This is a genomic window from Streptomyces sp. NPDC058955 (assembly GCF_042741435.1).
Classification (GTDB): Bacteria; Actinomycetota; Actinomycetes; order Streptomycetales; family Streptomycetaceae; genus Streptomyces.
Window position 1 is genome coordinate 5873 of record NZ_JBHYKM010000031.1, and the last position, 56675, is coordinate 62547.

Here is a 56675-nt window from a genome sequence, read left to right on the forward strand (position 1 = left end):
CGCGGGGCCGCCCCGCACCCCCCCCCCCGGTGTCGTGGGGCGGCGCCCCGGCGCGCCCAATACCCCACCCCCCCCCCCCCCCCGGCCCCCCCCCCCCCCCCCCGCCCCCCCCCGCCGCTCTGGAAGAGCTGCCCGGCTGGGCATGGACCCCGCAGCAGGACGCCTGGAACGCCACATTGGACGAACTGCGCGTCTGGGCTGCCGACCACGACCGCATGCCTCAGCCGCATTCCGCCGACGGAAGCGAGAAGCGGCTCGGAGTGTGGAAGCGGAACAACAAGAGCAAGCGCAAAGGCCGCGCCGACGAGCAAACAGCCCGGCTCCGCACTCTCCTGGCCGAGTACGGCGAGTACATGCCCTGAAGCGGCCGGATTCGTTGGATGCGCGCCGCCTCCGCCTACGCCTCAGCCTTCCGCCCCCGTCCTCCGTTTCCGCCCTTCGCCCCTGTCGGCTGCTGCTGGATCAGCGGCCGCTGTTAGCCTGCTGTCCATGATCAAGGGGGATCTGGCAGGCCGAATAGGCCGCATGGCGGGGGACAGCAGGCCGGAGCGCGTGCTGATCGCCGCCAGTTTCGTCAACCGGGTCGGCAATGGTCTGTTCAACGCGACGTCGGCGCTCTATTTCATATTGGTCGTGGGCCTGCCCGCGGTGCAGGTCGGTGCCGCGCTCACCATCGCCGGAGTGATCGGCCTGTGCGCGGGGATCCCCGGCGGGCATCTGGCCGACCGGCGCGGGGCGCGCATGATCATGATGGTGGCCCTCGCGGCCCAGGCGGTGTCGATGGCGGCTCTCGTCTTCGTCGAGAGCTGGGCGATGCTTACGGTCATCGCGACCGTCGACCAGGTCGCCGCGGCGGCCGGCGGGGCAGCGTTGGGCGCCCTGGTGGCCCGGGTCGGGGGTGAGCGCCCGGCCCTGTTCCGGGCGAAGCTGCGTACGTTCGTCAACCTGGGTGTCGTCCTGGGGACGTTGGGTGCGGGGCTGGCTCTGGCCGCGGACACCCGCGGCGCGTATGTCGCGGTGATCCTCGGCAACGCGGCGAGCTTCGCCCTGTGCGCGCTGCTGCTGCTCCTGCTGCCCCGCTATCCGGTACTGCCAGCACCGCCGCAAGAGGGGCGCTGGCTCGTCCTCAGGGATCGTCCTTTCCTGGCGTTCACCGTCCTCTACGGGGCCATGGGACTGCAGTACCCGGTGGTCTCGCTGCTCCTGCCGATCTGGATCTCCGAGCACACCGAAGCGCCCCGCTGGACGGTGGCCGCGCTGTTCGCCGTCAACTCCCTCTTCTGCGTGTTGATGCAGACCAGGATCGGCGCGCGCATCGAGACCCCGTACGACGGCGGCCGGGCGTTTCGCATGGCCGGGCTGCTCTTCCTCGTCAGCTGCCCGATGATGGCGCTCGCGGCGTACGCTCCGGTCTGGGCCGCCGCGGGACTGGTCCTGGCCGCGATCTTCGTCCACAGCCTGGGAGAGGTCTGGGAGTCCTCGGCGTGCTTCGCCCTGGGCTTCGGTCTCGCCCCCGACCACGCCCAGGGCCAGTACCAAGGCGTCCTCGGGCTCGGCTTCAACGCGGGCCAGGCTCTCGCCCCCGCGATCCTCACCACGGTGGTGCTCGGCCTCGGGACGAAGGGTTGGCTGCTGCTGGCGGTGTTCTTCGCGGTACTGGGCGCCGTCGGCCCGTCTCTTGCGCGCTGGGGCATGCGGACCCGGCCGCAGCCCGTCGCTGTCGCGGAAGCGACTGGATGACCAGCGAGTAGGTGGCGCCTTCGGTGCGGAGCCGGCGACGGTGGCGTCGATGTACCTCGCCGTCCAGAGCGCGACGGCGTTGAGGGCCGGGCCGAGCTGGTCCTCCATCCCGTCGCGGTACGCCGGGTGGAGGGTGCCCTCACCCCAGGCTGCCGCCACGACGAGGCGGAAACTCCGGCTGAAGGCCGGCCTCCTCGGGCGTTCCAGCGGCGGGCAGACCAGCAAGGTCCACGCCGCCGCCGCCGACCGATCCGGCCGGACGCGGTCGCCCGGGACAAGGCGTGCTCGTCCCAAGAAACCGCGCCCACCCGCACACACGCCGTATCAAGGCGGTCATCCCGGAGAAGAAAGACCGGACCGCCGACCCGCCAACCGGAAGAAGAGGACCTGCAGAGGTGGCCGACCGTCAGCGACGGCGCCGGAGCCGAGTCAGCGGTCAGCCAGCCGTGGACGCGGGGCCCCACCCGTGGATTCCGCGTCGGTGTCTTCGGTGCCGCCTGTTTCGTCGGTGCCGACCGGCCCCCGGGGAAGCATCCGGTCCAGCCACTTGGGCAGCCACCAGTTGGCCCGGCCGAGGAGAGTCATCGTCGCCGGTACCAGCACCATGCGGACGACGGTGGCGTCGATGAAGATCGCGGTGGCCAGGCCGAGCCCGAACATCTTGGTGGACGGGTCGTTGGCGATGGCGAAGGACAGGAAGACCGCCACCATGATGAGGGCGGCCGAGGTGATGATCCGGGCCGTGCCCGAGACGCCCTCGACGATCGCCGTGCGGTTGTCGCCGGTGCGCTGGTACTCCTCGCGTACGCGGGAGAGGAGGAACACCTCGTAGTCCATCGACAGGCCGAACAGGATGGCGAAGAGGAACATCGGGATGAACGACACGATCGGAACGGTCGCTTCCAGCCCGATGAGCGCGCCTGCCCAGCCCCACTGGAAGACCGCGACCATGATGCCGTAGGCCGCGCCGATGCTCAGCAGGTTCAGCAGTACCGCCTTGAGCGGTACGAGGATCGAGCGGAAGCCCAGCATCAGCAGCAGGAACGACATCGCCAGCACGGCGGCGACGAGTACCGGCAGGCGTTGACTGGTGCGTCGGCCCACATCGGACAGGCTCGCGGCGGCGCCACCGACGTGGGCCCTGGCCGGGCCGGGCCCGATCGCCGTGGGCAGCACGTCGGCGCGCAGCCGGGCGATGGTGTCGGCCGTGGCCTTGTCCTGAGGACTGGTGGTCGGGAACACCACGAGGGTCGCGATGCCGGTGGCCCGGTCGATGTGCGTCGGCGCGACGGATGCGATCCCCGGATCAGCTGTGACCGCCCCGACGATCCGGTCCACCACTCCCGGATCACCGGCGGGATCCGCGGCGATGACGAGGGGACCGTTGGTGCCCGGGCCGAACCCCTCGGCGACGAGGTCGTAGGCGCGGCGCTCGGTACGGCTGTGGGGCAGTGAGCCGTCGTCGGGCAGGCCGACGCGCAGGCCGAGCACGGGCAGCGTCGCGGTCAGCAGCAGCCCCGCCGCGCCGACCGCGTACGGCACCGGATGCCGGCTGACGTGCCCGATCCAGCGCCGCCACCTGGCGGCGGGGGCGGCGCCCGCCGCCGGGTCCCCCCGCCGTGTGAGTCGGCCCGGATTCCGGGCCTGCAGAGTCCGACCGATCCGACCGATCCGACCGATCCGACCGATCCGGCCGGCCCGGCCCAGACGCGGGCCTGCGGCGCCGAGGAAGGCCGGCAGCAGCGTCACCGACGCGACCACCATGATCAGGACGACGATCGAGACGGCGAGCCCGCCCACCGTCATGAACGGCACGTTCGCGACCGCCAGTCCGAGGATCGACACGACGACGGTGCCGCCGGCGAAGACCACGGGCCGCCCCGCCGTGGCCACCGCCCGCCCCGCCGCCTCGCGGGGATCGAGCCCGCCCGCCAGGTACTCCCGGTGCCTGGCGAGCACGAACAACGCGTAGTCGATGCCCACTCCGAGCCCGACCATGCTGCCCAGGATCGGGGCGAAGGTCGGGACGTCTGTCACCCCCGCCAGTACCGTCATCGTGGCGACCCCGACGGTCAGTCCGAAGACCGCCATGCCGATCGGCAGCGCCGCGGCGACGAGCGAACCGAACGCCAGGAACAGGATCGTGGCCGCCGCGAGGAGGCCGATCAGCTCGCTCGTGCCGCCGCCGGGGTCGGAGAAGGCGTAGAAGAGGCCCCCGCCCATCTCGATGCGCAGGGGCAGCTCGGCGCGCAGCCGGTCGCCGAGATCGACCAGGGCGTCGAGGTCCTCGGCCGACAGCCGGTTCTGGTCGGGGTACTGCACCCGGACGACCGCGACCCGCCCGTCGGCCGAGACGAGGCCGCCGCGCACGGCGGCGTCCCCGCCCGCGTCGAGCGCCCCCGCCGGGTCGCTCGTGCCGAGCACGTGCGGCAACCCATCCACCTCGGTCTGCAGCCGCGCGAGAGCGGTGCGCGCGCCGCCGTGGCCGAAGAACGTCGCAGCACCGTCGAGGGGGGTGACCACCACCTGCGCGGTCATCCCCTCCTGGCCGGTGCCGGCCCGCTCGATCAGTTCCGCGGCCCGCTGGGAGTCCAGTCCCGGAGCGGTCATCGAGTCCGCGTTCCGCCCGCCGAACGCGACGGCGGCGAGGACGGCGAGCGTGGCGGCGACCAGCCATGCCGCGATCACCCGCCAGGGATGGCGGGCGGCGCCTGCGCCCAGGCGCAACAGGGCTTTCGAGAGCATCTGGTCCTCCAACCACCTCGTCGGCCGTCCTTGTACGGCCGCCGATGCCGAGGTTCGCCGCCACGCCGCTCCGCGGCATCGGCTCGCGGGCCACGGATCCGTCGGCCCCAAGTCGGAGCGACGACCCGTCCTTTCGGCCGATGCGCGGCACGCCGCGGCCCCTACGCTGAGAACCGTGCTGCGAGACGACCTGCGAACCCTGTGGACCGAACCCCGGCCGCCCGACGCGCCCACCCGGGTCTGGCGGGACTGGGCGCTGCTCGCCGCGGGCCTGGGCGGTGTGGTCCTGGAGGCCACCCTGAGCGAGAACGTCGTGTGGCGGCCGGTGGCGGTGGTGTTGGCGGCATGGCTGTGCCTGCTGACACTGTGGCGCCGGACCCGCCCGCTGGCGATGGTCACGCTGGCGTTCGGCGCGGTGATCGTGCCTCCGGTGGCCTCGCTCGTCGCCGCACCGCGCGAGCCCGTCGGCCTGTACACCGGCGCGGTCGTGCTCGTGCTGGTGTACGCGCTGCCCCGGTGGGGATCGGGACGCGAGATCGTACTGGGCGGCGCGGTGATTCTCGCGGCCTTCACGCTGTGTGCCCTCACGGACGAGACCCCGGCCGCCGAACAGGTCGTGGGCCTCGTCTTCCTGCTGCTCCCCGGCGCGATCGGGGCCGCCGTGCGGTTCCGGGTGACCGCCCGCGAGCGGCAGTTGGAGCAGGTGCGCTCCCGCGAGCGCGAGCAGCTCGCCCGGGAACTGCACGACACGGTGGCCCACCACGTGTCGGCCATGGTGATCATCGCCCAGGCGGGCCGGGTGCTCGCGGGCACCGACCCGTCCGCCGCCGTCGAGGCGCTGGAGGGGGTCGAAGAGGAAGGGGCGCGCACGCTGGAGGAAATGCGCGCCATGGTCGCCACGCTGCGCGACCGCGGGGTCGGCGCCGAACTGGCGCCCCCGGCCGGCGTCGCGGATCTGGAGCGCCTGGTGCGCACCCCGGCCGGCCGCCTCAAGGTCGACCTGGGGCTCGACGGCGAGCTGGACACGCTGCCCCCGGCCCTGGACGCGGCCGTCTACCGCATCGTGCAGGAGTCGGTGACCAACACGATGCGCCATGCGGTCGACGCGACCGAACTCGTCGTCCGGGTCGCCGCGGAACGGCACGCGGTACGGGTGACCGTGCGCGACAACGGCCAACGCACCGGCCGAGGTCGCGACGGATACGGACTTACCGGACTGCGCGAGCGCGCGACCCTGCTCGGCGGCACACTACAAGCCGGCCCCTGCGCCGACCAGGGCTGGCATGTCGAAGCCGAGCTGCCGAGAGGGAGGACCGAGAGCGGTGCCCATCCGCGTCCTCGTCGCTGACGACCAGACGATCATCCGCACCGGGCTGCGGATCATGCTGAACGCCCAGCCCGGCATCGAGGTGGTCGGCGAGGCCGCCGACGGGCGGGAAGCGGTACGCATGGCCCGCGAACTGCGCCCCGACGTCTGCCTGTTCGACATCCGCATGCCCGCACTCGACGGGCTCGAGGCCACCCGGCTGGTCGCCGGCCCGGGCGTCGTCGACCCGCTGGCCGTGGTCGTCATCACCACGTTCGACCTCGACGAGTACGTCTACGGCGCGCTGCGCGCCGGCGCCCGCGGATTCCTCCTCAAGGACACGGGACCGGACCTTCTGGCCCAGGCCGTGCGCTCGGCGTCCGACGGCGAGGCGCTCATCGCTCCCAGCGTCACCGTCCGTCTGCTCCAGGCGTTCGCGGACCTGCCCGCCGGCCGTCCCGCGGCCCAGCCGGTCTCACCCGTCACCGCCCGCGAGGAGCAGGTCCTCCTCGCCGTCGCCCGCGGGCTCACCAACACCGAGATCGCCGATGCGCTGCACATCAGCCTCAGCACGGTGAAGACGCATCTGGCCAGCCTGATGGCCAAACTCGGCGCCCGCAACCGGGTCGAGATCGCGATGTGGGCCTACGAAACACGCCGCATCCTCCCCGGAACCTGAACGGGGGTGCCGGGCCATGCCCCGTGACCCCATGCCCCATGTCCCTTGCCCCAGAACGTGACGTACGAGGAGCGGTCCGCGGATCTCGCTGTGGGGGATCAGGGTTGCCGAGAGCGAGGGTTCTGCTTCCCTGCCGGCGGGGCGGCGCAGTACGACCGGATCTCCTCGAGGAACTCCGGGTAGCGCTCTCCGTACGTCGCCAGGGCATGCCACACCGCGTCCAGAGCCGCTTTGAGCGGGGAAGGATCGGCGGCAGCGAGTATGGCGGGCAGTGCGAAGTGCGGTTGCGAGATCGGTTCGCGGACCCGCGGTGTGCGGGCGGGGTGCGTCAGCGCCATGGGGGTGACGAAGGCGGGGACGGGTCCGACGGCTGTGCGTGCTGCCGACAACTTGTCGTCTGACTCGGAAGCCGCCGGTGGGGGGCCTTCCGGAAGCCTTCCGAGTTCGTAGTGCTTCGCCCCGTCGTCGCTCGGCTGTGAGGTCGGGATCCATGCCCATCCGGCGGGCGTCGGGGGAAAGTAGGGCGGTCGTTCGGGGGGTACCGCCCCTCGCACCGTCGGGCCCGGCGCGAGCGGTGTGGAGCGCAGAGTCTCCCACATCCGGGCCGTGTCGTCGAAGGGCGGTGGAAGCGGTTGGCCTTCCGTCAGCGCGGTGAGCGCTGCGGCGACCCACGGCACGGTGGTCAGGCCGGCCGTCTCGCATGCCCGGCGTGCGGCCAGCAGCGCCACGGAACGCTGGACGACGGCTCCCGCGGCATCGAGGGCGTGCACCAGATCGCTGTCGAAGGCGAGCAGGCCGAGGACGTTGCTTCCGCGGGCGGCGCGGAGTCTCTCGCTCGGCAGCCTTCCGCCCCACTGCCATCGCTCATAGTGCAGTCGCCGTTCCTCAGCGGTCCGTTCGTCGTCCGTGGCCGGCCCGTGCACAGCGCACCTCCTCACTTGGACGGGTTCGCAGGTCCCGCGCCCCTGCCGGACCCCCCCGTCACATGCTCCGCATCTTGCCGCAGCCCACTGACAACACGGCCCCGGTGCCGCCGGCCCGACAGAGGGCGGAGCTCACCGGCGAAGAGCTGCTCCCCGCGCCCACGGAAGGTATCGACCCGCAAAACGCGTCACGGTCGTCGGTTCCGCCTTGGTGGTCCGGGGCGTCACGCGCACGGAGCAGGTGTGGCCCTCTGGCCCAGTGACGTGCTGTCAGTGGCAGCTTCTACTGTTGCCTCATGGGGAACTACTTTCAGACCGTCGTCGACCTCGACGCCGCGCCGGCGGACGCCCGCACCCTGGCAGACACCGGACTCGACTGGCTGGTGAGGGAGGGGATCGTCCGGGCCGAACTCACCGATTGCGTTCTAGGAGCGCCGTCGGGGCATCCGCCCGGTCTCTTCTGGGCCAAGGCAGTCGGTCAGGAGGACGGGGAGCCGAGTGGCGGACTCAGGATCGAGACCGGGCGCACCGTGTTCGACTGCGGTCAAGGCGAACCCATGTTCGCGGTGTGCCCCCATTGTGCCGGGCGGACCGACTTCTACACCGACCGGCTGGAGGAGATCGAGGGCGTGTGGGAGCCCTTCGGCGAGGCCATCAACGACTGGAGCGACACAGGCAGCGCGGCAGTCGCCTGCCCGCAGTGTCGGAGCACTGGTGACCTGACGGCGTGGACCTGGTCGGATGACTACTTCGTCTTCGGGCATCTCGGTTTCGAGTTCTGGGACTGGCCCGACTTCAGCCCCGCGTTCCTCGCCGGTCTCTCCCGCGCGCTCGGGGGGCATCGCACCGTCCTCGTGGCAGGCAAACTCTGAGGAGCCGGAGTGCGTGCCCCTTACCCCCGCTCAACCCGAAGATGCTTGCAGCACGGCGAACAGGCCGTGCTGCGCTGCGGGGCGAGGCAGGGGGAGGGCCTGGGTGTGGGCTTTACGCGGGCGGGTTGCCTGCTGTCTGGAGCGGCTGTGACCGCGCTCGCGGGAGCGTGCATCCTGCCACAGAGCCGGGGAGAGGCAGAGGCAGCGGTATGCGCGGTAAGACGGCAACCGCAGCGTCACGACAGCCGGTCATCCGGACATACGGAGCCGCTGCCCCGACTCGGCCGGGTATCACCGACGCCGGTGAACGGGCGGACCTGATCACCCGCACCTCCTCCGTGACCTCTTCCCACCAGGTGGGTCTGGCGACCCACCCCCAAGAACGTCCTGGCCTGCACTCTTGACGACCGCAGCCCGGTGACGGAGGCATATTCCCCGTCCGGTAGCCTCCCCACCTCCAGGGGAGGGAACCACCACGTGACACGCGTCCACACAGTCCACACGCATCACCGCCGGCACCGCCACCACCGTCTCGCCGCCATCGCGGCCACCGTCGTCCTCGCCGTCACCGGCGGCACCGTCTGCGTGCTCCCGGCCGCGGCCGCGACGCCGCCGGGTACGCAGGAGAGTCCGCAGGAGACCGTCGTCCCGTTCCCGACTGCCGCGGATGTCGTCGGGGCGGGCCCCAGTGGCTTCCTGTCGAAGACCCGGGGCGCGATTCCCGAGTTCCGGTGGACTCGGTACGCGGACGGGTCCTCGCTCGTCCTGCCGGGCACCTACGCGCTCGGCGGCGGCAGCGATCTCGTCGTCTCGGGCGACCGGTCCACGCAGGCGTCCGCCCGGCTCGTCGAGGTCCGCGACATGGCGCGGCCAGGCACGGCACCGCTGGTGATCTACCTCGACGCGCTCGGCGACGGCTACTACGTCGTGGGCCTGGCCGGTGACCACCTCCTCCTCGCGCGGGACGAGAACGGCAACACCGTGCAGTACGCCCTCACGCTCGACGCCGACGTGCTCGCCGGCGGTCCGCAGCAGCCCCGCAAGACGGCCGGCGGAGTCCAGGTCGACTGCTGGGAGCCGGCCGAGGGCGGCTGGGCCGACACGCGTTTCGTGCTCTACGACTGCTGGATCGCCGACGAGAGGATACCCGCCAAGATCTTCGTCGATCTCGTGACCGGCCAGTCGTCCTGGTACCCGCAGGCCGACGGTGAGTACGCCGGGCCGGGCGCGGTCTCCGCCACCCACGTGGCCTGGCGCCAGACCCGGGTACCGGGCGGCGACGGGATCGCCGTCGACCGTCCCGGCGACGCGACCGCGTACACATGGAGCCAGGGCGGAGGCCACTCGTCCGACCCGCTGTACCTGGTCGGCGACTGGCTGGCGTACGGCCAGCAGGCCCACATCGACACGACCGCCCGCACCGGACAGCCCACGGTGCGGCCCTTCACCGTCCAGTCGATCGCGACCGGTGAGAAGGCCGTCGTGCTGACCGCGTTCTCCTCCGCCGTGTCCGGACCCGACGGCTCGCTCCTGGTACGAGGCGGCACGCCCGACCGGGGCGAGGGGCTGTACCGGATCTCGCCGCGCACCGACGGCGGCCGGCCGGACGTCGAACTGGTCGCGTCCACCGGGCAGTCGACGACCGTGACCGTGACGGGCACCACCACCCCGGCGACGCTCACCGGCGAACAGGTCGCGGACGGTGTCGACTTCGGATGGAACCTGTCCCGCGGCGATGTCCGGGCGACACTGACCCTCACCCACGTCGCCAGCGGCGCTCGGACCTTTACGTCATGGGACCCCGCCGCGACGACGCCGCGCACCCTCGGCTGGCACTGGGACGGCCGCGACCTGGGCACCGAGAAGCCGGGCCCGGCACGCGGCGGCGCGTACGAGTGGACCCTCACGGCCGCGCCGGACGAGGGCATCGGGCCCGAGCTGCGGCTCTCCGGCCGTATCACGGTCAACCGGCCCCCGGCGCCCCACGACTTCGACGGCGACGGTACGGCCGACGTCTTCGGCCGCGAGCCCGGCGGCCTCCTCCGGTTCTTCCGGTCCCAGTCCACTGCCGTGGGCGGCCCGGTCCGGAGCCTTCACTGGTCGCAGGTCGGCGGCGGCTGGCAGGTGTACGACCGACTGGAGACCGCCGGCGACATCGCGGGCACCACCGCCCCCGATGTCCTGGCCCGCGACACGAGCGGCGTCCTGTGGCTCTACCAGGGCACCGGAAACCGTGACAAGCCGCTCTCCGGCCGCACCCGGATTGGCGGCGGCTGGCAGACGTACGACCGGATCGCGGCCGGCAGCGACGTCACCGGCGACGGCCGCCCCGACGGCCTGGCCACCGACAAGGCCGGCGTCCTGTGGCTCTACCCCGGAACCGGCAACGCGTCCGCCCCCTTCTCCGCCCGCAAGCGGGTGGGCGGCGGCTGGGGCATCTACAACGAGGTCACCGCCGTCGGGAACCTCGCCGGCGGCCCCGCCGGCGATCTCCTCGCCCGCGACAAGGGCGGCGTCCTGTGGCTGTACCTCGGCAAGGGCGACGGCACCTTCGCCGCCCGCACCAGGGTCGGCGGAGGCTGGGGCGGCTTCCTGGACCTCGTCGGCGTGGGCGACGCCAACGGCGACGGCCGCGCCGACCTCATGGCCGCCATCACCCCCACCCCCACCTCCCACGGCGTCACCTTCTACTCCGGCACCGGAGACTGGAAGAGCCCGCTCAAGCCCGGAGTGAAGACCGACGTCACGAGCTGGACCAATTACGACAGAATCTTCTGATCAGCCCTGCCCCCACCAGGCGAGCGGGCGACCGGCCTCCACAGTCGCCGCCGTCGCCCGTACAAGCGAGGACACCGCCACGCCTGCTCCCCGCGCCCGAGGGGGGCGGGCGCGGGCGGGGGCGAGGTCAGCATTGCTGGTGCAGGGCTTCGAGGTAGGCGTTGAGTGCCGGTGAGGTCTGCGACTGCCGGCGGGTCACGGCGTAGAGCCGTCGGGTCAGGCTGGTGCCGGCGAGGTCGCGGATGGCCAGGCGCGGGTCTGCGGCCGGCAGGGTCAGATCGGGCAACAGGGTCACTGCGCCTGCGCTGCGGACGAGTTCGAGCTGGACGTCGGCGTCGTTGGACCGGTGCCTGAGGTCGGGGTCGAATCCTCCGTGCGCCCGGCAGGTTCCGATGATCATGGCGTGGTGTCCCGTACCGCTGCTCGAGGAGGCCCACACCTCGTGGCGCAGCGAGGAAAGTGCAACGGGCCCGGGGTGGGCGGCGAGCGGATGTCCTGCCGGTAGGACCAGGCGTGTCCCTTCGCGCAGGAGCAGGTGATGGTCCACGCCGTCGGGACGCGGGCGGGGATGGCCCTCGTACTCGTCGCTGATGACGAGGTCGACGGTGCCCAGGCGCAGCTCGGGCAGGGCCACTTCGAGTTCGAGCTCCGTGATCTCGACCTCGACCAGTGGGTGCAGGCGTGCCACCTCGACCAGCGCGGGGATGAGCAGACGGCGGGCTGCGGATTGCAGACCCACGGCTCGGATCCTGCCGCGGACTTCGTGGGTCAGGTTCGCCAGCTCGGTTTCGGCGGCTTCGGCGGCGTTCAGCAGGACCGTGGCGTGACGGGCGAGCACCTTTCCGGCGTCGGTGAGGCGGACTCCCCGACCGGCCGGCTCGACCAGGCGGGCACCGGCCTCTCGCTCCAGTACGGCCAGCTGCTGGGAGACCGCCGAGGGGCTGTAGCCGATCGCGGCGGCCACGGCGGCGAGGGTTCCCCGGTCGGCGAGTTCGCGAAGCATCCTCATGCGGTGGAGATCAGACAGAGCCATCCACAAATCCTAATGAATCAGCTCCAGTATTAGTCGCTGGTCCTTACGGGTGATGTGGGAGACGCTGGAGGCCGCCGCTGGGGCCGCCGCTGGTCGGTCCCAGGGCAACTCACGCTCCCCGCCTCCGTGGAAGGCACTCACGCCCACATGAACGCGCGCACCCCCTCCGTCCCCGCGTCCGGGATTTCGTCCTCGGTCGGAGCGTCGGTCATCTTCGGAACCATTTTCATGATCCCCCCGCACCTTCTGCCGCTGGACCCCGAGCAGATCCTGGGATACCGCATCGTCGCGATGGTCGCCTTCCTGGCCGCCTACTTCTGCGTGGCGCGGATGTGGGACCAGGCGGCGGAGCTGGTCGCCCGTCTGCGCGCGACACCGCACCTGGCAGGCGTTCTGGTCCTGGACGCCGCTCTCCTGGGGCTGCAGCTGTGGCTGTTCGGATGGGCGCCCCAGAGCGGGCACGGCCTCGATCTGTCTCTGGGCTATCTGATCCTGCCGCTGGTCATGGTGGTGGTCAGCGTCGTGTTCTACCGCGAGAAGCTCTCCCGTCGGCGGACCGCGGCCGTACTCTGCGCCGCCGCGGGAGTCACGGCGGCCGTGGTCTTCGCCGGCGGGCTGCGCTGGCCCACCCTGCTGGTCGCGCTCGGGCTTCCGCTCTACTTCATCAGCCGACGTGCCTTCGCCCTGGACTCCGCCGCGGCCCAGCTCTTCGAGCTCGGCGCGATGCTCCCCTTCTCGGTCGTCGTCCTGGCGGTCAGGCCGTCGCTGGGAACGGTCCTCCACCGCCCACAGCTGATCGGCGGACTCGTCCTGCTCGGGCTTCTCAGCGCCGCCGGGTTCGCGCTGTACCTGACCGCCAGCCGTGTCCTGCCGTTCTCCCTGTTCGGAGTGCTCAGCTACGTCGAGCCGGTACTGCTGGTGCTGGTCTCCCTGACGTTCCTGGGCGAGCCGTGGCAGCCGGGCGACACCTTCGTCTACGTCCCGATCTGCGCCGGGCTCGTCCTCCTCGCACTCGAGCCGGCAGCCAAGGAACCCGCCGCGCCGAAGCAGCCCGCCCGCCGGCTCGACAACGCACGCCCGTGACCCAGCGGCCGCGGGCCGAGACCGAGCTTCGGCACCGCGACCAGGTGGGCGGCGGGCGCCGAACGTACTTCGCGGTGGCCGCACCGCCGTCGTAGAGCCGTCCGAAGACGCCGTCGCCCACGGCGAACCCCTGCGCCTCGGCGGCGCTCTCGGCCACGGTGCCGGCGACGTCCCAGCCGAGCGCGTAGGGGAGGCCGACGGGGAGGAACGCCTGCAGCAGTCCCGCACGCAGCGTCGGGCGTTCAAGCCGGGCCGCGCGGATCCTCCCCGCGCGTCCCGCAGGAGCTTTGGTCGTTCGTACGGCGTGACACACTGGCGGCACCGACGGCGGTGGAACGGGGGGCGATCCGGGTGGTTCTGCAGATCGAGAGTCGGCCGTCGGAGCTGCCGTACATCGAGCGGGTATGGCGCAGCCGCAGTTTCGATGTGGGGCGGATGACGTCGATCGCGGCCTCGCACTGGGAGCTTGTCTTCTGGGAGCACGAGGGCCGGGCGCAGGCGGCTGTGCTGGGCCCGGAGCCCAGGGCCTGTCCGGCTCCCGTTCCCCAGGACGCCACGTTCTTCGGCATCAGCTTCGCTCTCGGCACCTCGATGCCTCATGTGCCGATCAGCCAACTTGTGGGCGCCAGCGCGGAGATACCCGACGTGACCCGGCGCTCGGTCTGGCTGAAGGGCTCGGCCTGGCACGTGCCGGATTACGACAACGCGGAGGCGTTCGTACGGCGCATGGTGCGTGAGGGCATCGTGGACTGCGACCCGATCGTGCCCGCGGTGCTCGGCGGCGCGGCGGCCGACGTGTCCGAGCGCACCCTCCAGCGGCGTTTCGTCGCGGCGACGGGCCTCACCCGGGGTGCCATCCGGCAGATTCACCGGGCCCGCGAGGCGGCGGTACTGATCCAGGAGGGCGTACCGGCGCAGGACGTCGTGCACCGGCTGGGCTATTTCGACCAGCCGCACCTGGCGCGGTCCTTGACCCGGTTCATCGGCCGGACCGCCACTCAGCTGAGAGCTCCGGACACGGCGGAGCCGCTGTCGCTTCTGTACAAGCCCTCGTCCTCAGCGCCCGCATAGTCTTCCTGGCACAGCCGACGGGGTCGGCCCGCACCGGCCGGAGAGTGTCCGGTGGGGACCGGGCAGAGGACCCCTGACTCATCACGGAGGAATCATGCGCAAGGTCGTTTCGGGCCTCTTCGTCTCGCTCGATGGCGTCGTCCAGTCGCCGAACGAGTGGCAGTTCGCCTTCGACGAGGAGATGGGCGCGGCGCTGGGGAAGACGCTGGAGACGGCCGACGCGATTCTGCTGGGCCGGGTGACCTTCACCGAGTGGGCCGGGTACTGGCCGACGGTGACCGAAGGCGAGGACGCCGGCTTCGCCAAGTGGATCAACGACTCGCCCAAGTACGTCGTCTCGTCCACCCTGGACAGCGTGGACGACTGGGCGAACAGCACGCTCGTGAACGGCGATCTGACGGCCGCGATCGAAGAACTCAAGGCGAGCGAGGGGAAGGACATCACCGTCGCGGGCAGCCCCACGCTGGTGCGTTCGCTCCTGGAGCAGGACCTGCTGGACGAGCTGGTCCTGCTGATCCACCCCGTGGTGGCCGGTGAAGGACGCAAGAAGCTGTTCGCCGACGACGCCACCCTGAAGAAGCTGGAGCTGGTCAGCGCACAGCCGACCAGCAGCGGAGTGATCATCGCGACCTACCGTCCGACGCGCTGAGCACGACTCGACGAGTGCCGGTTACATGGGCGGGCAGGAACATACGCGTGCACGTCCTGGCCGGCTCCCACACCGGCAGAGTCACCACCGACACCCGCTATCACTCCCGCCTCCACGCGAGGAAGCGTCGACCTGGTGATCTTCTTGATCTCGCGGCGCTCGGAAAGCCTTGACGAGATCCGGTGACCACAACAATCCGCCATGCGGCTCCGGCTCCGGTGGCGGCCGAGGCCGCCTGACCAGCGCACGCGGTCCGGGCTCTGCTCCTGCGGGCGGACTGTGATCGACCTATACTCTCGTGGCTCGACAGCTCCTGCGTTGTCGAGCCGCAGAGGGTACGGGGGCGTGATGGAGCTGCGGGATATCGAGATCTTTCTGGTTCTGGCCGAGGAGCTGCATTTCGGCCGGAGCGCCGAGCGGCTTCGCGTCTCGCAGGCGCGGGTGAGTCAGGCCATCAGAAAACAGGAACGGCGCATCGGCGCCGCGCTGTTCGAGCGCACCAGCCGCACGGTGCGCCTGACCGACGTAGGACGCCAGCTGCGCGACGACTTGCAGCCGGTCTACGCGGGGCTGCACGAGTCCCTGGAACGCGCCCGGCTGGCCGCCCGCGGTGTCACCGGCAGGCTCCGCGTCGGCATGATGCCGTTCAACGTCGTTGACTTGTACCCCTATTGGAGGGCCTTCCGCTCGCGGCATCCGCAGTGGGAGCTGGAGATACGTCAGTTGGCGCTCGTCGATCCGTTCGGCCGGCTCCGTGACAACGACATGGACGTCCTCGTCACCTGGCTGCCCGTGGATGAACCGGATCTCACAGTGGGCCCGGTCCTGTTCACGGACCCGCGCGTCCTCGCCGTGGCCGCCGACCATGAACTTGCCGGACGAACGTCGGTGCGGCTGGAGGTATTCGCCGACTTCCAGCACGCCGTCGCACCTGCCATGCCGGATTACTGGGAGGAGAGCTACCTGCCCTTCCACACCGCCCAGGGTCGGCCGATCGAGCGTGGGTGCCCGGTGGCCAGCCCGGAGGATCTGGTCAACAAGGTCGGCATGGGCGAGATCATCCACGGCTTTCCCAGCCATGTCACTCGGCACTGGGGCATGCCGAACATCCGCTGGCTGCCCGTCACGGACCTGGCGGCCCTGTCGTTCGCTCTGGTCTGGCGCACCGAGGCGGAGAACGAGCTGATCGGCGCTCTCGCCGACACGGTCCGAGAGTTCGGCCCACTTCGCTTCTGACGCACCGCCACGTCGCGGAGTCGCCGACGCCCCCCGTCGCCATGAACCGACGTGTACCGCCGCCAGCCCGTCGATTCCACATGACCTCGAACAGCGCCGCCGCCGCCCGGGACGCCGGACAGTCCGGATAGTCCGGACACTCCATCACCGGTCCCGTGCTCTGGCCTCGTCGACTTCAAGCGGTAGCGGTTGTCGATGACTTCCGACGGCAGTTGGTGATCGACGGCTGCGGAGATGTCGACGAGTTTTGACGGCACTGCCGACGGTGGGGGCCGTCCGGCTGGAGATCCCTGAGGCAGGGCGTGGGATACTTGATCATGCCTGTGACTAATCCGTGGCTGGCCGGCCCGTCTCCGAAGCAGCGGCTCGATCGCGAGCGTCTGGAAGAGCGAATACTCAATCTGCTGTCATCGCAGAACATGTGTGTGCTCGCGACGGCGGGACCGGAGGGGCCGCTCGCGACGCCGGTGCGGTACTTCCACCTCGACTTTGCGGTGATGTTCTCCACGGCCGCTGGCTCGCCGAAGATGAGGAACCTCGCTGCGGATCCCAGGGTGTCGGTGGGAATCTTCGCTCCGCTGGTCGGGCAGGCCAGCAGCCGAGGTGCCCAGCTCTTCGGCCAGGCTCGCGTGCTGTCCGAAGACGAGCCGGACTTCGAGCACTACTGGCCGGCCTTCCGCTGGCAGTCCGACCACGTCGAACGGTCGCGTTCCCTCGACGAACCGCCGACGGGGCCGCTCGTCGTGATCGAGGCCGAGCGGATCGTCTATACCGAGCACTGGTTGCGGCGCGAGGGCTTCGCGCCGCGTCAGTTCTGGACCCGCGCGGACACGTAGTCGGAATCCTCCGGCCAGCTGTCGGAGCGGTCAGCCGGCTTTGGCGAGTTCCCCGGCTCGGGCTCGGGTGTTGGCGAGGCGGTAGGAGTCGGTGTCGGTCTCGATGATCGTGCCGTTGAACGTGAGCCGGTCGACGATCGCCGCGCAGCGCCGGGGATCGGTGAACGTCTTCGTCCAGCCGCCGAACGACTCGTTCGAGGCGATGGCGACGCTGTTCTTCTCCTCCCGCTCGGTCAGGGCCTGGAAGAGGAGCTCGGCGCCGTGGCGGTCGAGTTCCATGTAGCCGAGCTCGTCGATGCAGAGGAGATCGACGCGGCCGTAACGGGCGATGGTCTTGTTCAGCTGCTTCTCGTCCGCGGCCTCGACCAGCTCGTTGACCAGCTTCGTGGCGAGGGTGTAGCGGACGCGGTAGCCCTTCATCGCGGCCTCGGCGCCCAGGGCGATGAGCATGTGGGACTTGCCGGTGCCGGAGTCGCCGATCAAGGGGCAGCGGCCTGGTGTCCGGCGGAAGATGCGCCAGGCGCCACTCGTGCAGGGACGGAACCGTCGCCGGCGCCTGACCGGGAACCCGGACGTCTGGTGCGGTCTCGGCCTGGGCGGCCTTGCGGGCCACCAGTCGATGGAAGATCCGGGTGACCGTATGGCGCTGCTTGCGCGCGCGTTTAGGTCCGCCCGCAGGATCTCGTCGATCACCGGCTTGTAGGCGTCCAGCCCGGTCGCCCGCGGCGGCAGCTTCGACATCCGCGGCATGACTAGCACCTTTCACCGGGAGCACCTCGATGCTGCCCTGGCAAGAACCCTGGTGCCTCCCAAACTCGTCGACACCACCCATCCGTGGATCGGGGCGCCTCCCAAACCCATCGACAAGTGACCTCACTACTGCTCGATAAAGCCACGTGCTCCGATAACCGTCGAGTTATCAATCGACGAACGAAGTCGGTGTTGATCCTGACGTGGCCCTCGCGGGAGGCTTCGGGTACCGGGGCAGAAGGTCGTCGAGGGCCCCGGTACCCCCGTTCGGCCACCCTTCCCGCAATGCCCCGATCCGTCAGGCACGACTTCTCCCTGCCCTGTTCTCGGAAGAACCGGTCATGGTGTCACTGCCTGAAACGGGCTCACCGGTCACCGGAGCCAGGAGCCAGACAGACGTGAACAACAGGTTCGACATGACCGTGGCGTACGCGATGCACGACGCATTGCGCAGAGAGTCGCACTTCCTCGCCCGAGTCATCGCTCGTGTCGACCCCGATCCCCGGAACGTCCTGCGCAACGCCGCGGGCTGGAACCTGTTCCGGAGGGCTTTGCACGCGCATCAGGCCGCCGAGGACGAGGTGCTGTGGCCCTCCCTGCGGCAGGCTCTGTGCGGCCGGCCCTTCTTTCTGGCGCGGCTGGAGGCGCTCGAGGCCGAGCACGCCGCGCTCGCCGGAGTGCTTGAGGTGATCGACCAGGCCCTGGCCGACCCTGATGTCGGTCTCGAACTGCTCGGTGAGCTTGCCGGCTCGCTCGTCACCGGTCTCCGCGGACATCTCTGCCACGAGGAGGAGACTGTGTTCCCAGTGGTCCAGGTCATCCTGAGCAAAGACCAGTGGCAACGTTTCGAGCGCGTCCACGCCCAGCTGATCGAGAGCGATGCAGCGCGGATCCTGCCATGGCTCCTGGATGGCGCCACTGAGCGGACCGTGGCCGCCGTCCTGGCGCAGCTTCTGCCCGAGTCCGCGCACCCTGCGTACACGAATCAATGGCAGCCCGCCTACGCGCGGCTGGACCGGTGGGGTACCGGGGACGCTCTGGCCGACATGCCCACCTGATCGGCCCGGACGTCACCGAGCTGCTCCCCGACCTGACGCCCGCCCAGCAGTGGGACCTCACCGTCCACGAGGTCGTCGCGCGGAACATGCACGACCACCTGACCCTGGGCGAGGCCAGCAAAGCAGCCATCCACGCCATCGCCGGCCACACGATCAAGCTCTGAGACGAAACCCCGCGCGCACCGCGCGGATTCGAAGCACGTCACCATCCACTGAGCGAGGCGTAACGTCTCGCTCCTCAAGACGGGAACGTCATGAAGGTTCTGCTCACCGGTGCCACCGGCTACATCGGATCCGCCCTTACCGACCACCTCGCGGCAGCCGGCCACCAGGTCGTCGCGCTCACCCGGGGCGCCGAGCCGAAGCCCGGCCAGGCATGGCACGCCCAGCTGGTCGGCGACACCGCGGACCCGGCCTCGCTGGCCGGTGTGGTGACCCCCGACATCGAGGCCGTGATCCACCTGGCGCCCCCGAGCGGTGACGCCGACATCGATGCCGCCGTCATCGAGGCGCTCGCCACTCCGCTGCGTGGCACCGGCCGCCCCTTTGTCTACACGAGCGGCGTCTGGGTCCTCGGAGCCACCGGCGAGGCCCAAGAGGTCGGTGAGGAGGCGCCGGTCAATCCGATCGACATCGTCGGCTACCGCCCGCGGATAGAGGAGCGGGTGCTGGCCGAGGCCGCCGAAGGCGTGCGCGCGGTCGTCGTCCGGCCTGGCATCGTGTACGGCCGCGGCGGCGGCATCCCCGGCATCCTGGTCGAGCGGGCCCGCCTGCAGGGGGTAGCCGAGTACTTCGGCGAGGAGGGGGTGCGCTGGCCGACCGTCCATGTGGACGACCTGGCCGAGCTGTTCGTGGCAGCCGTCGAGCAGGCTGAGGCCGGCACCGTCTGGCACGGTGTCGGCGAGTCGGCCGTCCCGGTCCGTGACCTCGCCCGCGCCGCTGGCCGCGCAGCCGGAGTGCTCGCCGCCCCGCAGGTGGTGCCGGTGGAGAAAGCTGCCGAGGACTTCGGCCCGCTCTTCGCGGACGCGCTCGCCCTGGACCAGAGTGTCAGCGGTGCCGCCGCCCGGGGCGCCCTCGGCTGGCAGCCGGGCCGACCGGGCGTGGTGACCGAGCTGGTGTCGGGTTCGTACCGACCGGTCGAGGTGTTCGGCGCCCCCGACGGCGTGGAGACCGCTACCGAGGTGGCCGCGATCCGGCGTCTGGTGGCGGAGGTCGAGCACGCTCAGCAGAACGAGCTGGTCGACCGGTTCCTGAGCGTCTTCCGCCGGGAGGACCCGGTGTGGACCACCGGCCACGGCAAGCGGCTGTCGGGCTTCGAAGAGATCGCGGCCTTCACCCGGAAGGTTCTGCCCGGTGCGATGGCCGAGTTCACCGCCGTCTACGACGTCGAGCGCGTGCTGTTCCTGCGCCCGGATGTTGCCGCGGTGAACGTCCGTCAGCAGCCCGTCCGCCACGACGGCACGCGGATCACCGACCTGCCTGAGGGTCGCCCCTTCTACATCCTGGTCAAGGAGGACGGCGCCTGGCGTGTCGGCGCCGCACAGAACACCGTCGCGGTCGACTGACGGCCCACACGGCCCGCGGCGCGGGACCACGCTCGAAGCGGCAGGAGGACACATCCGGTCCAGCACGCGGCGGGTTGAGGTGGGACGCCGAGGACCTGCTGTGGCTCACGGAAGCGGGGGAGCAGGCCCGGGTGGACCTTGCGCGTTACGCGTTTGCGATCCGTGATGCCCCCACGAGGGCATCACGGTCGGGCTGGGGCTGCGTGGCCCGCTCGGCCGGAGCCGACCGGCCTGGGCCTGCACGGCCCATGTGACTGACCTCGCTTACGGAAGGTGCCGTCGGAGCGACTCCTGCCGTGCCCCATGCGTGCTGCCCAATAGCGGGGTGAACAGCCGCTGGTGCTGGAGGCCCGCCACGCGTGGGCGTCACGAGCCGCCTCGGCCAGCCTCGCTGGCGTTCTGCGACTTCCCCGGCCGGAAGCACCAGCTTCACCTGCGCACCACGAATCCCATCGAGTCGACGGTCTCCACGGTCACGCTACGGACCAAGGCCACCCGCAGGGCCGACAGCCCTGCCGCAGTCCTGGCGACGTGTTCAAGCTCGTTGAGTCCGCCCAGGGCCGCTGGCGCGCGGTCACCGGCCCTTCCGTCGCCCGGGTCCGCTCCGGTGCTGGGTTCGAGAACGGTGTCCTCGCGATCCGAGACTCATGTCAGCCGGCCCTCGGCGGACCGACTGCCGACTACCGAAACACGCTCTAGGTGTATTGGCCCGAAGGGTTGTTGACGCGGGTGATGGGCGGGTGTCCGTCGAGTGCGGTGTGGCAGCGGTGGTGGTTGTAGGTGTGGAGGAAGTCTGTCAGGGCCGCTGTCCGCTCGGTGTTCGAGGTGTAGGGCCGGATGTAGGCCCATTCGTCGAGCAGGGTGCGGTTGAAGCGTTCGACCTTGCCGTTGGTCTGTGGCCGGTAGGCACGTGTGAGTTTGCCGGTCGCGCCGAGGTCGGCCAGGACGTTCTTCCAGGCCAGGCCCTTGCGGTAGGCCCAGGCGTTGTCGGTCAGGACCCGCTCGATGCGGGTGATGCCCTGACTGTGGAAGAAGGCGGCCGCGCGGGCCAGGAAGCCCGCGCAGGTCGCGACCTTCTCGTCCGGGTGGATCTCGCTGTAGGCCAGCCGGCTGTGATCGTCGACGGCGGAGTGCACGTAGTCGAAACCCACGCTGCTGCGGGTGACCCGGCCGGCCTGACGGCCCAGGACTTTGTGACCGCCGCCGTCGGGGATCCGGCCGAGCTTCTTCACGTCGACATGGACGAGTTCGCCGGGCCGGTCTCGTTCGTAGCGGCGGATCACCGTGCCGGTCGGGCGGTCCAGCCAGGCCAGCCGGTTGAGCCGGTGGCGGGTCAGGATCCGGTGGACCGTCGAGGCGGGCAGGCCCAGGATCGGGCCGATCCGGGCCGGGCCGAGCTTGCGGGTCCGCCGCAGCTCGCAGACGCGGTCCTCGACCGCGGCCGCGGTCCGGTGCGGGGTGGTGCGTGGCCGGCTCGATCGGTCGTGCAGGCCCGCGTCGCCCTCGGTCCGCCACCGGCGGATCCATTTGTGGGCGGTGGCCCGGGAGATACCCATCTCGGCGGCCACATGGGCGACCGGACGGCCTGAGCAGACACGTTCGACCAGCAGTCGGGCCTTGACCCCGAATCCTGAACACGGGTTATGCGGCTGGTGTCAGCGTAGTTGGTGTGAGGTGGAAATCGTTCTCGAAGGCGATGGGTGATCGCTGTCCGAGGCGGGAGTGTCGGCGCCGGGTGTTGTAGCGGTGGAGCTATCGGAACGCGTCGAGTCGGGCTTCACGCTCGTTGGGCCAGCTCTTTCGTCCCTGCAGGGTCTCGCGTTTGAAGGTCGCGTTGAAGGACTCGGCGAGTGCGTTGTCCGCGCTGGACCCGACCGCGCTCATGCTTCGCCGGACCCCTGCTGACCTGCAGGCTTCGGCGAAGGCCCTGCTCGTGTACTGGGCTCCGTGGTCGGTGTGCATGATCGATCCCGCGAGAGTTCCGCGAGTGCGGATGGCCGCAGCCAGAGCGTCGGTCACGAGGTCCGCGCGCATGTGGTCGGCGATCGCCCAGCCGGCCAGACGGCGCGAAGCGAGGTCGATGACGGTAGCCAGGTAGCAGAACTTCCCGCCGTCGATGGGCAGGTAGGTGATGTCGCCGACGTACTTCGTGTTCGGCCTGTCCGCGGTGAAGTCTCGGCGGATCAGGTCCGGAGCCTTGGCTGCAGCCGGATCGGGGACGGTGGTGCGGTGCCGGCGGCGCAACCGGATCCCTTCGATCCCGGACGCCCGCATGATCCTGGCGACCCGCTTGTGGTTGACCGCCTCGCCGCTCGTCTCGCGGAGTTCGGCGGTGATTCTGGGGGCTCCGTAGGTGCCGTCCGATTCCTGGTGCACCGCACGTATCCGGGCGGCCAGCTGTGCGTCGGCCGCCTGCCGGGCGGCCCGGTCGGCGGCTGTCCGGCGCCAGTAGTAGAAGCTCGAGCGGCTGACGCCCAGGACGCTGCAGAGCCGCTTCACGCCGTAGCGGCGCTGCAGGTCGGCGACGCACTGGAAGCGGTTCACCAGCGCGTCTCCCCGGCGAAATACTTCGCCGCCTTCCGCAGGATCTCGCGTTCCTCCTCAAGCTCGCGGACCTTCTTGCGCAGAGCCGCGTTCTCCGCCTCCAGCGGGGCCGGCGGCTGGGCCGGTTCCGGCGACCGGCGTCCCCGCGGGCGGCTTGCTCCGGCAGCCCTCACCCAGTTCCGCAGGGTCTCCGGGTTGATCCCCAGATCGGCGGCGACCGACCTGATCGTCGCCTCGGGCCGCGACTCGTACAGCGCGACCGCGTCCGCCTTGAACTCCGGCGGATAGTTCTTCATGACCACGAGATGTCCGTTCTCAGATCCTCAGGATCCAGTGTCTCGTGTGTTCAGCATCAGGGGGCAAGGCCCGTCTCCTACCGAAGACGGTCAGCCGGGCATTACGGTGGGGCACGAAGACCTCCGTGCGGTGAGTTCCTAGACAGCTCCCACCACACCGGAGGTCTTCGCCATGATCAAGACCAGACCAGTGTCAACAACGCTCGTGATCAATACATCTAGGTGCGCGTTCCGGCGGTCATTCCTGCGAGGACCTGGTCGTGCACCTTCCGCAGGGTGATGACCAGGGCGACGAGGACGAGGTCCAGGATGAGGACCGAGGCCAGTGGGGGGAGTCGGAGGGTGACGGCACCGGCGAGGGCCAGGGCCAGGCAGGCGAGGAGGCGGGCGACCCAGGCTTGTCCGGTGGAGGCGCGGTACCACCATGCCTGGGTGATGACGTAGAGGATCGGGCCGCCGAAGAGCAGCAGGCTGAGGGTGGTGCTGCCGTGGCCGGTGGGGTGGCTGATGGCGAGCTCGGCGCCCACGGCGAGGGCGACCAGGCCGGCGAGCGTCGGGTATTGGCCGCTGACGGCGCGGCGGACCGGAAGGAGCTTGTCGTCCGTAGTCGCCACGTGCCGGGCGAGGATGTCCTCGCCGCCCTGGAAGTAGCTGGAGCACAGGCAGACGAGGGCGACGAAGACGCCAAGGCCGGTCGTCACGGTCGCCGCGTCCACCGGGGCTCCCGAGATCGCGGTGCCGATGGTGAGGACCGTCTCGCCGAGCTGGATGATGATGAACAGGCGGATCCGCTCCACCATGTGCTCGGCGTCGAAGACCAGGTCCCGGGAGGAGAGCCGGTCGCGGGGCAGGGGGTGGGCCAGCCAGACGCCCAGCATGTCGACGGCCGCCGCCGCCGCCCACCAGGCCAGTCGCGGTCCGTGGTCCATGGCCGCGCCGATCAGCCATAGCGGCACCGACACGACGGCCCAGGCCGTGACGCGCCGGTAGTGCCGGCGCAGGACGGGGGTCGGGGCGGTCACGGCGGCGGCGAGGTCGACCAGCAGGAGGATGGCGACCAGCGGGATCGCGAAGGCCCATGGCCGGTCGGCGAAGGCGTGCGGGATCTGGGCGTTCATGAACAGCCCCAGGCCCATCACCGCCAGCACCAGCCACCGGGTCCGGGCCCTGGTCACGTCGAGGAAGGTGGCGTCGAAGCTGGTCAGTGCCCAGGTGCTGAGGACGGCGATGAGCATCACCGCGGTCTCGGCGGCCCCGCGCCAGGACAGTTCGTGGAGCAGGTGCTCCGCCAGCTGGCCGATCGCGAAGACGAAGACCAGGTCGAAGAACAGCTCCAGCGGCGCGACGCTGCGACGCAAGGAGGCGAACGACGCGCTGCTCATGCCGGCACGTCGCTGCGGGGTCCGGGGCGGCTCTGCATGGTTTTCACGATCCGGTCCTCCGGCGCGACGCGCAATTTCTGGGTGTGGAACGCGTCGGTGCCCCAGGGGCGGCGAGGGGTGGCCGAGCGGGGTCACGTTCCGTAGGCGTGGTGGAGGACGGCGACGAACAGGGCGACGAGCAGGAAGGAGACCGCGCCCGTCAGCAGTACCTTCGCGGGATCACTCACCGGCCGGGCCTCCTCTCTGGCCGCCGGCAGGAAGTGGCCGTGCTCACGAAGCCATGTGCTTCATGCCGCGGGGAGGCGTTCCGATCGCTCGGACCGCCTCGGCGAGCGACGCCAGCTCCGGATGCGTGACAGCTTCGTCGAGCGCCTCGCGGCAGGCTGCGTCGTGTGTCGGCCGGGCCTCCAAGAGGAGCTTCAGCCCGCCGGCCGTGACGTTGGTGTAGATGCCGCGCCGGTCGGTCGGGCACAGGTAGCGGGAGAGGAGTCCCCGGTCCTCCAGGCGGCTGACCAGGCGGGTGGTGGCGCTCTGGCTGAGGACGACGGCGTCGGCGACCTGCTTCATCTGCAGGTGGCCGCCCTCGCCGTCGTGCTGGCGGCTGAGCACGTCGAGCAGGGAGTACTCGCGCACGCTCAGGTCGTGCCGGGACTGCAGGGCGCGCTCGATGTGCGTCTCGATCCTGCCGTGCAGCAGGGACAGGGCCGCCCATCCGCTGGCGAGTGCGGTGAGCGCGGGATCGGTGGCAGTCATGGGACTCCGTGTCTCCTTGCGGACGGGGGAGGGGAGCGGACCGCGGACCGCGGCCCGGGCACGCGCGGGCGTGTCCGGGCCGAGCGGGTGGGCCGTCGGTGTCCGGCGGCTCGGACGGCTCAGGCGGCGAGGGTCTTGTGCAGGGCGTCGAGGCCGTCGGCGTAGATGCCGGTGAACAGGTCGACCACTTCCTGCTCAGTGGCGCCCTTCGGGTTGAAGCGGCCGGACCACTGGACCTCGGCGACGTCGTCGCGGCCGGGGACCGTGTGGACGCGGAGGGTGGAGACGTACCCGTCGACGGGGAACGGTGCTTCGAGGATGGCGTAGCTGTAGTGGCGCTCGGCCTCGTCGAAGTCGACCAGGCGCTCGATGATGACGTCGCCGTCGGGGTTGGTGAGGCGGCGGACCCGGCCGCCTTCGAGGGCGGTGCTCTCGGGGATGTACGGGAGCCAGTCCGGGAGGGCGTCGAAGCCGCCGATGAGGTTCCAGACCTGCTGGGGCGAGGCGGGGACGACGCGGGAGACGGACGTGGAAGCCATGGTGGTGCTCCTGCGGTGGTGCTTGTGCGTGAGGGGGTGGGGGTGGGGTGGGGTGGGGGAGTGGCCGGGTCAGGCGTTGTTCGGCAGCGGGGCGGCCGGGCTGACCAGTCCGGCGGCGCGGAGGTCGGTCCAGAAAGCGGCCGGGACGGTCTCGTTCAGGGCCGCGGTGTCCTCGGCGATGCGGCCGGGCCGGGTGGCGCCGGGGATGACGGCGGCGGAGGCCGGGTGGGCGAGGGAGAACTGCAGTGCGGCGGCCTTGATGCCGACACCGTGGTCGGCGGCCAGGGCCTTCAGCTTCCCGACGCGCTCGATGATCTCTGCGGGGGCCTGCTGGTACTCGAAGTGGGTGCCGCCGGCGAGGATGCCGGAGCTGTACGGGCCGCCGACGACCATGTCGACGTTCTGCTCCTGGGCCATGGGGAGCAGGCGGGTGAGGGCGTGCTCGTGGTCGAGGAGGGTGTAGCGGCCGGCCAGGAGGAAGCCGTCGGGCTTCGGCTCGTCGAGGGCGAGGGTCAGCTCGATGGGCTCGGTCTTGTTGACGCCGAGGCCCCACGCCTTGATGACGCCCTCGTCGCGGAGGCGGGACAGGACGCGGAAGGCCCCGGTGCGGGCCTCCTCGAACTTGGCGAGCCAGGCGTCGCCGTGGAAGTCCTGGGCGATGTCGTGGACCCAGACGATGTCGAGACGGTCGGTGCCGAGCCGCTTGAGGCTGCCCTCGATGGAGCGCTCGGTGGCCTCGGCGGTCCACTCGTGGAGGATCTTGTTCGGGTTGCCGTGCTCGAAGAGGCCGCCCTTCTCGCCGAAGTCGGGGACGTCGGTCTCGTGCTCGTCGAGGATGACCCGGCCGACCTTCGTGGAGAGCACGTACTCGTCGCGGGGCTTGCCGGCGAGGACCTCGCCGAGCCGTTCCTCGGCGAGCCCGGCGCCGTAGAAGGGGGCGGTGTCGTAGAAGCGGATGCCGTGGTCCCAGGCGGCCTCGACAGTGGCGCGAGCCTCGTCGTCGGGGATGGCGCGGAACATGTTGCCGAGCGGGGCGGTGCCGAAACCGAGGCGGCCGGGAAGGACGTTCTTGAGCGACATGGGGGGGGGTGCCTTTGCGGGGTGGGGGAGGGGCCGGAGCGCCCTCCTGCGAGCGCCGCATACGAATGCAGGCGCGCCTTACATGTGAAGACAATACTTGCACGCGCTGGCTAATGCAAGAGCCATCTTTGCGCGCTCGCTTACTAATGGCTCGTACTCGCCCGCACACGTCCGCCAGGCCGTGCGGTGGAGGGGCGGCCGCAGTCTCCGGGGCGAGCGGGGGCGGCCACGTCCCCGGGGCGACTCTCCTCGTCGCCGTGGGCGACCCGCGCTCCCGGTTGGCGTCCACGTAACGGTCCAGGGCGACATCCAGCAGTGGAGAGGAGACCGGCCGCACGGTGGACGCGACCACCCTTCGTGCCGGACTCGTCGACAGTGAACCCCCAGGACGCTGACCAAATGCTTCGCAAGAAGCGAAGCACTGCTCCGATGGGCCCGCCGGGCCTTCCGGCGTCGGCGGGCTCAGTCGCCGCCGGTCGCCTTCGCGGTGGTGTTGGTGCTGATGCACTGGTTCTGCGGCGTCGGGACTGGGTCGCGGGTGTGGCCGCCGGTTGCGCGGGTTCCGTCGTCGTCCTCGGCGCCGTAGAGCTCCTGCGGCCGGCGACGGGCCGAGGCGTGGCGGATCCGCTCGCCACTGGGCTGGGGGCTTCTGTGGCCGTCGTCGGCCTTCACGGTGGTCGCACAGGCACGAGCGGTTCGGGAACGGAGGTCGCATGCGTGACGGTTCACCGTGTCTCGACCTGCCGGCGGCTGCGTTCTCCGTACGTCGGCCGTACGCCCGCCTCTCCGTGTCCCGCGGACGCAGGCGCGGCGGAGGGCTGCCTCTGTGACGTGACGGCGAACGTCGTGAGAACAGTAATCAAGGGCGAGCCACGTACGACTTAGGAGTCCGCGCGCGGACTCGGGCGATGCCGTGACGGTCCCGCTGTGGCGGGGCAACGCCAGTCGTCGTGACCAAGAACGCCCGGCCCCAGGAGACGGCCGACACCCCGCCGAGCGAGCCGCAACCCGCGACCGCCAGGCCGGCAGTCGGATGGTGACCGTGGGCCCGGGGGCGTCAGGGTGTGCGCGGGACGACCAGGCCGGATTCATAGGCGAGGACCACGAGTTGGGCTCGGTCGCGGGCGCGGAGCTTGGTCATCGCCCGGTTGACGTGGGTTTTCGCGGTCATCGGGCTGATCACCATGCGGTCGGCGATCTCGTCGTTGGACAGACCCCGCGCGACGAGCGCGACCGCCTCGCGTTCGCGGCCGGTCAGATCTTCGAGCTTCGCCTCCGCACCCGTGTCGAGCGGCTGGGACACGTACCTGTCGATCAGCTTGCGGGTGATCGAGGGGGCGAGCAGGGCGTCGCCGCGTGCGGCCACGCGGACGGCGTGCAGGAAGTCGTCCGGGACGATGTCCTTGACGAGGAATCCCGCGGCGCCGGCGCGCAGCGCCTCGAAGACGTACTCGTCCATGCCGTAGTTGGTCAGGATGACGACGTGCACGTCGGCCAGGGCCGGATCCGCGGCGATGCGCCGGGTCGCCTCGATGCCGTCGACGACGGGCATCTGGATGTCGATGAGGGCGATGTCCGGCAGGTGTTCCCTGGCGAGCTTCAGGCCCTCCTCGCCGTCGGCGGCCTCGGCCACCACCTCGATGTCCTCCTCCAGGTCGAGGAGCGCGCGGAATCCGCTGCGGATGAGCGGCTGGTCGTCGACCAGCAGGACTCTGATCACGAGGTCCGCTCCACGGGGAGTTCGGCCCGGACGGTGAAGCCGCCCTCGCCGCGCGGTTCGGTGCGCAGGAGGCCGCCCAGGGCGGTGACGCGTTCGCGCATGCCGAGCAGCCCGACGCCGGGCACAGGGGCGTTGCCCGGCGTGGCCTTGCCGTCGTCGTCGATGCGGAGAGCGAGGGCGTCGGGCCGGAAGTCGATCCGGACCGACGCCGTGGTGGCGGCGGCGTGCCGGACGATGTTGGTCAACGACTCCTGAACGATCCGGTAGGCGGTCCTGCCCACCGCGGCCGGCACGTCGTGCCGCTGCCCCTCGATCGTCAGCGTCGTCTCCAGACCGGTCCTGCCGGCCCGTTCCACCAGTTCCGGCACGTCGGCGAGCCCGCGCGGCGGGGCCGTGTCGTCGTCGCGCAGCGCCTCCAGGGTCGCGCGCAGCTCCCGGCTCGCCTCGCGTCCGGCCTCCTGGATCGCGAGGAGCGCCTCCGGCACGTTCTCGCCGCGTCTGCGGGCCACGTGGACGGCGACTTCGGACTGCACCTTGATGACGGAGATCTGGTGGGTGAGCGAGTCGTGCAGTTCCCGGGCGATGTGCAGCCGTTCCTCGTCGGCACGGCGCCGCGCGGCCTCCTCCCGGGTGCGCTCGGCCTCCTCCGCACGCTGCTCCGCCTGCCGCACGGCCTCCCCAGCGGCGAAGGCGGCGATGAGCCAGGCGATCTCCAGGGTGCCGCGGGCCTGCACCGACACCTCGCTCAGGGGCCCGTCGCGGAAGGCCAGGGCGGTGAGCTGCAGGGACACCAGCAGGGCGGCCGACGCCGTCACCGCCAGGACGCGGTGCCCGGCCCGCACCACGGCGTACACCGCGACCAGGTACGCGACGGTGAGCACGTCGAACCCGACCGCCTGGTAGCCCACCGCGCACAGCCCGGTGACGGCCAGGACGACGACCGGAGCCCGGCGGCGCGCGGCCAGCGCCAGGCCGCCGACCGCGAGGAGCGCGTAGCCGAGCGGGGCGGGCCCCGTGCCGAGGTGCTCCCCGGACCACCCGTCGCCCAGCATCAGCGCCGCCACACCGGCGGCGATCACCCAGTCCCCGACACCAGCCGGTACACCGAACCGTCGTATGCCCATGCGCGCACCCTAGCCAGATGTCGCCTCCGGCGAGTCCGGCTTGCGGATGACCGACCGCCTACCGCGTCCGCGGTACCCGCGCGGCTCCTGCCGCGTGCGCGGTAGCCACGTACGCCACCGGTGGCAGCGCGAAGTGCGTCCGTCCGCGGGACGACCGGAGGCAGGTCCGGCGGACACGATCGGACGACATCCACGAGCAGGAGTCGTACGAGGAGAAGGAGCACCCCATGTCCGTCCGTCACGTGCTTGCCGCACCTGCGGCCGCGCACGCTTCGGTCCGGCCACTCGCCGCCGATGCCCACGCCCCGACCCGTTCCCGCTGCACTTGCCGTACCTGCCGTTCCCGCCCTACCTGCCGACCGGCCGACCGCACCGTCCACGTGCGCGCGTCCGCGTGAGCGAGAGAAAGGGAACTGAGGAGATGATGATGGCAAGCGGGACCGCCCCCACGGGCGGGGCTCTGGCGGGTCTGGGCCGCTTCTGTTTCCGGCGCCGCCGCCTGGTCCTCCTGATCTGGATCATCGGTGTGATCGCCGTGGCGTTTGCCGGCTTCTGCTACGGCGCCGCCCCCGACAACGACTTCTCCGGCGGAGGCTCGCAGTCGGCACGGGCGCAGCAGCTGATGGAGAAGCACTTCCCCGAGGAGCAAGGGGACAGACTGACTCTCGCGATCAAAGCCGAGAAGGGAATCGACGATCCTGCCGTCAGGCAGAAGATCGAGAAGGCCATCGCCGATCTGGCCGCCTCGCCCGTCACCGGACCGGTGACGTCGCCGTACCAGGACAGGAGCCTGGTGACGGAGGACCGCCGTATCGCCCGTACGACCATCCCGCTGAGCGCCAAGGAGGTGGAGAAGAGCGAGGTCAAGCCCCTGGTGGACGCGGTCAAGGATGCCTCCGACGGCACCGTCACGCTGGCGCTGGGCGGTTACATGGCCGAGAAGGCCGAGACACCCCCGCAGGGTCCGGCCGAGAGCGTGGGTCTCCTGGCGGCGGCAGTCATCCTCTTCATCGCCTTCGGGTCACTGGTGGCGATGGGCCTGCCGATCGTGACCGCCCTCCTGGCGATCGTGGGCGGTCTCGCCCTGATGAAGCTGGTGGGGCATCTGGTCCCCGCGCCGAACTTCGCCCTGACCTTCGGCGCGATGATCGGGCTCGGCGTCGGCATCGACTACGCGCTGTTCATCGTGACCCGCTACAAGGACGGCCTCGGGGACGGTGACGACCCCGAGAGCGCCACGGTCAAGGCCATCGCCACGGCGGGGCACGCAGTGCTGTTCGCCGGCACGACCGTGGTGATCGCGCTGATGGGCCTGCTCGTCATGGGGCAGCGGCTGATGACCGGGCTGGCCGTCGCCACGTCGATCACGGTGCTGGTCACGATGATCGCCGCCCTGACGCTGCTGCCCGCGTTCCTGGGCTTCACCGGACACAGGATCAACTCGCTGCGCCTGCCCCGTCGCACGTCCCGCCGCAACCGGTCCGGCGACGCACCGCCTCAGGAACGCCGGACGCTCGCCGAACGGTGGGCCGGAGCGGTGCAGCGCAGGCCGCTGGTCGCCGCGCTCCTCGCCGGCGGGACGCTGCTGCTACTGGCCGTCCCCACGTTGTCGATGCGGCTGAGCCAGCCCGACGCCAGCGTCCAGCCCCGCGACCGGAGCAGCTACCTCTCGTACGAGATCCTCTCCGAGGGCTTCGGCCCGGGCTACGGCGCACCCCTGGTCTTCGCCACCGAGATCGACGCCCAGGACGTCGATCTGCGTCCCGTCGTCGAAGCGGTCGGCGGCACCGAGGGCATCGCCTACGCCACGCCGCCCCGGGTCAGTGAGGACGGGAGGGCCGCCACCTTCATCGCCTTCCCCACCACCGGATACCAGGACGAGGCGACCACGGACCTGGTGCACAGGCTCCGCGACGACGTGCTGCCCGGGACGCCGGGCGGCGACCAGGTCCTCGTCGGCGGACCGAACGCCGGCACCATCGACACCGCCGACGAGGTCGGCTCGCGCCTGCCCCTGATGATCGTGGTCGTCGTCGCGATGTCCATGGTGCTGCTGATCGCGCTGGTCCGGTCCGTCACGATCGCCCTGCAGGCCGCCGTGATGAACCTGCTGTCGATCGCCGCGGCCTACGGTGTGCTGGTGGCGGTCGTGCAGTGGGGATGGCTCGGCACGGCCCTCGGGTTCCCCGCCGCCATGCCGGTCACGACGTGGACGCCGATGATGATGTTCCCGATCCTGTTCGGCCTGTCCATGGACTACCAGGTCTTCCTGATCTCGCGGGTCCGTGAGGAGTACGAGCGCACCGGCGACACCCGCACGGCCGTCGCGGCGGGGCTGGCGCGGACCGCCAAGGTGATCACGGCCGCGGCCGCCATCATGATCGCCGTCTTCACCACCTCGCTGCTCGGCCCCGACGTCGCCGTCAAGCAGGGAGGTCTGGGGATGGCCGTCGCGGTGCTCATCGACGCCACCATCGTCCGGATGATCTTCGTCCCCGCGGTGATGGAACTGTGCGGCAAGGCCAACTGGTGGATGCCCGGACGCCGGGCACCGAAGCCGACCTCGACCGCACCGGCCGGAGCCAGGGAGGAGGCCAGGGTCTGACCCCGCTTCAGGTCCGTAGATGCCCAAGGGCACGGCCGGGGCCCGGTCGGCTGTGCATGGGGGCGGGCGGTCCGTGACGGCATCGGTCCTCTGATCGTTGTCGGGGCGCATCCTTTCCACGGCATCGGCGGGCGGCCGCTGCGAGGGCAGGGCGCTGTCGGCCACCGCATGCCGCGGTGGGTGCTCCGCCCTTCCTGCTCTGCGGCTCTCCGCCCCCGAGGGCTGGAGCGAATCCGTGTCGACCGAGGGGACCACATGCCCAAGGAACGCCTTGATCCCGCCCTGCTCAGGCTGTGCGGTGTGCTCGCTGTGGGTGCCTTCGCTCCGCTGCTCGACAGCACGATCGTCTCCGTCGCGGTCGACGCGCTCGCCGACGACCTCGGTGTCCCGACGACGACCGTGCAATGGGTGAGCACCGCCTACCTGCTGGCGTTCGCGATGGTCATGCCGGTGAGCGGCTGGGCCGGCGACCGGTTCGGGACGCGGCGGGTCTGGCTGGGCGCGCTGGCCCTGTTCACCGTCGGCTCGCTGCTGTGCGCCTGCGCCTGGAGCGCCGGGTCGCTGGTCCTGTTCAGAAGCCTGCAGGGGGCCGGTGGGGGACTGATGATGCCGGTCCTGCAGACCATCATCATCCGGGCCTGCGGCGGCCGACAGGTCGGGCGGCTCATCGCGGTCGTCTCGTTGCCGGCTCTCCTCGGCCCGGTCCTGGGGCCGGTGTTCGGCGGGCTGCTGCTCGGACACTTCGACTGGCGCTGGATCTTCTACGTCAATCTGCCCGTCTGCGCGCTCGCGCTGTACCTCGCCTGGCGAGGCGTGCCCCCGGATCCCCGGCAGCGGGCTTCCCGCCTCGATGTCGTGGGGCTGGTGCTGGTCTGCCCGGGCCTGACCGCGCTCGTGTACGGGCTCTCGCAGTGCGGCGGCCAGGACGGTGCGGGAGGAGGACGGGCACTCCTGCCGCTGGCGGCGGGGGCCGCCCTGGTCGTCGCGTTCGTCGGACGGAGCCTGCGGAGCAGCGCGCCCCTCATCGACATGCGTCTGTTTCGGCGGCGCTCCTTCGCCGCGACGTCGGTGCTGATGTTCGTCGGCGGTTCGACCATGTACGGCGGGATGTTCCTGCTGCCCCTGTACTGCCAGCTCGTCCTCGACGAGGGCGTCGTCGCCACCGGCCTCCTGCTCGTTCCGCAGGGCATCGGCGCGCTGGCGGCGCGAGTGGCCGGCGTACTCACCGACAGGATCGGGCCGCGTCCGGTCGTGGTGGCCGGGCTGCTGCTGAGCGCCGTCGCGACGTTGCCCTTCGCCGCCTCGGTGGGGGAGGGCTCGGTCCTCGGCGTCGCCCTGTTCCTCCGTGGCCTCGGCACCAGCGCCGTCAACCTCGCCGTCACGGTCGGTGCCTATCAGGGGCTGGACGACTCCCAGGTCGCGGACGCCAGCACCACGACGCGCATCCTCCAGCAGCTCGGCGGCTCCTTCGGCATCGCCGCCCTCGCCGTCCTGCTCCAGCGCGGCGACCACACCGCCACGGCCTTCGCCCACGCCTTCGGCCTGACGACCGCCCTCGCCCTCTGCGCCGTCATCGCGGCAGCGATGCTCCCCGGCCACCGAGCCGAGGCCTCAGTGCCCCTGGCGACAGTGGAAGGACGGCCCTGACGGCTCCTTGCCGGCGGCCTCTTCCGGCCCATCCGACCGGTTCCGGACATTCCGTGGGTGACGGGACCCAGCCAGATGATCACCCTTGCGTGACCTCCGCCCGCCCGTCCCTGTTGACCGGGCATGAACATCGAGAGGATCCGTCACCTCACCTTCGACGGCTTCAACTACCGGTACCGGATCGTCGAGAACGCCGCGCCCGCCACCGAGCCCGTCGTCGTGCTCGGCGGTGCTTTCCAGGACATGTACGCGTATCAGCGGCTCGAAGCGCGCTGGTCGGAGTCCGCGACCGTCATCAGCGTGGACCTGCCGGGATCGGGCGCGGCTGATGTGCTGCCCGCCTCGTACGACTTCGACTTCCTCACCGGCGCGCTGGCGGACCTGCTGGACCGGCTGGGACTGGGACGGGTGAACATCTTCGGGGCCTCCTACGCCATGCCGATCGCCTACGGCCTGGCCCAGCGGCACCCTGAGCGCGTCGCCCGCCTGGCACTCGTGGGCGCCGCTCCCGTCTACCCGCCGGACCAGCGCGCCGCGCTGCGCACGATGGCCGACGCCCTGGAGTCGGGTGACGCCGGCGCCTACGCCCGTATGAGCATCGCGGCCCTGTTGTCCCCCGCCGATCGGGACGTCCACAAGCGCGCGGTCGTCACCCGCGTCCTCGCCCGCACGATGGGTTCGGTCGCGCAGGCCGACATTCCCCGGCATCTCGCCTCGACCTACCGTGTCATCGACTGGCAGGGGCTGCGGCCCGGGGGTGTCCGGGACGTTCCGGCGCTGGTCTTCACCGGTGAACACGACAGCCTCACCCACCCCGACCTCGGGCGCGAGGTCGCCGCGACCATCGCCGGAAGCGTCTTCACCCTGATCCGGGGCGCCGACCACCTCTGCCATCTCGAACGGCCGTCGGAGATGTCCCAGTTGCTGGATCGCTTCTTCACCGATCAATCCCTCGACGACCTGCCGTACCTCACGCCCCTCGAACACCACGCCAGGCCGGCCGCCCTGGTCCCGTGACGGCTCCCCAGCGCCCCACGACCACCAGCCCGCCACCGCACTCCCCTCGCCCACCTCTCACCCGCCCACCTCTTACTCGCCTACCTCTCAAGGGACACAGATGTCCGACCTCCGGCCCGAGACGGCCGCGACGACCGAGTCCACCGACCACGGCTTCGTCACCTACACGGACGCCATCCTCCACACCCTGGCGCGCGATCCCGCCCTGCCCGTGATCATCTGCCCTGACCGCCGGCAGATCACCGCGGGCGAGCTGCGCGACAGCGTCCACCGGCTGGCCCGCGAGCTGATCGCGCGCGGCGTCAGGCCCGGGCAGACCGTCTCCCTGCTCACCGGCAACACCCCCCAGGCGCTCGTCGCGCGCTACGCGGCCAACCTGGCCGGCGCGCGCGTGACACCCCTGTACGACGGGCTGAACGCGGACGCCCTGGCGCACCTGGTGGACGTCGCCGATACCGAGTTGCTGCTGGCCGACCCCACCCGGTACGCGGACCTGGACCGGCTGAAGCCGCTCCTCCACGTGCCGATGCTGGCGACGCTGGGCCCGCACCCGCACGCGGACGACATCTGCGCGGCGGCGGCCGGGCAGCCGTCGACGCCCGTCGCCGTGCCCGTCGAAGCCGACGACGACTGGTGCATCCGCCACACGGGCGGCACCACGACCGGGCTGCCCAAGAGCCTGCAGATGAAGCACGGTCCGTACCGCCGCACCCTTGACCACCTGTGCTCCCCCACGGGCGCCCCGCCCCGCTATCTGGCATGTACGCCGCTCACGCACATCGCGGGGCTCTGGGCGGACGTGGCGCTCCTCCAGGGCGGCTCCGTCGTCCTGCAGCCCGCCTTCGATCCCGGCGAAACCCTCGCGGCGATCGAACGCGAGCGGATCACCCGGCTGTTCCTCCTGCCGCCTCTCCTGCACCGGCTCCTCGACCATCCCGCGCTGCCCGCCACCGACACCTCCAGCGTCCGGCAGGTCACCTACGGCGGCAGCCCCGCGTCGACGGCCAGGCTGCGGCAGACCGAGAGCGTCTTCGGCAAGGTGCTGCAAAGCTGGTACGGACAGAACGAGACGCTCGGGCTCACCGAAGTCCTGCCCGAGGAACACGACCGCGTCGGCCGGCACGGGCAGATCACCGTCGGCCGCGCCATGCCCGGAGTCGAACTCCGCATCGTCGACCAGGACGGCAGCGCACTCCCGGCCGGCAGCGAAGGTGAGGTCCACGCCCGCGCGCACAGCGCCATGAACGGCTACTGGAAGCAGCCCGAGCTGACCGCCCGCGTGCTGCACGACGGCTGGGTGCGCACCGGCGACATCGGCTACCTCGACGACGACGGCTACCTCTTCCTCGCCGACCGGGGCCACGACACGATCACCGTCGACGGCACCCGGGTCTATCCCAGCGAGATCGAGGAGGTGCTGACGGCCCACCCCGCCGTCGCCCAGTGCGCCGTCTTCGGCATGCGGCAGGACGACGCCTTCGAGCGCGTCCACGCCGCCATCGTGCCCACCCGCGGTCACAGCGCCGACATCGACGAGCTGCGCCGCCTCGTCGCCGCCCGCAAGAGCGATCGCCATGTCCCCCACACGTTCCACGTCTTGAAGGCCATCCCGCTCAGCAGCATGGGCAAACCCGACAAGCACGCCCTCCGCCGGGCACTCTCCTGAGCGGCAGCCCCACAACGACCCGGTGTGTGCGGAGGTGGTCGACGGCGCGTCCTTCCACCTAAGGGAGATGCCGGTGCCGGCCTCGTGGCACAGGCCGGGCGCGCGCCCGCCGTTCGGTCGAGCCGCCGCGGTCAGTCCGCCGGGATTTCCCGACGAGCGGTGAAGCGGTCCTGGGAAGCCAGGACCGTGTCCGCGTGGTGGGCGGCCCAGGCGCCCATCGCGCGGATGGGAACCAGCAGGGCCGTGCCGGCCTCGGTGAGGGCATAGTCGACGCGCGGTGGCGCTTCGGAGTAACGGCGGCGTTCCACCAGGCCGTTGTACTCCAGCCGCCGCAGGGCGTCGTTGAGCACCTTGGGGCTGATCCCGCCGATCCGGTCCAGCAGCGCACGCGGGCGCATCGGGCCCTTCTCACCGAGGACGAAGACCACCACGCTGTCCCACCGGTTCGCCAGCACTTCGAAGGCGACTCGGGCCCGGCAGTCCGCAGCGAAGATGTCGCCCCCCAGCTCCTCACGCTCTCCCATGCGTCCCATCCTGCCCGGTCGATGCACACCGTGTGGTGCGTATCGACCCGCCTAGCGTCCAGGGCATGACGTCGGACGACACGAGCACGAAGAGGAGCAGGGGCATGCGCATCGGAATCCTCGGCACGGGATCCATGGCGACGGCGCTGGGCGGCGCCTGGGTGCGGGCCGGGCACCAGGTCCTGGTGGGCGGCCGGCACACGGCGGCCGCAGCCGAGACCGCGACCCGGATCGGAGCGGTCGGGCACGGCAGCCTCGCCGAGGCCGCGGCACACGGCGAGGCCGTCCTGATGGCACTACCGGCGGACACTGCGCCGCTACTGGCCAAGGAACTCGCCCCCCTTCTGGCCGGGCGGACGCTGCTCGACTGCACGGTACCCATGACGCCCGGCCCGGACGGGCCGTCGCTGACCACTACCGGCGGCGCGGACTCCATCGCCGCGCGCATCGCGACCGCCGCGCCGGACGCCGAGGTCGCCAAGGTCTTCGGCATCTGCCACGAGAGCATCTGGACCCTGCCCCGGCCCGCGTTCGAAGGCGCGCCCCTGGCCGTGCCGTTCTGCGCCGACACCCCCGCCGCGACCGACCTGACGACGGAGCTCATCACGTCGATGGGCGCTGCCCCACTGCACTGCGGCGGACTGTCCCGCGCCGCCCTCCTGGAGGCGACCGCGGTCTTCGCCGTCGGCGTGTGGTGGTCCGGCGGCGAGGCACGCCACGTCTTCCCCGCTCCGGCCCTGGCCCCCGGCGCGGTCGACGACGAACCCTCATGAGCCGCCCTACGGGTTCCACGGCGACCGGCTCCCCGGGTGATGCCTACGCGAAGGTGGCGTCGGCGCCCGGCGCCCACCGCTCGCCGGGGCCTACGGTGCTGTGGTGGTGTCGGAGCAGGGGGGTTCCACGAAGTGCTTGCCGATCTCCGTCTTCCAGTGGGCGGCGACGGACTCGGTTGTCGTGTCAGCGGGCACCGGGCGGGTGAAGCGGGCGATCCATGTGCCGGCCTCCGGGCCGAGGACGGACACCTCGTACCGGTTGCCGGGCTGGAGCTGGGCCGCCGAGTCCTTCGGCAGGCCGATCTCCGCTTCGTCGGGGAGCCGGCCCTTGTAGACGGCGAGGGTGCGGACCTTGAACGTCTGCAGGCCGACGTCGGTGCCCTTGGCCACGTACCGGCCCTGCTCGACGACGTCGACGAGGGCGAGGTTCTGGGCGCGGGCGGCCTCGGCAGCGTCCGTCAGCGTCGGCACGCACAGCGCCTCGACGTCGACCGGGTCGTCCTGGAGGTAGGCGTAGCCGCCTGCGCCCACCGCGGCCGCCAGCGCGAGGCCGACGGCCCCGGTCGCGAGCTTGTTCATGGTCATCGACCCACAGTTTCTTGTGGTTGGCCTTTTCGACGTCGTGGACCCAGGTGATCTCGTAGCCGGGCGACGACGTATCGCAGCCGATCCTTCGACGCACCCCGCGGCGTCTGCTTGCGCAAGCAGACGTCACGCAACGTACCGTATCGGTTACTCACGGGCATCCGGTGTGGATCTCGCATCAACGCCGAGGGCGCGCGGGAGCGCGCGGCCACCGCCCGGCCGGCACCGTCTCTTCAGCGCGATCACGTCGGCCCGTTCAGCAGCGGCTGACGGGCCGGCAGGGCTCTCCCCGACTTCCGTCGCCTCAGTGCCTAGGCCAGTGCCGTCTGCTCCGTCCAGACGGCTGGGGCGGTGGAATGCCGCCCCAGCCTCGTCGGTCAGCCGCCGAAGTCGGCCCGGTGATCCGCGGCCCACCGGGCGTAGGTCCGCGCGGGGTGGCCGGTGATCTGCTCGATGACGTCGTTGACGGGCGCGGGCTTGCCGACCGACTGCGCCATCAGGGAGAACAACGCGCCCAGGAACTCGGGGTCCATGAACTGGCTCATCTGCTCCAGCACAGGCTCCGGGTCGAGGTCCTCGATCGTGAGCGGGCGCCCGAGCGTCTCGCCGAGGATGCGGACCTGCTGTGTCTGGCTCAGCGACTCGGGCCCGGTCAGGTCGTACGCCCGCCCCGCGTGCCCGCCGCCGATCAGGATCCGCGCGGCCACCTCGGCGACGTCCCGCTCGTGCACGGCGCTGAAGGCCGCTTCGGCGTACGGCGCGCGAATGACGTCACCGCCCTGGAGCTGCATCGCGAACGTCAACGAGTTGACGGCCGGGAACAGCAGCCGCAGGAACGTCCACTCGATCCCGGACGCCTCGACGGCCCGCTCGACGTCGCGGTGGTACTGGGCGATCACGTCAGGCTGCCGCTCGGCACCCGGGACGACCGCCCCCGAGGACAGGAACACCAGCCGCTGCACCCCGGCCCGGCCCGCGGCCTCCAGCAGCGGAGCGACATCCATCCCGTACTGCAGGACCAGGAAGGCGGCCTCGACGCCGGCCAACGCCGCCGGCAGCGTCTCGGGCTTGGTCAGATCGGCCCGGACGACGTCGACTTCCCGCGGAAGCCCGGCCCGCTCCGGAGTACGGGTCAGCGCGCGCACCGGGGCACCCGCGGCGACCAGCTCCTCTACCGCCTGCCGTCCGAAGTGAGCCGTGGCGCCGATGACGAGATACATGGAAGTTCCCTTCGTGCTTGATACTTGGGGTCTGAGGGGGGAGGGGGAGGGGGCAGCCGACAGCCGGCGGATCAGCGAACCTTGCCGAAGAACTGCCGGATGTCGCCGACGAGCAGATCGGGGGCGTCGTGCGCGGCGAAGTGGCCGCCCCGGTCATAGACGTTCCACGAGAGGATGTTCGCGTGGTCGCGGTCGGCGAACGTCCGGATGGACTGGAAGTCCCAGGCGAAGTTGGCCAGGCCGAGGGGCACGGTGGTCGGCTCGGGCACGGAGGTGCCCCGGCCGTTCGACTTCTGCTGCACGGGAGCCGCCGCCGCGTCCTCGTAATAGAACCGGGCGGCCGAGGCGGCCGTGTTGGTCAGCCAGTAGATCATCACGTTGGTGAGCACGTAGTCCGGGTCGAGCGAAGCGCCGAGCAGCTGCGCGTGCCAGCCCAGCAGGCCGGCCGGAGAGTCGGCCAGGGCGTGCGCCAGATTCTGCGGCTCGGTGGACTGGAGCTTGTCGTACGCGCCCCGGTTCCGGGTGAACCACTCGGCGAACGCGAGCTTGCCGCGCTCCTCCTCGGAGAGACCGGCCAGCTCGGCGGGGTCACCTGACGGGAACGAGAAGACCTGCGTCACGTGCACGCCGCAGACACGCCCGGGGTCGACCCGGCCCACCTCGGGCGAGATCAGCGACCCGCCGTCGTTGCCGACCGCGCCGTACCGGTCGTACCCCAGCCGGCGCATCAGCTCGGCCCAGGCCCGGGCCACCCGGTACCGGTCCCAACCACGCTCCCGGGTCGGCCCGGAGAAGCCGAAGCCAGGCACCGACGGAATGACGAGGTGGAACGCGTCCGCCGGGTCGCCGCCGTGGGCCCGCGGATCGGTGAGCGGGCCGATCACGTCCAGCCACTCGACCACCGAGGTCGGCCAGCCGTGGGTCAGGATCAGCGGCGTCGCGTCCGGCTCCGGCGACCGCACGTGCAGGAAGTGGATGCCCTGGCCGTCGATCTCGGTGGTGAACTGCGGGTACGCGTTCAGCTTCGCCTCCCAGGCCCGCCAGTCGTAGCCGGTACGCCACCGCTCGACCAGCTGCTTGACGTAGCCCACCGGGACGCCGTACTCCCAACCCGGCGGCACCGGGCCGGCCGGCGCCGACTCGCCCGCGGGCAGTTCCTCCGCCCACCGGGTCCGCGCCAGCCGCTGCTGGAGATCGTCGAGGTCGGCCTGCGGGATGTCGATCCGGAACGGGGTGATCGTGCTGTCGTTCGTCATGGCATCAACATAGGATTCCTTTAGGCAAGATCCGTTCCTAATGAACCGGCAGACTCCGAAGAATGTTGGAAACCTCCGCGCGACTGCTGCGCCTGCTCTCACTCCTCCAGACGCCCCGCGACTGGACCGGCGCCGAACTGGCCGAACGGCTGACGGTCAGCACCCGCACCGTCCGCAACGACGTGGAACGCCTGCGCAACCTCGGCTACCCCGTTCACGGCACCCGGGGTGCGGTGGGCGGCTACCGACTCGGGGCCGGCGCCGCACTGCCACCCCTGCTGCTCGACGACGAAGAGGCGGTCGCGGTGGCGATCGGGCTCCGCACCGCCGCCGGGGGCACCATCACCGGGGTCGAGGAAACCTCGCTGCGCGCACTGGCCAAGCTGGAACAGGTGCTGCCGGCACGCCTCCGTCGTCGCGTCGACGCCCTCAAGCAGTACGCCGTGGCGGTGCCGCGAGACGACCTGGGCCCGCGAGTGGACGCCGACACCCTGAGCGCCCTCGCCGCGGCCTGTCGTGACCACGAGCGCCTGCGATTCGACTACCGGAGCCACGACGGCTCCGAGAGCCGACGCGAGGTCGAACCGTACCGGCTGGTCAACTGGGGACGTCGGTGGTACCTCGTCGGGTTCGACGTCGAGCGGAACGACTGGCGGACGTTCCGGGTGGACCGGCTTCACCCCCGCACCCCGACAGGTCCCCGATTCACCCCCCGCGATCTCCCCGAGGAAGCCGTCGACCAGGTGCGTCGGGGCGTGTCATCGGCAGGCTGGCGATACCGGGCCCACGTCGTCGTACACACATCGGCCGAGCAGCTGGCCGAGCGGATCAACCCCGCCATCGGCACCCTCACGTCCGTGGACGACACCAACTGTCTGCTGGACACCGGCGCGGACAGCGTCGAGGCGCTCGCCGTTCACCTCGGCCTGCTCGGCTTCGACTTCACCGTGACCGAACCCGCGGAACTGGTCGAACTGGTGCGGGCACTCGCCGACCGCTACCACCGGGCCACCGAGCCGCGGCCTCAGGACACCTGAGGATCCGCGTCCGCAGCACTTCTGTGCGTGTGGGGACAGCCGTGGCTGCCGAAGGTTGCCGGAATGGCAAGTCCGATCGCGCCGGACGGGTGCCGCGCCGCATGATCGGTGGGCAGCCGCGTCGCCGAGAAGCGAGGAGAAGCCCATGCAGCCCGAGCCGACCACCGAGCTCCGCCACCGTACCGTCGAGGCCCCGGCCGGACGTCTCCACCTGGTCGAGCAGGGCACCGGCCCGATGGTCCTGCTCGTGCACGGCTTCCCGGAGTCCTGGTACTCCTGGCGCCACCAGCTCCCGGCCCTTGCCGCGGCCGGCTACCGGGCGGTGGCGATCGACGTACGCGGCTACGGCCGCTCCTCCAGGCCGGAGGCGACCGAGGCCTACCGGATCCTCGACCTGGTGGAGGACAACGTCGCGGTCGTACGCGCCCTCGGCGAGGAGAGCGCGGTGGTCGTCGGCCACGACTGGGGCTCCAACATCGCCGCCACCTCCGCCCTGCTCCGTCCCGAGGTCTTCCGCGCCGTCGGCCTGCTGAGCGTCCCCTACGCGCCGCCGGGCGGTCCCCGCCCCACCGACATCTTCGGCCGGATCGGTGGTCCCGAGCAGGAGTTCTACGTCTCCTATTTCCAGGAGCCCGGCCGAGCCGAGGCGGAGATCGAGCCCGACGTCAGGGGCTGGCTCGCGGGCTTCTACGCAGCCCTGTCCGCGGACACCATGCCCACCGATGGCGAGCTGGACCCGCACTTCGTCACCCGAGGAGGCGGCCGGCTGCGCGACCGCTTCCCCACCGGGGCTCTCCCGGCCTGGCTGAGCGAGGACGATCTCGACGTGTACGCCGGGGAGTTCGAGCGCACGGGTCTGACCGGCGCGCTCAACCGCTACCGCAACATGGACCGCGACTGGGAAGACCTCGCCCCCCACCGCGGAGCCCCGATCAAGCAGCCGTCCCTGTTCGTCGGCGGCGCTCTGGACGCCTCCACCACCTGGATGTCCGACGCCATCGACGCCTACCCCACCACCCTCCCCGGCCTGTCGGCCTCCCACCTCCTGGACGGCTGCGGCCACTGGATCCAGCAGGAACGCCCCGACGAGGTCAACCGCCTGCTGACCGACTGGCTCGCCACCCTCCAGGGCTGAAGCAGGCCCCCCGCAGCAGCAGTCCGCGCACCGGCTCGGTGCCCGGTGTGGCAGCGGCGCCGGAGCCCCGTGCCCCCGTGTCCCCGTGTCCCCGTGGATGCCGGTCCCTCCACGCAGGGCGGCCCGGACCACGGAAAGGGTCCCCTGTTCCGAGAGGGCCCTCCCGCTGCTCGGGCAGTCGGCTTCGAGGAAGAGGCGGGTTCGGCCAGACCGGCTCCGGCGCCGCGGGCGCGGCGATACGGTGGTGAGCGACGTCCCGTTCCGCTCCTTCACGGAGGCATCGATGAGCGAGCAGCCGACCCCCGGCGGCACCGCACGGCAGCACCTGGACCCGGCGGCCGCCGACGCCGTACGGGCGTACGCGGCCCGGACCCGCGAGAGCGCCGACCAGTTCGCCTCGGTCCTGGAGGATCTTGCCACCAACGGGCTGCCCAGCGTCGATGAGTGCACGCCGTGGGAGGAGCTGCGCGAGAAGCACCTCGCCCGCCTCACCGCCCAGCGCCCGGCCGTCGCCTGATGCCGCCTCACGAGCGCCGGCGAGCCCGGATCGCGTTCTCCGACGCGGCCGCCAAGCAGCTCGAAGCGCTCACCGACGAGGCCGAGCTCCACGCGCTGGACCGCGCCCTGGTCGTCATCTCCGTCGACCCCGAGATCGGTGAGCCGATCCCCGGCGACACCACAGGCCCCCAACTCCTGCAGTACGCCGACGAGGTCGAGCGGGTACGCCTGCTGTACTTCGTCACCGCCCTGAAGACCGTTGTCGTCGTCGCCTACATCGAGGTCTAGCCCGTCCCGCCGGCGTCGGCCGTGCACCCCACGTCGCGGGTCGGATCCGGAACCGGCGGCAGGCAACCCGACACGGCCTCGCACCCCGTCAGTCAGGCAGTGTCTCCTCGGTCGGCTGCCGCTGCCCGTGGGCTGGCCGATGAGTTTCGCGGACCGTTACCGTCCACCCCCGCAGTGATCACGACGGAAGGTGGCGCGATGAGCTACGCAGAGGTCAACGGCCTGTCCCTGTACTTCGAGGAGCACGGCTCCGGCGAGCCCCTGATCCTGCTGCACGGCGGGCTGGGGGCCGGCGAGATGTTCGCGCCGCTGGTGCCGGCGCTGTCGGAGAGCCGCAGGGTGATCCTGGTTGATCTGCAGGGGCACGGGCGGACGGCGGACATCGACCGTCCGCTGCGCCCGGAGCTGATGGCGGACGACATCGCCGCTCTGATCAAGCACCTCGGACTGGAGGAGGCCGACCTGCTGGGCTACTCCACGGGGGCGGATGTCGCTCTGCGGACCGCGATTCAGCACCCGCAGGCGGTGCGCCGGCTCGTGGTCGTCTCCACGCCCTGCCGGCGGGACGGCTGGCACCCGGAAGTCGTTGCGATGATGGACCAGATGAGCGCCCAGTCAGCCGACATGATGAGGCAGTCCCCGGTCCACGAGCTCTACTCCCGGCTCGCGCCCCGGCCCGAGGACTGGCCTGTGCTGGTCGGCAAGACGGCCGAGCTCAAGCAGCAGCACTACGACTGGAGCGCGGAGGTCCCCGCCATCACGGCGCCCACCCTGCTCGTCTTCGGTGACGCCGACTCCATCCGTCCCGCGCACATGGTGGAGTTCCATGCCCTGCTCGGCGGCGGCTTGAGGGACGCCGGCTTCGACGGTTCGGGCCGCTCCAGCGCCCAGCTGGCCGTCCTGCCCGGCGCCGGCCACTACGACATCCTGAGCCACCCCCACCTGGCGGCCACCATCATGCGGTTCCTGGCGTCATGACCTGAGCCGGACGAGGAGCACGGCCTTGTGATCGCCCTTCTCCGGGATCACGCGCCGGATCCCGCGACGCCGCAGACACCTGCGGACGACGCCGTTGCCGTACGCCTCGTCAGCGCATGTGCGCCCGTACGTGCGCGTGGCGGCGGCTCGCCGGACTGTTCCCGGAGGAACCGTCCCCGGCCGCCGCCGACGTGCTCACCCTGATCCGCCACCAAGGGGGTCAGTTCGCGGTGATCCGCAGGACCCCCGTCACGGTTCCCTGGAGGTAGGCGCCGTCGGGGGCGACGGTCCCGGCCATCTGGAGCGTGTCGTACAGCGACCCGATGCCGACCTGGTGGGAGCGGACGACCCGCCCGGTGGCCGGGTCGATCTGTACGTAGCGGTACGGGTCGAGGAGGCTCGTGCCCTTCGTGCCGGGGATGACGGGGTCGCGTACCACGGTGTGCAGGGTGTTCGTGGCGGTGGACAGCTTCGGGACCGCCGCCGAGCGCAGGGCGTTGTCCCAGACGACCGCGCAGCCGGTGCCGTCGGGGCGGATGTCGACCCGGGTCAGGCCGCCGGCGAAGTCCGCCGAGGAGGGTTCGGAGGGGCCTGCGCCGTCCGGAAGCGCCGGATACGGGTAGCCGTAGGTGCCGGCGACGTAGACGCTGGTGCCGGCGCCGACGGGGGAGTTCTCGCTGCCGGGGCCGCCGGAGGCCACCAGCACGGGCGAGGAGCAGACCTCCGTCCCGTCCGCTGTGCGGTACACCTTCAGTCGGACGGTCGTGTCGGCGTTGTCGACGATCGCGACCCACTCGGTCCCGGAGGACGGGCCGAGGAACGTCGGGGTGGATCCGCTGCCCCAGCTCAGCAGCCCCGGCTTGCGGGCCCGCCCCCGGTCGTACGCCTGCCGCCAGACGATCCGGGGGACGCCGTCGTCGTCCGCCGTCAGCAGGTACGTGGCGTGGGTGCTGGTCACGGCGGTGCCCTCGGGCGCGGTGGAGATGCTGTTGGCGACCCGCTCCCCGGCGGGCAGCCGCAGCGACGTGACCTGCCCGGTGCGGTCGTCGGCGAGGCCGACCGTGCCGCCCCCCGTGGCGAACCAGACGCGGCCCCTCCAGTCCGGCGACAGGCCGGTCACCGCGTCGCCGTCGGGGACGGCGGCGGCCAGGGAGAGCCGCCGGTCGACCGAGAGGCGCCAGGCGCCGGATGCGTCCCTGCGGTGGCCGACGCGGAGGAGGCTGCGGCTGCCGTCCACGACGACCAGCCGGTACTCGTGGTCGAGGTAGGCGTAGACGCCACCGAGGAGCGAGCCCTTGGTCAGTTGGAGCGAGGTGAGGGACGCGCCGGTCGCCGGGTCCAGGAGGTGGACGGTCGGCACCTGCCCGAAGATCGGCGTGCACAGCACCACCGGGAGGCCGTCGGAGCCGACCAGGACGGTGGGGCAGGCCGAGGCGAGGGCCGCCCGCGTCGAGGACAGGGTGCCCGCACCGGGCCCGGCCAGCGGGGTGGTGTCGGAGGACCCGGTGTCCCCGTGCATGGTGGCCGTGCCGTCGGGGCCCGCGTACGGGTTGTGCGGTGGTACGGGTACGGGCACGGGTACGGAGGCGGTGGCCGCGATCGGAGACGCGTCGGCGGCGAGGGCTCCGGTGGGGACGGCGCCTGCGGGAAGGGCTCCGGTGGCGAGGGCTCCGGCGGCGAGTGCGAGCACGGAGAACAGCGCGGCGGCCGGGGTGCGGCGGCGGGCGCGGGGGCGTGTGCTGACGACGGGATGGGGGACGGGCAAGGGGGCGGGCATGACGAGGTCCTTCCGGGCGGCGGGGCTCGCACGGAGGCGAGCCGGGAGGGGCCGCGCGCACGGCGGGAGCCCCCGCGCCCGCAACCCGATCGCCCGGGCGTCGGGGCCTCAGGACGGCAAGGGGGAAGGGCGGGGAGCGTTGATGCGGGGGGAGAGCGGTGCGCGCGGGCGGCTCCGGCCGTGCGGACACGGCGGGCCGGTGGGACCGCGGCCGGGCGCGTCGGGGCGGGGCCGCGGGGGTCAGCGCGGAAGGCGACAGAGCGCGCCCGACGTCCGTACGAGATCGACGTGACGTCGGCGCGTGAACAGCGGGCGCCGTGGATGCATGGCTGTGAGGGAACCAGGTGCCCAGCGGCGGGGTCAAGGCTCTCCGCCGACTGTTCCACGGATCGGGACGGAGGGAGGAAGCGGGATCAACGGGGCGTAGTGTGCCCGGAGTTGGCGCGGCCGGGCCCTTTTTGGCGCTTCCGGGCCCTTTGGGGCCCGGCCCCATGCCGCCACACGCTACCGATAGGGCGTCTGGGCGCTGCCAACTGGTCGAGGCGGACCGTTCAGCGCCTTCTTACGCGTCCGCGCGGCTCCTGCCCACACCCAGATGACGCCGCGAACCGGACAGCGGCCCAGAAGCGGCCCCCTGATCGACGCTCACCTCTAGTGCCACATCAGACAGGTTCGCCCTGTTGTGACGTGACGCGCCGTTCGGATGCTGGTCCGGACGTCGCGGTGTCGCCAGGCTGTCCGGGTGGCAGAGCGAGTACGGGCTCGGGAGATCGATGATGACGAGGGCAGGCGGCTGCTGCGGTTCATCCGCAGGGGCACGGGATCGGTGGTGATCTGGCGGCCGGCTCAGGTGGTGCTGCTGTCCGCGCAAGGTATGTCCGTGGCGAGGATCGTCGAGGTGACGTTCACCAGCGCGGCCCGGGCTCGAGACGTGATCCATAACTTCAACGCCGACGGCTTCGATTCGCTCTACCCCAAGTACAAGGGCAGCCGGCCGAGGACCTTCGCCCTCCCCGAACGACGCGAGATCAAGAAGATCGCCAAGTCCAAGCCAGCCGAGCACGGATTGCCGCTTTCGACCTGGAGCCTGGCCAACCCGGCGGACTTCCTGGTCGCCGATTGGGGTGGTCGACGACATCAGTCACGAGGGCCTGCGCATCATGCTCCGCGAGGAGGGCGTGTCGTTTCAACGCATGAAGACCTGGCAGACCTCCCGTGACCCGGACTACGCCGCCAAGAAAGCCCGCGTCGGGCACCTCTACGCGCTCGCCGACGGCGAGGTCATACCCGAGGACGATGAGCCCGAAGTCGTCTTCTGCCTTGACGAGTTCGGCCCGCTCAATCTTCAGCCCCACCCCGGCCGGCAGTGGGCCGAACACAGCGCACGACACAAGGACCCGGACCGGGAGCCCCGGCCCCGCCGCCGGTCGACCTACACCCGCCCGCACGGGTTACGGCACCTGCTCGCCGCCTACGACCTGGGCGAGACAAGCTGTACGGCCACATCAAGCTGAAGAAGAACCGGACGAGGTTCCTGGAGTTCTGCCGCTACCTGCGCAGCATCTACCTGCCCAAGATGCGCATGGCGATCGTGCTCGACGACTTCTTCCCGCACCTGACCGCGAAGAAGGACACTCGGGTCGGAGAGTGGGTCACGGTGAACAACGTCGAGCTCGCCTACACCCGAACCAACAGTTCCTGGCTCAACCGCATTGAGGCCCAGTTCACTGCCCTGCTCTACTTCGCCCTGGACAGCACCGACCACGCCGGCCACAAGGAGCAGGGCAGCATGATCCGCCGCCACATCATCTGACGGAACAAGCACTCCTCTGACCAGTGCCATCGCAAGGTCGTGACCAGGGCGAACATCGCCTGAAGCGGGCCGTGTTCGCGTTCACGGCTGCGCTCAGGCAGCACCCCTCCTGGCATCACGTTGCCGGGGCCTGATCGGCAAGCCACCGCTTCACTTCGTGCCAGGCGGCCCGCTCTTCCGCCTTGGTGCCCCACCACCACCAGAAAGGCGAGTCGTCGGACGTCAACTCATCCCGCCACCAGTCGAGACTGTCAGCCAGGTGACGGCGGGCGACCGGTCCCGTCTCCGCCTCCCAGCGGGCGAGCCACGGGGCGGCCGAGGAACTCGCGGTCACGCAGCTCTCGAACACCGCACACGCCGAAATGGGCGGCGACTTCGTCCTCAGGGTCTGCGTCCACCATGCGTCCAGGAATCCGGTCACCGCCCTAGCCTGCTCATTGGGCCACCGCGACCAGCCTGCCGCGGCCAGTCCACGGACCATGAGATCGGACTCGGCCTCGCCCTCGGCGAGCATCACGACGAGCTGCGGCAGCACCCGACGGATGATGGCGGGCTGGTCGCCCCAGTGGAAAGGATCTTTCTGCGCGACCCGGCGGACGAGGTCCGCCGGGAGTGGGACGCCAGGCGTCCGCAGCAGCTCGACCTCGCCCTCATCGAAGCACCGGCCGCAGCCGGCCTCGTCCGCTTGGGCCGTCATGCCGCCGAAGGTCTTTGCGACCCTCGCTATCGCAGCGGCAAGAACACTGTCATCCGGAGAAGTCACCATGAATCCCGTCAAGACTCCAGCAGGCTGCCCCGGCCGAAGAGAGCGACGTTACCAGGCGACAACTCAGCCATCAGAACGGGGCGAACGTTGCCTGACGCGGCACTAGCTTGAGTTTCACCCCCGCCGGTTGGAACGCGCGGTGCTACCGCTCTCGGAGGGCGGTGACATCCGACGCCCTGCAGGGGTGGCAAGCCGGACCATGCACCACTGACGTGCGGAGAGAGTTCAGCACTCGGGCCCAGATGCAGGCACGCCGTCCTTATGGGAGGTCGGCGATGACCCTGGAGCGGCGGCGGCGAGGCTCTGCCGTAGGCGTGTCAGGCGCGCGATCTCCGCGTCCAGGGCGGCAAGACGATCGGCCACGACGCCACTGAACCCACCGGGGCGGCCGGTGCAGGCGGCCGACGGCTGCTCCTGAGCGAGGGCATCCAGTCGGTGGGCACGGCGGCGGAGGTCCTCCAGGGTGAGGCCCAGAGCCAGCAGGCTGCGGATGACGCGGATGCGGGCCACCTCGGCCACGCCGTATTCGCGTTGACCGGACGGAGTGCGTGGCGGAGGCGGAAGCAGGCCGCGCGCCTCGTACAGGCGCAGAGCGCGCGGGGTGGTTCCCGCGGCCTTCGCCGCCTCGCCGATCCGCATGTCCGCCCCGCTCTTTCTACAACTCCACGATGGTCGCTCCGAAGGAGCGGCCCGCGATCAGTTCGGGCAACGCGCCCGGAGCGTGCTTCATTCCGCGCACCAGGGTGTACGGGAACTCGATGTCGCCCGCCCGCAGCCAGTCCCCGAAGCGGGTCTCCCACTCCGCCTCGACGTCCGGGTGGTCCATGCCGTTGTAGCCGGCGATCGTCATGCCCCTGGTCAGCAACCGGAAGGTGTCGAGCACGACAGGCGCGCTCCCACCCGCCCGGTCCGGGGACAGTTGGCCGTCCAAGGCACCTACCAGGGCGATCCGGGCGCCGTGGCTCGCTGCGTGGACGGCGGCAGTGAGCTGTTCACCACCCACGGTGTCCAGGATGACGTCGATGCCGTCCGGCGCGACCTGCGCGAGTTGCCTGCCGAACGGGACCGAGCCGCGCAAGACGGTGGCGTCATAGCCGAGTTCCTGCTCCAGCCGCCGGGCCTTGTCCGGTGAACCCGTGCTGCCGACGACCCGCGTGGCGCCCAGCAGCCGGGCGATCTGACCCGCCATCGTGCCCACAGCACCGGCGGCGCCTGTCACGAAGACGGTGTCGCCCTCATGTACCCCGGTCAGCCGAGTAAGGGCGCCGTACGCCGCACCGCCTTGGGCGAGGTGCCCCACCGGATCGGGAAGGGTGTCATCCAGCAGCCTGCACTCGGCGGCGGCAGGCGTCGCGTACTCCCGCCAGCCCTGGAGGTGCAGCACCAGCCGTCCCTTCTCCAGGGGGCCGTCGAGCACCTCGCCGATCGCAGGGCCGAACAGGGCGTCACCGGGGTACAGCGGCGGCAGCGGGACATCGCGTGTCTCGCCCCCGATCAGGGTGCGCAAGCCCGGGAAGACGAGGAAATGTGTGTTGCGGACGCGCACCTGGCCGGTCTCCCGACGGGGGACCGGCGCTTGTACCAGGGCGAAGTCGTCCGGAGTCGGCAGTCCCTCGGGGCGGCGGAGGAGGCGTACGAGTTGGTGAGTCGGATTCATGGTCGGACGCTAAACCCTGCCCCATGGGTCAGGGGCAAGGCTCTGCGCCAAGACTTCCGTGGAAGCCGCCGCCGCGTTTACAGGGGGTGGCCGGTGACGAAGAGGGTCATGCCGCACCGAGTGCGGCCGGGTCGGCTCGGCCAGCGTGAGCCGCTCGCGGCGGGACCGGCCGCAGCGGTTCGGCCCACGCGGCCAGCGAAGACGGCAAGCGGACAGCGGCCCCGGCGGCCAGCGCGGCCCGCAGCACGCTGCGGCGCGTCGTACCCCCCTGCCAGTTGATCGGCGTGATGGTCATGGGCCCTCCTGTGGTGGCGGAGCGTCGACCGTGCCGCGAGGGCCAGTCCGTGGGCACGGGGAACACTGTCAGGAGCCCCTTCCACCCAGCATTGGCCCACACGGCGCCAACCGAGGGCCAGAGTCTAGGACGGCGGCCGGCCGCCAGGGCCCGTCCGTTTGGCGGCACGGGGCGAGAACGTCATCGGTCCGATCCAGCCCTGGCGGACGAGGGCGACCTGGGAGGGCAGCGGTGACACCGGGTCGCCAGAACCTGGCCCGGGCCGCTGACCGGATCGTCAGATCCTCGTCCTCGACGAGCCGTCTACCCATCCGGACCTGGCCTCGCGCCGCGAGCTCGTCGACATCCCGCGCTCCATGGACGTCACCGCTGACTATGGTCCGACCGGCTGGATGTGCCGGTGGTTCACGCCGGGGTGCTCCGCGCGCCGACGGAGTCGAGGTTATGAAGGGAATCGAACGGAATCGGATGGAAGTTCGCTATCCGAATATTCCCGAACATCAACCCCAGGAGTTGCAAGATGCGCCCCATCAGAGCGGCCGGCCTCGGCACGGCCACGCTGGTCACCCTCCTCGCCTTCACCCCCGTCGCGGCCGGCGCGACGGACGCCGACGCTGCCGAGACCGGGGGCAAAACCCGGACCCTTACGTACCTGGCCGAGGCGCAGCAGGTGACCCGCTTCCCTGTCACCCTCGGCACTGTCTCGCAGGGCGACCGGGTCGTCGTCCGCTCGGACCTCTTCGACGAGGCGCACAACAAGGTCGGCGAGACCCACGGCTCCTGCACCACCACCCGCGGCGGCGCCGACGAAGCGGAGCAGTGCCTCGTGACCTACGTCCTCCCGGACGGCCAGCTCACCACGCAGGGGGTGTACTTCAACTACATCGACCAGGGTCCCTTCGACGCCGCGATCACCGGCGGCACCGGGAAGTACGACAAGGCGCGCGGCTCGGTCCACTCCGAGACGATCGACACGGACCCGAAGGTCGTGAGGCGCTTGACGATCCACCTCGCCTGACGGACCCCAACGTCCACCTGGCCCCCGGAATCCGGCCTTCTCCCTCGCGTCGCAGCATGGGAGACGGTCGTACGAAAGGAACTGCGGGTCAGGGGGACGTCCGGGGCGGCTCACCCTCCAGTAGTTGCTGGCCTTTCGATCTCGACGGGTGGGCTTTGAACGGAAGACTCGATCGGAGATCGCGGCTGGCTGCGAGTCTGGGAACAGGGAGGAGGCGATTCTCGGTGGACACCGTGACTTCCAGGGGGCGGTCAGTTTGAGTGAACCCCGGAGTTGGGTCTGAAGTCCGTGGTTTCGTCTCGGGATGTCGTGTCATGGCCGCCTGCCCATGCGGGCCCTGGCCTCTTTGAGGTGGCTCGGGCGGCTGCTCAGCCGCAGCTGAGGGCCTGCGTAGCCGGCTCCGACGACTGTGATCACGGAGCCGATCGCCGGCCAGTCTGCGGGGTTGACATCATCGTCGTCGATATAGACGCGGTCGACCACGCCGCTCTCCCCGGACGGGATCTGGACCCTGAGCCCGTAGTGCATGTGGCGGATCACGGCTCCGTCGCTCACGGACCACTTCGACAAGCGCTCGGCCATGGCACAAGTCTGCCAGCCGGCGAGGGGAGGGGGAACTGATCGTCCGTGAGGCCTAGCGTTGTGTACCAGAGCCGCAGCGCTGCACACGGTCACCGCCGCCCGGTGCGCCGCTGGTCCGCGTACGCCCCCCGACGTCGGCACGGCGGCAGGATCGGCGAGCTCGGTGAGCGCGTGGACGCAGGCGCGCATCCGGTTCGGGCGGTCCATCCCGGGGGCCGTGTCCGTACTCGCCATGGCCGTCCGCTACTTACCGCCGTGCTCACCACTGCAGGTCAGGACTCTGCTGCGAAGCAGCCCTCAGCGCCTTTCCGCGGGGCTGGCGGACGGGGAGGGACGAATGGCGGCGAGTCTGGTCAGGGAGCTGGGCGAGGCGGGAGAGTGCGCATGCCCGTGATCGGAAGCCGGGAACGGAGCACCCGGCAAGGGGAGAGCACAGCCAAGAGAGGCGGCGTAGTGCGGGGGCGTGTAGCAGTCGGAGCGGCGTTCCCGGAAGTCCTGGTGAATGCAGCCCACCATGGTGAGTTCGGCCCTGGATCTGGGAGACCACACCCCTGGCTTTCCAGGTGAATGGTCCTGCTGATAGGGAGCTGATAGGTGTTCGGGCCGTGCTTGACCAAGGGGTGGGGGAGCGGTGCGGCCGGTGGTTCCGGCCGCCCGGTGCCCCGCCCATGAGGCACTTCGGTGGCTGTCCAGGACGAGCGCGTGGAGCGGCTCGGTCGGGAGCCAGTGCCGTATCAGAGGACGTTCGCCGTCGCTGGCGGCGTGCTCGGGAGGTGAGGCCGATCTGGGACCGGAAGCGGAACCACAGGCGCTTGCGTCTCCATGCCGCCTCGGTCGCGAGACTGTCGACGCGCCCCCCTCCCCGGCTGGTGAGCTTCAACCACCAAACGGCGGCGACCTCTGGATCAAGCAACGGGCAGGCGCTCTTCCGTCGGTGAAGGGCATCCGCTGCGATGGTGAACCGCTCGTCCCACGACGTTGGCGGCGCGCAGCCTTTCCTCGGTTCGCCAGGTGTAGCGGCCCCGGACGTCCTCCAGGGTGAGCACCGTCCCGCTGCGGTCGGTCGACGTGCCGGACGCTGCAACCGCCAGGGCCGGTGACAGCGACAACCGGATCCGTAGGTGCCCGATCCCCGCCGGACGCCGGCCGCCTGGCCTCCGAGCCGGAGGTCGCGCGGTGCCAGTCCAACGACCGTACTGCCGTATCCGCGGCCGACTGTGGGCTTCGTGGCCAAGGCTGTCTCCGTCGCTCGGGTCCACGAACGCAGTGCCTGAGGGGTGCGCGGCCATCGCGATGTCCGCGTGTGCCGGAGCACGTTGGCGGAGCCCAGCCGCGCTGACCCCTGGCAGCCGCCCCGGCCTTCCCGGGCACGGCGCCCTCCACCGACGCCCAGTCAGGTGATGATGCGGTGGACTCCACAGCACCAGGCTGGGCGACGGGTTTCAGTGGGCCATCGCTGCGAAGCGCAGCAGCAACTCGCTGGTCGCCTTCGGCGCTTCGAGCATGGGGAAGTGCCCGACGTCGGGCAGCTGCTCGACTCGCGCGTTCGGCACCGTGTCGTAGTGGTGCGCAGAAGACGGATCCCAGCGAGGGTCGGCAGCGCCGAAGATCACCAGAACGGGGACGTCGAGTGCGGCCAGACGCGCGGGTACGCTCCTGTCGGCGATGTACGCAGTGTTGTGGCGCAGCACCGTCCTGAACGTGCGGTAGCCGATGCCCCGTACGTCGGCGACCAGGTCGTCCGGAACCTCCACCGGGCGGTGGCACACCGCGGTCACCCCCCGGCGGAGCATCGCGTCGGAACGGATTCTCCAGACGAGCGGGCCGAGCGGCGGGTCGATCAGGACCCGAAGGAAGGCAGGCTGCGGAAGGAGGGCGTCGGGACTCGGACCACTGCTGATCAGCGCGAGCGCGCCCACCAGGTCAGGGCGCTGTTCGGCGAGGGCGGTGGCGATGTACCCGCCGCTGGAGTGCCCGACCACGGTGACCGGACGAAGGTCGAGCTCATCGAGCGCCTCGGCCAGCCTGGCTGCCTGCTCAGTCACGTCGTACGACGGTGCGGGCGGGGACTGACCGTGGCCCGGGAGGTCGATGCGGATGACGTGATACCGGCTGGCCAGTGCCGGGATTATCGGGCCCCAGGAGCTGCCCGAGGCCCCCGATCCGTGGATGAGCACCAGCGGCGGAGCCTCCCGCGGGCCGTCGTGGACCATGTGCATCCCGTGCACTTGCTTGCCGTCGTAGATAGCCATGCTCGGGAGGATGCCGGGGCTACCGGTCCTCGGTCTTGTACAAATGTCGTCACGGGGCCGAACACCGCCAGGACTGCCGTGTCCACGGCGAGCGGAACTTGTGCGAAAGCCGACCCGTTCGAAGGCGGCAGTCAGCGGCAGTCAGCGGCAGTCAGCGGCAGTCAGCGGCAGTCAGCGGCAGTCAGCGGCAGTCAGCGGCAGTCAGCGGCAGTCAGCGGCAGTCAGCGGTTCATTGGGCGCGCCCCCGCTCTGTCGTCAAAGGATCCTTCGAAGACAGAGCGGGGGACGGCGGCGTCACAGTGGAGGGCGCGGCGCCCTCAGTCGGCCATCGGCCGTCAGGTGTGGTCGCGGCGGAGGAAGTCGCGGATGAGGGCGCCCCATTGTGCGGGCTGCTCGACGAACGGGAGGTGCCCGGTGGTGATCTCGGCGTAGTGGCTGTTGGGGATGGCTTCGGCGAGCTGCCGGTGGTGGTGCGGGGTGACGAGCTGATCGAGCGTGGTGGAGATGACGAGGGTCGGCACGCTCAGCGTGGCGAGGTCGGCCCGGACGTCGACGTGGTCGATGAGCAGGTCGAGGTGCTCGGGTGTGCCGGGCGGGATGGTGGCTGCGGTGGTCTTCAGGGCGGTGTCCAGGTCGTCCTGGCCGATGGCGTCGAGGACGGGTGCGCTGAGTCCGATCAACGAGACGAAGGCGGCCAGTTGCTCCAGATTTCCTGCGCGCAGCAGGTCGCGCCAGAGTTCGGCGGCGAGGAGGAGGCGCGGGTTGGGGTGGGCGAAGCCGGCGGTCAGGACGAGGGCGGTGACGCGGTCGGGATGACGGGTGGCGGCCCGGATGGCGATCGGGGTGCCGAGCGAGTAGCCGGCGATGGCGAAGGTGTCCTGACCCTCTTCGACGGCGGTGGCGACCAGTTCGTCGGCGAGGCCGTTGAGGGTGAGCGGAGCCGTGGCGCGTTCGGTGCGGCCGGTGCCGGGGTAGTCGGGGCCGATCACGGTGTGCTGGGCGGCCAGGGTGTCCATGATAGGGCCGTAGTTGGCGTCGATGCCGCCGCCGGCACCGTGGGCCAGGAGCAGGCCGGGGCCGCTGCCGCGCACGATGCGGCCGAGGCGGGAGGTCGGCAGAGCAGGGGACATGCTTGTTCTTCTCCTTCAGGTTCCAGCAGTGGGTGATCACTGCCTGCTGGTGCGGTGGTGGCGGGCGGTCGCGGCGGCGATGAGCACGGCGCCGCCTGCGAGCAGACCGCCGATCCAGGGCAGATCGGTCAGGGTGAGGCCGGCGGTCAGGGCATGGCCGCCGAGCTGGGAGCCCCCGGCAACGCCGAGGTTGAAAGCGGAGGCGCTGATCGCCGTGACCAGGGTGGGTGCGGCAGGGGCAGCGGCCAGCGTTCGGTCCTGCAGCAGCGGGATGAGGGCGGCCGCGATCACCCCGAGGGCCAGTACGGTGACGGCGGCCGTCCACCGGATCCGGCTGGTGAAGCTGAACACGGCGAGTGCGGCGGCCAGGCCGGCCAGCAGGACGCACAGCCCG

General features: G+C 71.0%; 48 protein-coding genes and 5 pseudogenes (1 of these 53 cut by a window edge). 27 read left to right on the forward strand and 26 right to left on the reverse strand.

Features of this window, described 5'->3' with window-relative positions; translation table 11 throughout:
* The first annotated feature begins 215 nt into the window (after positions 1-215).
* Positions 216-362 (forward strand): hypothetical protein, encoded by a 147-nt coding sequence (locus ACFW1I_RS14865; RefSeq protein ID WP_384669834.1) that lies wholly within the window; start codon positions 216-218, stop codon positions 360-362.
* Positions 363-489: 127 nt separating this feature from the next.
* Entirely contained in the window at positions 490-1740 is a 1251-nt protein-coding gene (locus tag ACFW1I_RS14870) for an MFS transporter (RefSeq protein ID WP_384669835.1), read from the forward strand.
* A gap of 429 nt (positions 1741-2169) precedes the next feature.
* Here the strand turns inward: ACFW1I_RS14870 and ACFW1I_RS14875 are convergent, their stop codons facing one another.
* Complete coding sequence (locus ACFW1I_RS14875; protein WP_384669836.1) at positions 2170-4485, reverse strand: MMPL family transporter; 2316 nt, start codon at positions 4483-4485, stop codon at positions 2170-2172.
* A 175-nt stretch (positions 4486-4660) separates the two neighbouring features.
* Between ACFW1I_RS14875 and ACFW1I_RS14880 the strand changes: the two genes are divergently transcribed.
* Both ACFW1I_RS14880 and ACFW1I_RS14885 read left to right on the forward strand, forming a co-directional pair.
* A complete protein-coding gene (locus ACFW1I_RS14880) occupies positions 4661-5833 on the forward strand; it encodes a sensor histidine kinase (RefSeq protein ID WP_384669838.1) in 1173 nt (390 codons plus the stop codon).
* Positions 5808-6470 (forward strand): response regulator, encoded by a 663-nt coding sequence (locus ACFW1I_RS14885; protein WP_384669840.1) that lies wholly within the window; start codon positions 5808-5810, stop codon positions 6468-6470. Before ACFW1I_RS14880 ends, ACFW1I_RS14885 begins: the two co-directional genes overlap by 26 nt.
* Positions 6471-6568: 98 nt before the next feature.
* Here the strand turns inward: ACFW1I_RS14885 and ACFW1I_RS14890 are convergent, their stop codons facing one another.
* Entirely contained in the window at positions 6569-7393 is an 825-nt protein-coding gene (locus ACFW1I_RS14890) for a hypothetical protein (RefSeq protein ID WP_384669842.1), read from the reverse strand.
* Positions 7394-7689: 296 nt separating this feature from the next.
* Here ACFW1I_RS14890 and ACFW1I_RS14895 point away from each other — a divergent pair, with 296 nt between their 5' ends.
* Positions 7690-8265 (forward strand): hypothetical protein, encoded by a 576-nt coding sequence (locus ACFW1I_RS14895; RefSeq protein WP_384669843.1) that lies wholly within the window; start codon positions 7690-7692, stop codon positions 8263-8265.
* A 477-nt stretch (positions 8266-8742) separates the two neighbouring features.
* Positions 8743-11043: an FG-GAP repeat domain-containing protein gene (locus ACFW1I_RS14900; RefSeq protein ID WP_384669844.1), complete on the forward strand. Its 2301-nt coding sequence runs from the start codon at positions 8743-8745 to the stop codon at positions 11041-11043.
* Positions 11044-11170: 127 nt separating this feature from the next.
* Here the strand turns inward: ACFW1I_RS14900 and ACFW1I_RS14905 are convergent, their stop codons facing one another.
* Positions 11171-12076 carry a LysR family transcriptional regulator gene (locus ACFW1I_RS14905; RefSeq protein WP_384669846.1) on the reverse strand — a complete coding sequence of 302 codons (906 nt, stop codon included), beginning with the start codon at positions 12074-12076 and terminating at the stop codon, positions 11171-11173.
* 147 nt (positions 12077-12223) lie between these two features.
* Here ACFW1I_RS14905 and rarD point away from each other — a divergent pair, with 147 nt between their 5' ends.
* The 5 genes from rarD (at position 12224) to ACFW1I_RS14930 (ending at position 16951) form a co-directional block, all read left to right on the forward strand.
* The gene (gene rarD / locus ACFW1I_RS14910) at positions 12224-13159 is read left to right on the forward strand and encodes an EamA family transporter RarD (RefSeq protein WP_384669848.1); all 936 of its coding nucleotides are present in this window, start codon (positions 12224-12226) and stop codon (positions 13157-13159) included.
* A 351-nt stretch (positions 13160-13510) separates the two neighbouring features.
* Positions 13511-14230, forward strand: coding sequence for a helix-turn-helix domain-containing protein (locus ACFW1I_RS14915; protein ID WP_384669850.1), 720 nt, complete (start codon positions 13511-13513; stop codon positions 14228-14230).
* A gap of 94 nt (positions 14231-14324) precedes the next feature.
* Positions 14325-14879: a dihydrofolate reductase family protein gene (locus ACFW1I_RS14920; protein ID WP_384669851.1), complete on the forward strand. Its 555-nt coding sequence runs from the start codon at positions 14325-14327 to the stop codon at positions 14877-14879.
* 348 nt (positions 14880-15227) lie between these two features.
* A complete protein-coding gene (locus ACFW1I_RS14925) occupies positions 15228-16115 on the forward strand; it encodes a LysR family transcriptional regulator (protein WP_384669911.1) in 888 nt (295 codons plus the stop codon).
* A gap of 317 nt (positions 16116-16432) precedes the next feature.
* Positions 16433-16951, forward strand: coding sequence for a pyridoxamine 5'-phosphate oxidase family protein (locus ACFW1I_RS14930; protein ID WP_384669853.1), 519 nt, complete (start codon positions 16433-16435; stop codon positions 16949-16951).
* A gap of 30 nt (positions 16952-16981) precedes the next feature.
* Here the strand turns inward: ACFW1I_RS14930 and ACFW1I_RS14935 are convergent.
* Positions 16982-17434 (reverse strand): annotated as a pseudogene (locus tag ACFW1I_RS14935) (ATP-binding protein); the annotation flags it as partial.
* Positions 17435-18099: 665 nt separating this feature from the next.
* On the opposite strand from ACFW1I_RS14935, the gene ACFW1I_RS14940 reads away from it, so the two are divergent.
* From ACFW1I_RS14940 to ACFW1I_RS14950, 3 genes and pseudogenes are all read left to right on the forward strand, one after another.
* Positions 18100-18759, forward strand: a complete 660-nt coding sequence (locus tag ACFW1I_RS14940; RefSeq protein WP_384669854.1) for a hemerythrin domain-containing protein — start codon at positions 18100-18102, stop codon at positions 18757-18759.
* Positions 18753-18923, forward strand: a pseudogene (locus tag ACFW1I_RS14945) (dihydrolipoyl dehydrogenase); the annotation flags it as partial. The gene ACFW1I_RS14940 and the pseudogene ACFW1I_RS14945, both read left to right, overlap by 7 nt.
* Before the next feature lie 90 nt (positions 18924-19013).
* The gene (locus tag ACFW1I_RS14950) at positions 19014-20324 is read left to right on the forward strand and encodes an SgcJ/EcaC family oxidoreductase (RefSeq protein WP_384669855.1); all 1311 of its coding nucleotides are present in this window, start codon (positions 19014-19016) and stop codon (positions 20322-20324) included.
* Positions 20325-21019: 695 nt separating this feature from the next.
* On the opposite strand, the gene ACFW1I_RS14955 is transcribed toward ACFW1I_RS14950, so the two are convergent.
* From ACFW1I_RS14955 to ACFW1I_RS14995, 9 genes and pseudogenes are all read right to left on the reverse strand, one after another.
* A complete protein-coding gene (locus ACFW1I_RS14955) occupies positions 21020-21934 on the reverse strand; it encodes an IS481 family transposase (RefSeq protein WP_384669912.1) in 915 nt (304 codons plus the stop codon).
* Between the two features lie 31 nt (positions 21935-21965).
* Positions 21966-23170: pseudogene (locus tag ACFW1I_RS14960) on the reverse strand (IS3 family transposase).
* A 212-nt stretch (positions 23171-23382) separates the two neighbouring features.
* Complete coding sequence (locus tag ACFW1I_RS14965) at positions 23383-24546, reverse strand: low temperature requirement protein A (RefSeq protein ID WP_384669857.1); 1164 nt, start codon at positions 24544-24546, stop codon at positions 23383-23385.
* Between the two features lie 270 nt (positions 24547-24816).
* Positions 24817-25299, reverse strand: a complete 483-nt coding sequence (locus ACFW1I_RS14970; RefSeq protein ID WP_384669858.1) for a MarR family winged helix-turn-helix transcriptional regulator — start codon at positions 25297-25299, stop codon at positions 24817-24819.
* Between the two features lie 119 nt (positions 25300-25418).
* Positions 25419-25838, reverse strand: a complete 420-nt coding sequence (locus tag ACFW1I_RS14975; protein ID WP_384669859.1) for an SRPBCC family protein — start codon at positions 25836-25838, stop codon at positions 25419-25421.
* A 69-nt stretch (positions 25839-25907) separates the two neighbouring features.
* The gene (locus ACFW1I_RS14980) at positions 25908-26918 is read right to left on the reverse strand and encodes an aldo/keto reductase (RefSeq protein ID WP_384669861.1); all 1011 of its coding nucleotides are present in this window, start codon (positions 26916-26918) and stop codon (positions 25908-25910) included.
* A gap of 462 nt (positions 26919-27380) precedes the next feature.
* Positions 27381-27590 carry a hypothetical protein gene (locus ACFW1I_RS14985; RefSeq protein WP_384669863.1) on the reverse strand — a complete coding sequence of 70 codons (210 nt, stop codon included), beginning with the start codon at positions 27588-27590 and terminating at the stop codon, positions 27381-27383.
* A gap of 385 nt (positions 27591-27975) precedes the next feature.
* Positions 27976-28638, reverse strand: coding sequence for a response regulator (locus ACFW1I_RS14990; protein WP_384669864.1), 663 nt, complete (start codon positions 28636-28638; stop codon positions 27976-27978).
* Positions 28635-29762 (reverse strand): sensor histidine kinase, encoded by a 1128-nt coding sequence (locus tag ACFW1I_RS14995; RefSeq protein WP_384669866.1) that lies wholly within the window; start codon positions 29760-29762, stop codon positions 28635-28637. The genes ACFW1I_RS14990 and ACFW1I_RS14995 overlap by 4 nt, the downstream gene beginning before the upstream one ends.
* A 427-nt stretch (positions 29763-30189) precedes the next feature.
* Between ACFW1I_RS14995 and ACFW1I_RS15000 the strand changes: the two genes are divergently transcribed.
* The 4 genes from ACFW1I_RS15000 (at position 30190) to ACFW1I_RS15015 (ending at position 36697) form a co-directional block, all read left to right on the forward strand.
* Positions 30190-32367 (forward strand): MMPL family transporter, encoded by a 2178-nt coding sequence (locus ACFW1I_RS15000; RefSeq protein ID WP_384669868.1) that lies wholly within the window; start codon positions 30190-30192, stop codon positions 32365-32367.
* A 255-nt stretch (positions 32368-32622) separates the two neighbouring features.
* Positions 32623-34014, forward strand: coding sequence for an MDR family MFS transporter (locus ACFW1I_RS15005; protein ID WP_384669869.1), 1392 nt, complete (start codon positions 32623-32625; stop codon positions 34012-34014).
* Positions 34015-34137: 123 nt separating this feature from the next.
* Positions 34138-35031: an alpha/beta fold hydrolase gene (locus tag ACFW1I_RS15010; RefSeq protein WP_384669870.1), complete on the forward strand. Its 894-nt coding sequence runs from the start codon at positions 34138-34140 to the stop codon at positions 35029-35031.
* A 100-nt stretch (positions 35032-35131) separates the two neighbouring features.
* Positions 35132-36697 (forward strand): AMP-binding protein, encoded by a 1566-nt coding sequence (locus ACFW1I_RS15015; RefSeq protein WP_384669872.1) that lies wholly within the window; start codon positions 35132-35134, stop codon positions 36695-36697.
* A gap of 131 nt (positions 36698-36828) precedes the next feature.
* Here the strand turns inward: ACFW1I_RS15015 and ACFW1I_RS15020 are convergent, their stop codons facing one another.
* Positions 36829-37221, reverse strand: coding sequence for a winged helix-turn-helix transcriptional regulator (locus tag ACFW1I_RS15020; protein ID WP_384669873.1), 393 nt, complete (start codon positions 37219-37221; stop codon positions 36829-36831).
* 65 nt (positions 37222-37286) lie between these two features.
* Between ACFW1I_RS15020 and ACFW1I_RS15025 the strand changes: the two genes are divergently transcribed.
* Positions 37287-37994, forward strand: a complete 708-nt coding sequence (locus tag ACFW1I_RS15025) for an NADPH-dependent F420 reductase (protein WP_384669875.1) — start codon at positions 37287-37289, stop codon at positions 37992-37994.
* A 90-nt stretch (positions 37995-38084) separates the two neighbouring features.
* Here the strand turns inward: ACFW1I_RS15025 and ACFW1I_RS15030 are convergent, their stop codons facing one another.
* The 3 genes from ACFW1I_RS15030 to ACFW1I_RS15040 all read right to left on the reverse strand — a co-directional run bounded on the left by ACFW1I_RS15030 (position 38085) and on the right by ACFW1I_RS15040 (position 41055).
* The gene (locus tag ACFW1I_RS15030; protein WP_384669876.1) at positions 38085-38579 is read right to left on the reverse strand and encodes a hypothetical protein; all 495 of its coding nucleotides are present in this window, start codon (positions 38577-38579) and stop codon (positions 38085-38087) included.
* A 377-nt stretch (positions 38580-38956) separates the two neighbouring features.
* Positions 38957-39799, reverse strand: coding sequence for an NAD(P)H-binding protein (locus ACFW1I_RS15035; protein ID WP_384669878.1), 843 nt, complete (start codon positions 39797-39799; stop codon positions 38957-38959).
* Between the two features lie 71 nt (positions 39800-39870).
* Positions 39871-41055, reverse strand: a complete 1185-nt coding sequence (locus ACFW1I_RS15040) for an epoxide hydrolase family protein (protein WP_384669880.1) — start codon at positions 41053-41055, stop codon at positions 39871-39873.
* 62 nt (positions 41056-41117) lie between these two features.
* Between ACFW1I_RS15040 and ACFW1I_RS15045 the strand changes: the two genes are divergently transcribed.
* The 5 genes from ACFW1I_RS15045 to ACFW1I_RS15065 all read left to right on the forward strand — a co-directional run bounded on the left by ACFW1I_RS15045 (position 41118) and on the right by ACFW1I_RS15065 (position 44991).
* On the forward strand, positions 41118-42092 hold the full coding sequence (locus ACFW1I_RS15045) for a helix-turn-helix transcriptional regulator (protein ID WP_384669881.1): 975 nt from the start codon (positions 41118-41120) through the stop codon (positions 42090-42092).
* Between the two features lie 145 nt (positions 42093-42237).
* Positions 42238-43227, forward strand: coding sequence for an alpha/beta fold hydrolase (locus ACFW1I_RS15050; protein WP_384669883.1), 990 nt, complete (start codon positions 42238-42240; stop codon positions 43225-43227).
* Between the two features lie 283 nt (positions 43228-43510).
* On the forward strand, positions 43511-43744 hold the full coding sequence (locus ACFW1I_RS15055) for a hypothetical protein (protein WP_384669885.1): 234 nt from the start codon (positions 43511-43513) through the stop codon (positions 43742-43744).
* Entirely contained in the window at positions 43744-44013 is a 270-nt protein-coding gene (locus tag ACFW1I_RS15060; RefSeq protein ID WP_384669886.1) for a hypothetical protein, read from the forward strand. The genes ACFW1I_RS15055 and ACFW1I_RS15060 overlap by 1 nt, the downstream gene beginning before the upstream one ends.
* A gap of 198 nt (positions 44014-44211) precedes the next feature.
* On the forward strand, positions 44212-44991 hold the full coding sequence (locus tag ACFW1I_RS15065; protein WP_384669888.1) for an alpha/beta fold hydrolase: 780 nt from the start codon (positions 44212-44214) through the stop codon (positions 44989-44991).
* Between the two features lie 220 nt (positions 44992-45211).
* Here ACFW1I_RS15065 and ACFW1I_RS15070 read toward each other — a convergent pair whose 3' ends face one another.
* Positions 45212-46768, reverse strand: a complete 1557-nt coding sequence (locus ACFW1I_RS15070; RefSeq protein ID WP_384669889.1) for a hypothetical protein — start codon at positions 46766-46768, stop codon at positions 45212-45214.
* 240 nt (positions 46769-47008) lie between these two features.
* Complete coding sequence (locus tag ACFW1I_RS15075; protein ID WP_350813881.1) at positions 47009-47095, reverse strand: putative leader peptide; 87 nt, start codon at positions 47093-47095, stop codon at positions 47009-47011.
* Positions 47096-47510: 415 nt separating this feature from the next.
* Here ACFW1I_RS15075 and ACFW1I_RS15080 point away from each other — a divergent pair.
* Positions 47511-48644: pseudogene (locus tag ACFW1I_RS15080) on the forward strand (IS630 family transposase).
* A gap of 52 nt (positions 48645-48696) precedes the next feature.
* Here the strand turns inward: ACFW1I_RS15080 and ACFW1I_RS15085 are convergent.
* From ACFW1I_RS15085 to ACFW1I_RS15095, 3 genes are all read right to left on the reverse strand, one after another.
* Positions 48697-49278, reverse strand: a complete 582-nt coding sequence (locus ACFW1I_RS15085) for a hypothetical protein (protein ID WP_384669890.1) — start codon at positions 49276-49278, stop codon at positions 48697-48699.
* 294 nt (positions 49279-49572) lie between these two features.
* Positions 49573-49986: a MerR family transcriptional regulator gene (locus ACFW1I_RS15090; RefSeq protein ID WP_384669891.1), complete on the reverse strand. Its 414-nt coding sequence runs from the start codon at positions 49984-49986 to the stop codon at positions 49573-49575.
* A gap of 16 nt (positions 49987-50002) precedes the next feature.
* Positions 50003-51004 (reverse strand): MDR family NADP-dependent oxidoreductase, encoded by a 1002-nt coding sequence (locus ACFW1I_RS15095; protein WP_384669893.1) that lies wholly within the window; start codon positions 51002-51004, stop codon positions 50003-50005.
* A gap of 573 nt (positions 51005-51577) precedes the next feature.
* Here ACFW1I_RS15095 and ACFW1I_RS15100 point away from each other — a divergent pair.
* Both ACFW1I_RS15100 and ACFW1I_RS15105 read left to right on the forward strand, forming a co-directional pair.
* A pseudogene (locus ACFW1I_RS15100) lies at positions 51578-51667 on the forward strand (cobalt ABC transporter ATP-binding protein); the annotation flags it as partial.
* A 152-nt stretch (positions 51668-51819) separates the two neighbouring features.
* Positions 51820-52317 (forward strand): hypothetical protein, encoded by a 498-nt coding sequence (locus ACFW1I_RS15105; RefSeq protein ID WP_384669894.1) that lies wholly within the window; start codon positions 51820-51822, stop codon positions 52315-52317.
* Between the two features lie 312 nt (positions 52318-52629).
* Here ACFW1I_RS15105 and ACFW1I_RS15110 read toward each other — a convergent pair whose 3' ends face one another.
* The 4 genes from ACFW1I_RS15110 to ACFW1I_RS15125 all read right to left on the reverse strand — a co-directional run.
* A complete protein-coding gene (locus tag ACFW1I_RS15110) occupies positions 52630-52899 on the reverse strand; it encodes a hypothetical protein (RefSeq protein ID WP_384669896.1) in 270 nt (89 codons plus the stop codon).
* A 1442-nt stretch (positions 52900-54341) separates the two neighbouring features.
* Positions 54342-55151 carry an alpha/beta fold hydrolase gene (locus ACFW1I_RS15115; RefSeq protein ID WP_384669897.1) on the reverse strand — a complete coding sequence of 270 codons (810 nt, stop codon included), beginning with the start codon at positions 55149-55151 and terminating at the stop codon, positions 54342-54344.
* A gap of 335 nt (positions 55152-55486) precedes the next feature.
* Positions 55487-56281 carry an alpha/beta fold hydrolase gene (locus ACFW1I_RS15120; RefSeq protein WP_384669899.1) on the reverse strand — a complete coding sequence of 265 codons (795 nt, stop codon included), beginning with the start codon at positions 56279-56281 and terminating at the stop codon, positions 55487-55489.
* Positions 56282-56317: 36 nt separating this feature from the next.
* Positions 56318-56675: the final stretch of an MFS transporter gene (locus tag ACFW1I_RS15125; protein ID WP_384669900.1), read on the reverse strand. 776 nt of this gene lie beyond the right edge of the window; 358 of the gene's 1134 nt are visible here — the last part of the coding sequence; the start codon falls outside the window, past its right edge — the gene reads right to left on this strand; its stop codon occupies positions 56318-56320.

Bases quoted from the DNA above. Each gene is read 5' to 3' on its own strand.
- ACFW1I_RS14865 (WP_384669834.1), top strand. From the start codon at position 216: ATGCCTCAGCCGCATTCCGCCGACGGAAGCGAGAAGCGGCTCGGAGTG.
- ACFW1I_RS14870 (WP_384669835.1), top strand. From the start codon at position 490: ATGATCAAGGGGGATCTGGCAGGCCGAATAGGCCGCATGGCGGGGGAC.
- ACFW1I_RS14875 (WP_384669836.1), bottom strand. From the start codon at position 4,485: ATGCTCTCGAAAGCCCTGTTGCGCCTGGGCGCAGGCGCCGCCCGCCAT.
- ACFW1I_RS14895 (WP_384669843.1), top strand. From the start codon at position 7,690: ATGGGGAACTACTTTCAGACCGTCGTCGACCTCGACGCCGCGCCGGCG.
- ACFW1I_RS14905 (WP_384669846.1), bottom strand. From the start codon at position 12,076: ATGGCTCTGTCTGATCTCCACCGCATGAGGATGCTTCGCGAACTCGCC.
- rarD (WP_384669848.1), top strand. From the start codon at position 12,224: ATGAACGCGCGCACCCCCTCCGTCCCCGCGTCCGGGATTTCGTCCTCG.
- ACFW1I_RS14920 (WP_384669851.1), top strand. From the start codon at position 14,325: ATGCGCAAGGTCGTTTCGGGCCTCTTCGTCTCGCTCGATGGCGTCGTC.
- ACFW1I_RS14925 (WP_384669911.1), top strand. From the start codon at position 15,228: ATGGAGCTGCGGGATATCGAGATCTTTCTGGTTCTGGCCGAGGAGCTG.
- ACFW1I_RS14930 (WP_384669853.1), top strand. From the start codon at position 16,433: ATGCCTGTGACTAATCCGTGGCTGGCCGGCCCGTCTCCGAAGCAGCGG.
- ACFW1I_RS14950 (WP_384669855.1), top strand. From the start codon at position 19,014: ATGAAGGTTCTGCTCACCGGTGCCACCGGCTACATCGGATCCGCCCTT.
- ACFW1I_RS14965 (WP_384669857.1), bottom strand. From the start codon at position 24,546: ATGAGCAGCGCGTCGTTCGCCTCCTTGCGTCGCAGCGTCGCGCCGCTG.
- ACFW1I_RS14970 (WP_384669858.1), bottom strand. From the start codon at position 25,299: ATGACTGCCACCGATCCCGCGCTCACCGCACTCGCCAGCGGATGGGCG.
- ACFW1I_RS14975 (WP_384669859.1), bottom strand. From the start codon at position 25,838: ATGGCTTCCACGTCCGTCTCCCGCGTCGTCCCCGCCTCGCCCCAGCAG.
- ACFW1I_RS14980 (WP_384669861.1), bottom strand. From the start codon at position 26,918: ATGTCGCTCAAGAACGTCCTTCCCGGCCGCCTCGGTTTCGGCACCGCC.
- ACFW1I_RS14995 (WP_384669866.1), bottom strand. From the start codon at position 29,762: ATGGGCATACGACGGTTCGGTGTACCGGCTGGTGTCGGGGACTGGGTG.
- ACFW1I_RS15000 (WP_384669868.1), top strand. From the start codon at position 30,190: ATGGCAAGCGGGACCGCCCCCACGGGCGGGGCTCTGGCGGGTCTGGGC.
- ACFW1I_RS15005 (WP_384669869.1), top strand. From the start codon at position 32,623: ATGCCCAAGGAACGCCTTGATCCCGCCCTGCTCAGGCTGTGCGGTGTG.
- ACFW1I_RS15010 (WP_384669870.1), top strand. From the start codon at position 34,138: ATGAACATCGAGAGGATCCGTCACCTCACCTTCGACGGCTTCAACTAC.
- ACFW1I_RS15015 (WP_384669872.1), top strand. From the start codon at position 35,132: ATGTCCGACCTCCGGCCCGAGACGGCCGCGACGACCGAGTCCACCGAC.
- ACFW1I_RS15020 (WP_384669873.1), bottom strand. From the start codon at position 37,221: ATGGGAGAGCGTGAGGAGCTGGGGGGCGACATCTTCGCTGCGGACTGC.
- ACFW1I_RS15025 (WP_384669875.1), top strand. From the start codon at position 37,287: ATGACGTCGGACGACACGAGCACGAAGAGGAGCAGGGGCATGCGCATC.
- ACFW1I_RS15030 (WP_384669876.1), bottom strand. From the start codon at position 38,579: ATGACCATGAACAAGCTCGCGACCGGGGCCGTCGGCCTCGCGCTGGCG.
- ACFW1I_RS15035 (WP_384669878.1), bottom strand. From the start codon at position 39,799: ATGTATCTCGTCATCGGCGCCACGGCTCACTTCGGACGGCAGGCGGTA.
- ACFW1I_RS15040 (WP_384669880.1), bottom strand. From the start codon at position 41,055: ATGACGAACGACAGCACGATCACCCCGTTCCGGATCGACATCCCGCAG.
- ACFW1I_RS15045 (WP_384669881.1), top strand. From the start codon at position 41,118: ATGTTGGAAACCTCCGCGCGACTGCTGCGCCTGCTCTCACTCCTCCAG.
- ACFW1I_RS15050 (WP_384669883.1), top strand. From the start codon at position 42,238: ATGCAGCCCGAGCCGACCACCGAGCTCCGCCACCGTACCGTCGAGGCC.
- ACFW1I_RS15055 (WP_384669885.1), top strand. From the start codon at position 43,511: ATGAGCGAGCAGCCGACCCCCGGCGGCACCGCACGGCAGCACCTGGAC.
- ACFW1I_RS15060 (WP_384669886.1), top strand. From the start codon at position 43,744: ATGCCGCCTCACGAGCGCCGGCGAGCCCGGATCGCGTTCTCCGACGCG.
- ACFW1I_RS15065 (WP_384669888.1), top strand. From the start codon at position 44,212: ATGAGCTACGCAGAGGTCAACGGCCTGTCCCTGTACTTCGAGGAGCAC.
- ACFW1I_RS15070 (WP_384669889.1), bottom strand. From the start codon at position 46,768: ATGCCCGCCCCCTTGCCCGTCCCCCATCCCGTCGTCAGCACACGCCCC.
- ACFW1I_RS15075 (WP_350813881.1), bottom strand. From the start codon at position 47,095: ATGCATCCACGGCGCCCGCTGTTCACGCGCCGACGTCACGTCGATCTC.
- ACFW1I_RS15085 (WP_384669890.1), bottom strand. From the start codon at position 49,278: ATGACGGCCCAAGCGGACGAGGCCGGCTGCGGCCGGTGCTTCGATGAG.
- ACFW1I_RS15090 (WP_384669891.1), bottom strand. From the start codon at position 49,986: ATGCGGATCGGCGAGGCGGCGAAGGCCGCGGGAACCACCCCGCGCGCT.
- ACFW1I_RS15095 (WP_384669893.1), bottom strand. From the start codon at position 51,004: ATGAATCCGACTCACCAACTCGTACGCCTCCTCCGCCGCCCCGAGGGA.
- ACFW1I_RS15105 (WP_384669894.1), top strand. From the start codon at position 51,820: ATGCGCCCCATCAGAGCGGCCGGCCTCGGCACGGCCACGCTGGTCACC.
- ACFW1I_RS15110 (WP_384669896.1), bottom strand. From the start codon at position 52,899: ATGGCCGAGCGCTTGTCGAAGTGGTCCGTGAGCGACGGAGCCGTGATC.
- ACFW1I_RS15115 (WP_384669897.1), bottom strand. From the start codon at position 55,151: ATGGCTATCTACGACGGCAAGCAAGTGCACGGGATGCACATGGTCCAC.
- ACFW1I_RS15120 (WP_384669899.1), bottom strand. From the start codon at position 56,281: ATGTCCCCTGCTCTGCCGACCTCCCGCCTCGGCCGCATCGTGCGCGGC.